Genomic DNA, 48554 nt, shown 5'->3' with positions numbered 1-48554 from the left:
GCAGTGATTTCAAGAAAAACCCGCCCGGATCGGGCTGGACGCGGCGCTGAAGGTGCGCCGCCGACCGTCTGTGCCAATTGCTGAACGGCACAAGCGAACTATTCGCCGCCCCGCGTGTGAATTCGCACTGCAATCAGGCCTTCGGCGGCGCAATGATGAATTTGCGGTAAAAATGTGGAGAGTGAGCGGAACTTACGCCTGCTTTCCACGTTCTTCACACCAAGTCGGGCCTGTGCTCGGCGGCCGCATGCCCCGCTCAGGGGTGGGAGCCGGTCATGCCCATCTTCGAAGCGAAGACTTTGCCTGCACACGACGAGGACCTGGACGTCCTCGCGCTCATTCTCCACCCGACGCCTGCGGCCCGCGAAGAAGCGCGCGAGAGGGGAAGGGCTCGGATCGAGCGGACCACGATGCTCGCGGAGTTGGCTCCGGCCGTCCCGGGCACGACGCTCGCGACGTTCAACGCTCGCGATATCGCGCCCGCCGTCTAGTTCCGTCGTTCGATCACCAGGATTGGGGTGTAATCACGCCCTGTCGCGTGACCACGACCCAGCTGCGACCCCGGCGCTCGATGGTCTCGACCCGCCCGAGTCCCGGCACCGTATCTCCAGCGCCGACCTCGACCAAACGCCTGCGCCGGTCTTCGAGGATGGCGACGCCATCGTAGACGTCGCGCAACGCCCAACTGTCGACGGTCTCGGATTTCGGCCGATCCGGCAGGCTGCCCGTCTGCACCGGATCCGACCGCGTCTCCACCTTCTCGACCTTTGTCTCGGGCTTGGGAAGGACGGCGGCGGTTGCCTGAAGCTTCTTGTCCACGAGACCGGTCAGGCCGGCGAGACGTGCGCTCTGGTCGCGCTCGGATTGGGCGACGGTCTCAGACAGGTTCGCCAAGCGCTTATCGAGTCCCTGCTCCAAGCGGCCGATCCGATCGCCGAGCGTCCCGCTCAGCGTCTTGGTCTCGGTTCGAACAGCCTCGCTCGCTTCGCGCAAGGCCGATGTCGTGCGGGCGAGACGCTCCACATCCTGCGACAGCCGAAGCGTCTCGGCGCGTCCGGCTTCGATCCCGGCCCGCAGATGCGACAGCGCTTCACCGGATCGCTCCCGCGGCGGGGGCGCCACACCCAGTCCGATGCCGATCCCGACGATCAGCGCCGCGCCGGAGAATGCAGCGAGGCGACCGTTGACCCCGAGCCGGAAGGCTCGGCGCGTCGGCATCGGGGCCGCGGGCACGCTCTCCGCCAGGGGCGGCTTCGCGGCCGCCGCAGTCACGGCCTGCTTCAGCATCTCTTCCGGTGAAACCTTGGCCGTGGAGGCCGCCTTGTCCGATCCGACCGTCTCCGCCATGACCCTGGCTTTCCTGATGCACGATCTGCACAGCGTGGGGTCCGGCCGGGCTCGCTGAGCCGCATCGCCGCCGCACGCGAGTCGTCAGAGCGGCCTCCGCGCATTCGCCACGCCTCACGAGCGATGCTGCGATCCGGTCCGATGTCCTAAGACGATGTTAGGCATGTCTGTTTACCGAAAGGTTACCATAACTTCGCATTCCGCCGGCGGAGCACGAATGCGACCGAAGCCTCGCGCGAGCGAAACACTCGCTCGCCGCGATGACGGGCTTTCGATGCTGTTCAGGCCCGACGCCTCGAATGCCCTGGCTCTCGCTTGGTGTTACGAGAAGCGGAGATTCTGCCGCGAGAGCTGATCGATCGAGGCACATCCCATCAGACGCATGTCGCGCTCGATCTCGGTACGCATCAGTTCAAGGGCTCGTTCCACGCCCTCCTGGCCGGCCGCCGCCAGGGGAAAGAGGTAATAGCGGCCGAGGCCGACGGCCTTCGCCCCGACGGAGAGAGCCTTCAGCACATGGGTGCCGCGCTGCACGCCGCCATCCATGATCACATCGATCCGGTCGCCGACCGCGTCGACGATCTCGGCGAGTTGGTCGAAGGCCGTGCGCGAGCCGTCGAGCTGCCGACCGCCGTGGTTCGACAGAATGATGCCCGTGCAGCCGATCTCGACGGCGCGCTTGGCATCCTCCACCGACATGACCCCCTTCAGGCAGAACTGGCCGCCCCATTCCCGGACCATTGCGGCGACGTCGTCCCACGACATGCTGGGATCGAGCATTTCGGTGAAGTAGCGGCTGATCGACAGCGCACCGCCGCCCATATCCACGTGGCCGTCGAGCTGCGGCAGCTTGAAGCTTTCATGGGTCGCGTAATTGATGGCCCAGGTCGGCTTGAGCGCGAATTGCATCATGCCGCCCAGCGTGAGCCGGAAGGGAATCGAGAAGCCGGTCCGCTTGTCGCGCTCGCGATTGCCGCCAGTGATGCTGTCCACCGTCAGCATCATCACCTGAATGCCCGCCTCCTTGGCGCGGGCCATCATCGCCCGGTTCAGGCCACGGTCCTTGTGGAAGTAGAACTGGTAGACCTGCGGACCGCCGCTGAGGCGGCGCGCCTCTTCAAGGCTGACGGTTCCGAGCGAAGAGACACCGAACATCGTCCCGAACTTGCCCGCCGCCGCCGCCACGGCACGCTCCCCACGGTGGTGGAACAGCCGCTGCAGGGCCGTGGGCGAACAATAGACCGGCATGGCGAGCTTCTGGCCCATGACCGTCACCGACATGTCGATGTTGCCGACGCCGCGCAGCACGTTCGGGATCAGATCGCAGGCATCGAACGCCGTCGTGTTGCGCCGGTAGGTGTCCTCGTCGTCCGCCCCCCCATCGATGTAATCGAATATCGGTCCCGGCAGACGGCTCTTCGCCATCCGCCGGAAGTCGTGGAAGTTGTGGCAGCTGCTCAGTCGCATCACGGGTCCCTGCGGGCGCAACGCGCCCTCGTCGGATCGAAAGGAGGCCGGTCGCAGAAGCTCGCATCCGGCCCGAAAACGTCACGGCACGACGGTTGCACCGATCATCGTGTAGAGCGGCATCCAAATCTCACGCATCGCCGGTCTACCGCGGAAGACGTCCGAGAGCGGCCAAATTTGAGAGACGCGGTGACTCGGAATGTCGGCGACGGGTAGGTTGCTGCCTCTCGGCGCCCTCCCCCCAGGCTCGTTGCCTCGACGACATCTTGGTCAACCGCCCCGCAGCCCTCCACGGTCTCGAATCCCCGCACTTCGGTCGCCAACGTTCACACGTCTCATCGCGCCGGCGACGGGTTCGGGCGAACCAACCGGCACGGACGCCTCCCGTCTTGGTAAAATGATTTGACCAGAGGCGTCAATTGGATCTCTGACTTACCCAGGCTATCCTGCGGCAGGCCTCCTCGCGAGGAAGCCGATCACAGTGGTGCGGGTCATGGAGCAGAACGGTCTCAGAGGGGCGAGCGTCGCGGAGAGCGCGGCACGCCATCTGAAAGAGCTGATCGTCGAAGGCGCGCTCAATCCCGGCGATCTTCTGCTGTCGGAGCGGGATCTCGCGCAGCAACTCAATGTCTCTCGTCCGACTTTGCGCCAAGGGATCCGGATGCTTGAGGAGGAAGGACTCATCGTCGCGACATCGTCGGGTCGCTCGATCGCGCCACTCGGGCGGGACATCGCCGATCCGTTGATCGCGCTCATCGCCTCGCATGCGGAGGTCGTGGACGATTACCTCGAGTTCAGGGCGACCACGGAGCGGATGGCGGCGCGGCTCTCTGCCGAGCGGGCCAACGCCGTCGATTGCGAACGGTTGACGACCTGCATGGCGCGTATCGACCAGGCACACGATGGCGGTGATGCGCGAGACGAGGCCGAAGCCGACATCGATTTCCACATCGCGCTCTACGAGGCCAGCCACAACCTCGTCGTCCTGCACACGATGCGGGCCCTCTCCGGATTGCTGCGCCGGGGCGTGATCGAGAACCGCGAGACTCTGTTCGCGCGGCCGGAGACGCGCGATCGCCTGCGGGCGCAGCATCGGGAGATCTACGAGGCCATCATGGCCGGTGATGGGGCGGCGGCGGCCGAAGCCGCGGAAGCGCATATCCACTACACCCACCGCGCCCTCAACGAGGTCAAGGCCGCAGAGGCTCGCCTTCAGGTCTCGCTCCGCCGCCTGAATGGCGGGCGTGTCTCGGCGGGCCGAAAAGGCGAGGGCTGAAGGCGCCGCAGAAGCGTGAAGCCTTTGGGCGCCGTGGGGCCCGCATCCGGCAGTGCCATGGTCGGCCATGGGGTTCAGGCGTCGGACGCGACCTGTCCGGCGGGGGTCCGCGAGCGCCGCTCACGCTCTGCCCTGTCGAAGAACGGCAGGCGCAGCCAAGCGACGGCGGGATAGACCGTCGGTAGGACGATCAGGGTCAGGATGGTCGCCGTGATCAGGCCGCCGATCACCACCGTGGCGAGCGGGCGCTGCACCTCGGCGCCGGCACCGGTCGAGAGGGCCATCGGCAGGAAGCCGAGCGTCGCCACGAGCGCCGTCGTCACGACCGGCCGCAGGCGCATCTCCGCCGCGCGCATCGCCGCCGCACGGGGACCGAGGCCGGCCCGTTCGAGGTCGCGGATATAGCTCACCAGCACCACGCCATTGAGAACCGCAATGCCGAAGGTGGCGATGAAGCCCACCGCCGCTGAGACGGAGAAGGGCATGTCGCGCACAGCGAGCGCAACGATGCCACCGGTGGCCGCCATCGGCACGTTGAGGAAGATCAGCCCGGCGAGACGGATATCGGAGAACATCACGACCAGAAGCACGACGATTGCCGCCATGGCCGCCGGCACGACCACGGACAGGCGGGCGGTCGCCGCCTGTAGATTCTGGAATTGACCACTCCATTCCAGGGCGTAGCGCGGCGGCAGGGAAACCTGCGCCGAGACGGCGGCCTGAGCCTGGGCGACGAAGCTCTGCACGTCCCGCCCACGCACATTGGCCTGGACCGAGATGCGTCGTTGCAACCGGTCGCGGCTGATCTGAGCGGGGCCGGAAGTGACCTCGACGCTGGCGACGAGCGAGAGCGGCACGAGCGCCCTGCCGTTGCGCCCCACCGGAAGGGCCCGAATGCGCTCGAGATCGTCGCGGTCGCCCGCGGCGAGCCTCACGACGATGTCGGTGATGGTGTTGTCGTCCCGATAGACCATTCCGGCGGTACGGCCGCCGATCGCCTCGACGGTGTCGAGCACCTCGCTGACGTTGACGCCGTAGCGGGCAGCGGCGCTACGGTCGATTTGGATCGACAGCGCCGGCATGCCCGCTTGCGCTTCCGCCTTCACATCGGCGGCGCCGGGAATGGCCGACACGGTGCGCACGATGGCATCGGCCCGCTCCTTCAGGACGGCGAGGTCATCCCCGTAGAGGCTGATCGCCACGTCCCCGCGTACCCCCTCGGTCAAGTCGTCCATGCGCATCTGGATCGGCTGCGAGAAGGAATAGGCCACGCCCGGGACTTCCTCGGCCAAGCGCTTCGCGAAGGCGGCGACGAGGCCATCCTGCGTCGTCGCGGTCGTCCAGGTCCGCGGATCGGTAAGCGTGACGAAACTGTCGGTCGCTTCGACCCCCATGGGGTCGGTCGGGATCTCGGCACTGCCCGTCAGCGAGACCACCCGCTTCACCTCCGGGAAGGTTTTGAGCACGGCCTCGATCTGGCGCACCGTCTGGAGCGAGGCGGCGAGATTGATGCCGGGCAGTTTCTCGGACGTGACGACGATCGACCCCTCGGACAGCTTGGGCAGAAACTCGCCGCCGAGCCGGGTGGCGACGAGGCAGCTTGCCCCGAACACACCGAGCGTCACCAGAACCGTGACACCGGCGTGCCGCTCCGCCCACCGCAGGATCGGTGCGTAGAGCCACCGCAAGCCTAGGACGAGGCGCGTTTCCCGTTCGCCGATTCCCGGCCCGGCGAGGGCGAGCGCCGCGAGCACCGGGATCAGGGTCATGGTGAGGACGAGCGAGCCGGCGAGCGCCAGGATCACGGCCAGGGCCATCGGCCGGAACATCTTCCCCGCCACGCCGTCGAGCGCCAGGATCGGCAGATAGACCAGAATGATGATCGCCACTGCGAACAGGATCGGTTGAGCGACCTCGGCGGCGGCATTGCGGATCACGTCGAGGGCCGGGCGCTCCGGATGCTCCCCGCGGGCGCGCATCACGTTCTCGACCATGACGACGGCACCGTCGACGATCAGACCGAAATCGATCGCGCCGAGGCTCATCAGATTGCCCGACAGGCCGAGCGCCCGCATCCCGGCGAAGGCGATGAGCATGGAGAGTGGGATCGCGACGGCGACGACGAGCCCGGCGCGAAGGTTGCCGAGCAGGAGGAGCAGCACCACGATGACGAGGACGGCACCCTCGGTTCCGTTGAGCACGACCGTGTGAATCGTCCGGTCGACCAAGCTGGATCGATCGTAGAACGGCCGGATCTCGATGCCCGGCGGCAATTGCGGGCGCAATTCCTCGATCGTGGCCTTCACCCGGCTCACGACGGCGCTCGCATTCTCCCCCTGCTGCATCATGGCGATGCCGACCACGGTTTCGCCGGCCGCGTCGCGGGTGACCGCGCCCAGCCGCACCTTTGGGGCCTCGACCACGGCGCCGAGATCGGCCACGGTCACCGGCACCCCCCCGGCCTGGGTGGTGACCACGATAGTGGCGATATCGGCCGGATCCTTGGCGAGCCCGAGCCCGCGGATCACCTGCTGCTGGTCGTTATGCTCCAGATAGGCCCCGCCGCGGGCCATGTTGTTCTCGGCCAATGCCGCGTAGACCTGGGCGAGGGTCACGCCGTACTGATGGAGCGCCTGAGCCGAGACCTGCACTTCGTAGGTCGGCATCTCGCCGCCATAGATGTTCACGTCGGCGATACCGGGGGTCAGCTTCAGCCGCGGCGCGATCGTCCATTGCAGGATGCGCTTGAGCTCCATCGGCGGGTAGGCCGGCCCGCGCAGCTCGAATTGGTAGATTTCGCCGAGGCCCGTCGCCATCGGTCCCATCTGCGGCTCGCCGACGCCCGCGGGCATCATCGCCTTCGCCTGAGGCAGGCGCTGGAACACCTGATCGCGCGCTTGCGTGATCGGCACGCTCTCCTCGAACGTCACGTAGACGGCCGAAACGCCGAAGCGCGAGGTGGAGCGAAGATTGAGGAGCCCCGGCGCTCCCGCCATGGCGCTCTCGACCGGAAAGCTCACCAGCCGTTCGACTTCCAGCGGTCCGAGCCCGGGCGAGAGGGTGAGGATCATCACCTGCTTGGGCGAGATGTCGGGGACCGCGTCGATCGACAGGCCCTCGATATTGGCAATGCCCCCCGCCGTTCCCAACACCGCGAGGACCAGAACGAGCCAGCGGCGGCGGATCAGAAGCGCGAACCAAGCCGTCATCGCGCCCTCACTCCGCCCCACCGAGCAGCGCCCGCAGGAGGATCGCCTTGAGCCCGAAGCTTCCTTGCGTCGCCACGCTTTCGCCCACAGTGATACCCGAGCAAATCTCCACCCAATCGGCACGCTGGACGCCGAGGATCAGCGACCGCTTCTCGAAGCGGTCGGGCGCCGTGCGGACGAACGCGATGGGGCCCGCTTCCGTCTGCTGCAAAGCGGCCGCCGGGACCGTCACGCCCGAACGTCCCAAATCGGCGGCGATCTCGACCGAGACGAACATATTCGCGCGGAGCAAGCCGTCCGGATTGGCGATCTCGATCCGAGCCGGAGCGGTATTGGTCGCCGGGTCGACCGCAGCGTTCACCGACCGCACCCGCCCCTCGAAGCGCAGATGGTCGGGGATCGGTGCCTGCACGGTGACCGCGTCACCGGCTTTCACCCTGGCGATGTCAGCGCCGTAGAGATTGGCCAGAACCACCACCCGCGAGAGGTCCGCGACGGTGAAGGCATCGCGCTCGCTCTCGACGACCTCGCCGAGGGTGAGATTCGCATTCGTCACCACCCCATCGATCGGCACGACGATGGCGCTCACGCTTGACCCGGCCCCCGGCTCCGGTGCGAGCCGATCGTATTGTGCCCGGTAGAGATCGACCTTGGCCTGAGCCGAGAGCGCCGCGGCATGCGCCTTGGCGAGATCGACCTGACGCCGATCGACCTCCGCCTGCGCGACCCCGCCGATCTTCAGCAAATCCTGGCCGCGCCGTAGGTTGGTCTCGGCGACCCTTTCCGTCGCCTGCGTCTCGACGAGCGCGGCGCGGGCCTCGTCCAGACCGCTGCGCGCTTCCAGCACGCCCGCAGCGTCGAGGGTGGCGAGCGTCTGTCCGGCGCGCACGGCATCGCCCGGTTGGACCGCGAGACCGACGACGCGCCCCTGGGTGCGCGGCCTGAGGCGTGTGACGCGGCGCTCGTCGAAGGCGACGGTGCCGGGCGCGCGCACCGGGAGAATGATCGGCCGGATCCTCGCCTCGCCGAAGGCGAGCCCGATCCGCGCCTGCCCGGCACGGTCGAGGGTCACGACATTCGGGTCGGAAGCGGCCTCGGCGGGATCCTCCGCGACGGGCCGGCTCGCTTCCCATGCGGTCGGTCCGAGCCGAGCCATGATCGGCGCGCGATACATCCAGCCGAGACCACAGACGACGAGCCCAGCAAGAAGCGCGACCACGGCGCGTTCCGGACGCGCGCCGCCCGGTCTGCGGCCGGGTGGGCGGGGATGCGGATCAGTCTCCGCTCGGTTCGAGTCGTCAGGGCGCGGGTCGCTCGCCAAAGTAGCCCGCGCGACATTCTCCACGGTCAAAAGCACGACCGCACCTGCCCCACTTCGTTGACATGGCCGAGGACCTAAGCGCTCCACCCGGCGGCGCCATTAAATTCGGGTTCATGATCGGCTGTAGCCGCAGACAGTCGCGTCGATTTGCGACAAGCAGTTTTGATCCGGCGAAGGCGGTGGAGACCGTGGCCAAACTCTTATTGATCGAAGACGATGCCGAGACGGCCGATGCGATCCTCGGTGACCTGACCCAACGCGGCCACGGCCTTGTCTGGGCGAATACGGGGCTGGAAGGCGCCGCCCGCGCACGGGCCGAGCCGTTCGACGCGCTCATCCTCGACCGAATGCTGCCCGAACGCGACGGTCTCAGTCTCTTGCAGGATCTGCGCAGCGAGGGACATCGCGTGCCGGCCCTGGTGCTGAGCGCCCTCGGCACGGTCGACGAGCGCATCCGCGGATTGCGGGCCGGCGGGGACGATTACCTTGCGAAGCCCTTCGTGCTGGCGGAACTCGCTGCCCGCCTCGAAGCCATTCTGCGTCGTCCCGCCGACACCCGAGCGACGCTGCTGCGGGTGGGTGATCTCGAAATCGATCTAATTGCCGGTACGGGCCGTCGCGGAACCCGCGCGCTCGATCTGCTGCCGCGTGAACTCAAGCTCCTCGAATACTTGATGCGCCGCCCGGGCCAGGTGGTGACCCGCGCGCTTCTGTTCGAAGAGGTCTGGAACTACCGGTTCACGCCGAAGTCCAACCTCATCGACGTTCACGTCGGCCGTCTGCGGCGGAAGCTGGAATCCGAGGGCGAGACCACGGTGCTCCACAGCGTGCGCGGCATCGGCTTCGCGCTCATGCCCGATGACTAGTCTCCTCCGCTCCACACGTGCCCGCTGGGCCGGCGGTATCGCGCTCTGGTCCGTCCTGCTGGCGCTCGCCACCTTCGGCTTCGTCTACTGGCAGACCGCGAGCTTCCTGCGCGAGGAACTGGCCGAGACGCTCCGGCTCGAAGTCCGCGCTACCGCGGCCGATCCCGATGCCGCCGCGGGGCGGGTCGATGCCTGGATCGCGATGGACCTCCACGCCCGGCATGCCGGAGGATTGTTCACGGCGAAGGGGCAGCGGATCTCGGGCAATCTTCCGGTCCTGCCGATGAATCTGACGCCGGATGGGGACGCCTACCGTGTTCGGGCACGGGTCGATCTCGGAGAACGCGTGATCGACGACGAAGTCTGGGCGACCGCCCTCGCCTTGTCGGATGGACGCATCGTCGTGATCGCCCATGACACCGACGAGATCGACCGGGTGCGGGCGACGAGCCTGCGCGCCCTCGGCCTCGGCCTGCTGCCGACGCTGATCGTGTCCAGTCTAGGCGGGCTGATCCTCGCGGACCGCGCCCGACGCCGACTCGGAGCGACGCAGATTGCCTTGGACCGGGTGATGCAGGGCGATCTCCGGCAGCGGTTGCCGATCGGCGAACGGGGCGACGAATTCGATCGGCTGGCCGGCAACGTCAACCGCATGCTCGACGAGATCGAGCGCCTTCTCGGCGAGGTGAGCAGCGTCGGCGACGCCATCGCCCACGACCTTCGAACGCCGCTGACGCGGCTGCGCGCGCGCTTGGAACGGACCCGGGATGGAGCGGTCAGCGTCGCCGAATTTCGCGACGCGATCGATCAGGGCCTGGCCTGGATCGACCAGACGCTGACGATGGTCACCGCGGTGCTCCGCATCGGCGAAATCGAGCACAAACGTCGTTTCGCCGGCTTCGCCCCGGTCGAGCTTCCGCAATTGGTCCAGGAAGTCTTCGAGTTTTTCGAACCATTCGCCGAGGACAAGAGGGTCGTCCTCAAGCTCGCCATCGCTCCAGCGGTGAAACCTATTCACGGAGATCGCGATCTGCTGTTCGAGGCGCTCTCGAACCTCGTCGAGAATGCGGTGAAGTTCACGCCGGAGGGAGGTCGCGTCCGCATCGAACTGGTCGTCTCAGGTACGGGGCCGGTCGTTTCGGTGGCGGATTCCGGTCCCGGCATTTCCGCTGGCGAGCGGGAGCGCGTGTTTCGGCGTTTCTATCGCGCCGAGAGGGCCCGTCTGACGCCCGGCCACGGCCTGGGTCTCGGGCTCGTCGCCGCCATCACCCAGTTGCACGGCTTCGGAATCGAAGTCGGCACATCCACCGAAGGCGGCGCCCGCTTCACCATCGTCTGCCACGATGCCGGGACGCCCCGCACACAGGAAGCGCCTCCGCGTTTGCCGGCGGCGTCGGAGAGCCTGTGACGGTCGACAATCGAGCGCTGGAAGCTGGCTGAGCAATGCTTACTTATTATAGATAAGAATTAAGACTTGTTCGATTGTCTCCAGCCCTCAAATTTGGTCCGCGACATCGACATCGATTGGACTTATCGAGGGTTTGAGGGTGCAGGCGATCTACCGTCATTCTCATTTCCGGGAAGCGGTGTCCGCATCGGACCCACCGTCAGGGTTTTGCGATCATGCGTGCCATTCATGCGGAACAGCATCTGATCGACCGGGTCGGCTGGCTGCGCGCCGCCGTGCTGGGAGCCAATGACGGCCTCGTCTCGACGGCGAGCTTGATCGTCGGCGTCGCGGCATCCGCTGCCGGCTCCGGCGAGGTCTTGATTGCCGGATGTGCCGGTCTCGTCGCCGGAGCGATGTCGATGGCGGCGGGCGAATACGTGTCCGTCAGCTCCCAGGCCGATACCGAACAGGCCGATCTCGAACGGGAGCGGCGCGAATTGGCGACCGACCCGGCGGCCGAGCAGGAAGAACTGGCCCGCATCTACGTCGAACGGGGATTGAACGCCGACCTTGCGCGCCGGGTGGCCGAACAGCTCATGGCCAAGGACGCGCTCGGCGCCCATGCACGCGACGAACTCGGCCTGTCCGAAATCACCGCGGCACGTCCGGTCCAGGCCGCCCTCACATCCGCCGCAACCTTCTCGGCCGGTGCCGCTCTTCCGCTGCTCGTCGCCGTTGTCTCGCCGCCTGCCATCACGCTCTACACCGTCTCCGCGGCATCGCTGATCTTCCTGGCTGTCCTCGGCGCCCTGGGCGCCAGAGCCGGCGGAGCGCCGGTTTTGAGAGCCACGGCGCGCGTGGCTTTCTGGGGTGCGCTCGCCATGGCCGTGACCGCCGGCATCGGCGGCCTCGTCGGAAAGGCGGGGTGAAGTGCCCGAGACGGATCTTCGAGGCCAATCAAACACCGTCCGCTTTCAACCCCCTGCCGATCACGTTCCCTCGCCCACGAGACGCCCATGATCGATCGTTTCGCGCTCAATGCCGCCTTGGAACGCTTGCTGGGTGAGGCCGACACGTTCGATGAAGCCGATGCCGCCATGCTCATCGCGGGCGTACCGCTGACAAAGCCCGGTATCCCGTTCCGCTGGAGCTACACGGGAACGGACAGATCGCGCGGCGTCGAGGGTTACGCATCCGGCCACGGCAACGTGACGGATGGTTCCGAGCGAACGGTCAGGAAGGAGGGAGGCTGGGGGACGGACGCTCTGCGGGTCGGCGGCTACACGATTGTTCACCGACCCGGCACGCTCATAATCGAGTTGATGTGGGCCAAGCATCGACGCATCATCGATCAGGGCCATGGTCCGTCGCAGGCCGCGATGCTCCACTATCACCGCGTGACGAAGCAGCCGAGGGAGTTGCGGATCGAGCGCGTCGTTCCCTTCACGCTGTGGTGGCCGTTCCCGCGCATTGAGCTGACGCTCGGCATCACGCGGTACGTGCCGTGGAAGAAACCAGCCACGCGGACGGGTGGTGGCGCGTCAGCGCCTCCGCGATCACCCTGAAGCGCCGGTACGCGACATCTGATAGGGCTTCCGCTCGGTTGGAGCGGCGAGGCGAGCCAGCGCGGCAACCGAGCGAAACTCAAATCCGCCATTCCGAAGGGATCGACCGGATTGGGTATGAGGAAGCCGTCCATGGCACCCTCTCGCCGCTGCTGTGCGGCGGTCGGAGCGGAGCCATCATCGCGCGCCGGGATGGATGGACCATACCGCTTCAGCGTCAGCGAGGACGCGCAGTCTCTCGGCAAGAGCGCGTCCGGGGGCGGCCGCAATGATTGGGCGGCATTAGACCACAGATTCGATGAAGAATGAAAAGCGCGGTGCCAGCAGCCGGAAACCGAAACGGATGCTGGTATTTCCCCTATCCACCGCCGTACTGTACTGTCAAAATCATTGTATTGGATATCGGATCTGACAGGCTGCACCAAGTTATCGAGCTAAAGCAAAATTTCTCGAAATCCGCCTCTTCACCGATATTCAATACCACCCAATCGCCACCTTATTGATTCCGCTTAACCACTGGCGATTGTATGATCGAAATCTCAGCTAGATATGTAGCTCTTGCTGCAATCGTGGGTGCACGGTTGATTAGGCTGAGATTGCTCAAGCGCTTCTTGTTGAAGCCCATCTCGAGAAATATGGTGGGCCCGGCAGGACTCGAACCTGCAACCAGACCGTTATGAGCGGTCGGCTCTAACCATTGAGCTACAGGCCCATTGTCATATCTGTCGGCACCTTTCGCGTGCGCCAATCATCGGCCAAGGATTGGGCTAGAGAAGCGGCGACAGATACCTTTGTCACGAGTAGCGGCGGGACGGGTCTGAGGCAAGGGGCGACGCGCCCTCCCCTCGCCTGTTCGACGTTGGATGCCTGAACTCCGGGCCTGTCCCTATCGTCTGCCATCGTCTTCGAGGCGAAAGCCGTGACCGACGACCATGTGGAGGGCCTTGGTGGAGTCGGCGTACGTTCGCCTGGCCATCGGATATCACTCCCTGGCCGGTCTGGCTGCGGTCGCGGCCTTGGCTGCCTGCGCATATATCGAATTTGCGCTGGGCAATAAGGACAGTGCGCGAGCTATTCAGCACAGAACACCGCCACCGACAGGCCCCAAGTCGTTATATACCACCCTCTAGCCCCAAAAAGCGGCATAGTTTTGATTTCATATTTGTTACCTCATTTCTATAGAGCAACAAAATGCACATCGGCTCTTTGTTTTTAAGCATTGCCTTCGTCGAGCACGTACTTCAATTAGCTGTCCTGCAATCCCGCGATTTGCCCAGATTTTTGCAGCGTCACTGCGTGTCGTGCACATAAAAACGAAAATGTGACCACACCCCTATCGCGCTTGACATTTATGAAACGTTATATTGTTACATGTCCCTATGAGCAATCACCAGATTTCAAGCGAGCCCTCGATCTCTGGAGGGAGCCTCAACTGCAGGCTTAGCAGCGTTGTTTCTTGACCATATTTATAGGGCTGCGCGGATCCTGACCGCGATCCGCCAAACGTCGATCGATCAAATGCGAGATATTCCAACATAATCCGACGAAACACCATAATAAATTCAATATAAGTTCGGCGCTTACTAAAGTCAGAAGCTTTAGTAATTTTTCAGAAGCAGGTCCTCAACAGTTGACAAGCCTCGCACCGTCTGGCTCCTGAGCACGGTAAAGGTTCTCGCCGGCATGTCTGGAGAGCTAAGAGGGAATTCGGTGAGGCGCCTGCACCGAAGCTGCCCCCGCAACTGTGAGCGGCGAGCCATCCGTCGATCTGCGTCACTGGTGGACGATCACCGGGAAGGCCAGACGGTTGGCTGTGACCCGTGGGCCAGGAGACCTGCCCTGACCATACGAAGTCTCGTGGGCGGGGTGTCCCAACGGGCCGCATGAACGCGCGTCGCGGCAGAGCGATGCCGTCCTGCGCCCATTGGTCCCCCGACAAGGTTTGGGGAAGGACCGATGAAACTGATGGGCGATGATGCCGGATTGTCCGGCGTTGCACCGCCGGAGACGAGGGCGGTCGATCCCCTCGAACTCTACGCGGCGGGCATCGACACCTCCGATTACGTCGGTCGCGTCGCTCCGCTTGTGCGCGCGGCAGTGCCGCAGATCGGCGACCTGCTCGATATCGGGGCCGGGGGTGGGCAACTCGGTCGGGCCGTGCGCGATCCGCATGGCACCTGGACCGCAATCGAGCCGGCGGCGGGGATGCAACGGCGCCTGCATGCCCTCATCCCGTCGCCGTACGTTTTGCCGCTCGGCTGGCAGCAGGCCGATCTGCCACCGGGATGCGCCGACACGGTGCTGGCCGCCAATATCGCGGCCCCCCTCACGGAGGCCCAAGCCTTTCTCCGTCAGTGCCGCGTCTGGTCACGCGGCAGCATCGTCTGGGTGGTTCCGGCCCAGCACGGTCCGCGCGGCCTGTGTCTCGCGGGCTGCCTTCCCCGCGCTTGGCACGGAGAGGACGAGACGCCGGGCGTCGATCTGGTTCGTCGCAGCCTGACGGCGCAGGATCAGCCGGCCATCGTCGCGCAAGCGCATTGGACCTTCAGCGCCGTCGTTCCCGACCTGGAGCGGACCGCCGCCTTCCTCGCCGATCGTCTCGGCTGGGCACCGGGCGATGTCCGCCGCGGCGATCTCCGCGCGCATCTCGCCGCCCAGGCCGAACCCGTGCCCGGCGGGCATCGCCTCTCCGTTCCCCGCACCTCTGCCCTGCTCGTCTGGAGGAAAGCTTCGTAATGTCGTGCCGTCTTCGTCTCCTCGCGCTCGCGCTGACCAGCGGCTGCGTGCTGCTGTCATCGGCCTATGCCCAGGAGAATCCCGCGATCAGCCTCGACGAACTCGTGGTCACCGCCACCGGGCGCCCGGAGCCGCGCTCCGAGATCGCCGGCACCGTTCAAATCATTGATCGCACGGTGATCGAGAATTCGACGGCGCGGTCGGTCACCGATCTTCTGGCCGAGAACGCCGTCGGCTTCTTCTCGGAATGGACGCCGGGCCAGACCTCGATCAACATTCGCGGCGGCGCCACCGATGGGCAGGGCAAGGATTTCCGCAGCCAAGTTCTGGTGCTGATGAACGGGCGCCGCGCCGGCACCGCGAATCTGTCCAAGCTCTCGGTCGCCGATGTCGAGCGCATCGAGATCGTGCGCGGGCCCTCCTCGGTGATCTATGGCAGCCAGAACATCGGCGGCGTCATCAACATCATTCTCAAGACGGGGCGGAGCGCGCCGGGCACTCTGGTCGAGGGCATCGGCGGCGTCTGGGGCTTGGCGCAGGGGCGCGCCCAGACCGGCGGGGTCGTCGGACCGTTTGACTATTATCTCGGGATCTCGGGGGGACGACGCGACGATTACGTCGCGGGCTCGGGCGACCGCATGGCCAACACCCAATGGAACCGGATGGGCATCACCGGGGCGCTCGGTTTCCAGATTGATCCGAATCAGCGGCTCGACTTCTCGCTCAGGACGGATGGCATCTACGATGCCGGCTTCCGCGGTTCCGGCGGCAATCTCTACAGCCGGGACAACCGCATCAACGGCTCGTTCGATGCGAGCTATACCGGCCGGACCGATGACGGGCGCGCGAGCCTGTTCGCCCAGTTCTACAGCGTCACCGACGAAGATCGGTTCAAATGGGCTTCGCCGGTCCAGCGGGGCAGTTCGGGGCAGCCGGTGCGGGTAACCCGCGCGGATTTCAACACGCGCAACCTCGACATCCTCGGCACGCGTCTCCAGCCACGCGCCAGCCTGTTCGCCGGCAACGATCTGCTGCTCGGCTGGGATTGGGAAACGAGCCGCCTGCGTTCCGATCGCTTCCGCCAGGGCGTTCCGGGCAACACGCTCGCCCAGGTCTCGCCGCAGGACAACAATCAGACCGATCAGTTTCACGGCCTCTATGTCGAGGACACCCAGCGCCTGTTCGACGACCGGGTGACCTTGCGCGCGGGCGTGCGCCAGACCTACGGCACCACGAGCTTCGACACGACGCCGTATCTGACCGGCCAGATCACCGGCTCGCGTCCCTACGAGGCGACCACCTATTCGGCCGGCGCGACCTTCAAGGCGTCCGATTGGGCCGCCTTCCGCATCGGGGCGTCCTCGGGCTTCCGGGCTCCGACCGCGACGGAAATCGCCGCCGATTACAACACCCTCGGGGGCGGCCGCATTTTCGGCAACCCGAACATTCGCCCCGAAACGAGCGAGCAGATCGAGATCGGGACGACGCTGACGAACGCGGTCTCACGCGTCGACGTCGCCCTGTTCCAGAACATCATCTCGGACCGGATCATCACCCGTTCCCGGGGCGCCAACAGCAACACCTCCGACTACGTCAACAATTCCGGTGACGTCGTGATCCGCGGCATCGAGGTCCAGTATGACACGGACATGGTGCGGATGTTCGGCTGGGAGGCCGGCACTTGGCGTTGGCGCGCTTCGGTCAACGGCAATTACAATTTTGACATGAAGGACGAGGGCACACTGAAGGTAGCGACGGCCAACACGCATCGGGTCGAGCGCGTCTACCAGTATCAGCTCGCCCTCGGCACCCGCTTCGGCCAAGTCGACATTCCCTATCCATGGACGATCCAGGTGCAGGGCGTGCTCAACGGTCCGGTCTGGTACAACACCGAGGAGAACCTGCGCGTGCCGGCGGCCGAGCCGTACCGCGAATACATCTGGCGCAAGGATCCGTTTGTCCTCGTGAACCTCCGCGGCGAGGTCGATCTGATGCCAGGGGTGAAGCTGTTCGCGCAGGTCCGCAATCTCTTCGATGTGAATTACCACCCGCTCTTCATCGCCATTGCCGGGCAGCAGCCGACCCTGGCCGACCTGCGCTTCTACAATGGCAGCGGCGGCACCTCGGCGCCGGGCCGGGACGTGCAGATCGGCCTGCAGGCCCGCTTCTGAATGCGCGCCGCGATCCTCGGGCTCGCGACTCTGCTGGTCGCGGCGCATCCCGCTTGCGCGGACCCGATCCGTCTGACCGATGCCCTCGGTCGGACGGTGGTCCTACCAGGGCCGCCCCGGCGCATCGTGACGATCTTCTCCTCGAACACCGAACTCGTCGCGGCGCTCGGGCTTTCCGAGCGCATCGTCGGCATCGATGCCTACACGCGTGAGCCGCCGGAGGTGATCGGTAAGCCGATCGTGGGGGGACGCCTCGGCTTTTCCGTGGATGCGGTAGTGTCTCAGCAGCCCGACCTCGTGCTGGTCACGCCCGCCCGGCAGGCGGCGCATCAGCTCGTCGCCCCGATGGAACGGCTCGGGGTGCCGATTCTCGTTCTGACCAGCCAGAGCCTCGCCGAAGTGATCGGCAATGTTCGCTTGGTCGGCGCGGCTTCGGGCGAGCCGGAACGTGGGGCAAGGCTCGCCGAAGCGCTGACGGCGCGTCTCGCTCGGGTGACCGAGAGAGTCGCGCACCGACCGTGCCCGCGTGCGGTGCTCGTGACGGGAATGCTCGGCAACGGCCTCGTCCTCGTGGCACGGGCGAACAGCTACACCGCGGACGCCGTGCGCTTGGCCGGCGGCTGCCTCGCACTCACCGGCCGCGGCGGCCTGGCCCAGATCTCGCCGGAGGCCCTGCTGGCCTCCGATCCCGACATCCTCCTCCTCGCCGGTACCGCGACCGAACTCGACGCGCTCACGAATCGGCCCGGCTTCCGGGAGATGCGCGCGGTCCGCGACGGTCGCGCCCATCATCTCCCACGGGCTGAGTTTCTAATCCCCGGTCCACGTACGGTCGATGGCATCGAGCGCTTGGCCGATCTTCTGCACCCACACCGATCGGATAGGCCGTGACCCCCACCCTGCGCGCCGCGACGCGCCTCCTCCCGCTTCTGCTTCTCGCCCTCGTCTTCGGCGTCAGTGCGGGCCACGATTGGGCCGGCCCTGCCCGGCTGGCGCGGGCATGGGAGGGCGGAACCGATCTGAGCACCCGCCTGCTGCTCGAATGGCGGCTGCCCCGGGTGCTCGCCGCCGGGATCGTCGGCGCCCTGCTGGGGCTCGGCGGCGCCATCTATCAGGGCGTGTTCCGCAACCCGCTCGCCGAACCCTACCTTCTGGGCTCCGCCGGCGGCGCGGCGATCGGCGCGACGGTGGCCCTGCTCGTCCCCCTCGGTCTGCCGTCCTCCCTGATCCTGGGGGGATTGTCCTTCGCCGGGGCTTGGGGCGCGACGCTGCTCGTCCTCGCCGTCGCCAGTGGCGCGGGGGCCCGCGATGCGGCGGGCCTGCTCTTGGCCGGCGTGGCCGTCGCGGCCATGCTCGGCGCCGTCCGCTCGTTTCTGATGCTGGCCCTCTCGGACGAGAGCGTGAGCCTGCAGGTCGTCCTCAGCTGGACATTGGGCGGTATCCAGACCCCGACCTGGTCCGGGCTGGCGTGGCTCGCCGGCCTGTCCGGCCTCGCCGCCGCTCTGAGCATGACCCTCGCGCACGGCCTCGATCTCCTCGGCCTCGGCGATGGACAGGCCGAGGCATTCGGGCTCGACACCGATCGCTTCGTCGCGCGGGCGATCCTGATCGGGTCGGCGATCGTCGCCCTGGCCGTGGCCTATGGCGGCCTCGTCGCCTTCGTCGGGCTGACGGCGCCCCACATCGCACGATGGTGGATCGGACCCCGGCATCGCGGCCTGTTGCCGGTCTCGGCCGCGCTCGGCGCCATCCTCGTGATGGTCTGCGACGGCCTCGCCCGCGCCGCGCTCCCACCGGCCGAAATCCCGCTCGGCCTCGTCACGGCGGCGGCGGGCGGCCCCTTCTTTCTCCTGCTGCTCCGTCGGCGGATCCGGACATGAGCCGCCTGCGCGCCGAACACTTGGTCGTGACCGCCGGTTCGCGCCGGCTGCTCGAAGCCGTCTCGGTCGATCTCGAACCCGGTGCCCTCGTCGGACTGATCGGCCCGAACGGCGCCGGGAAATCCACCTTGCTGCGCTGCCTAGCCGGACTTCGGCCCCCGGATCAGGGCGTCGTGACGCTCGACGGCAACCCCTTGACCGACCTTCCGATCCGCGAACGCGGCCGCCGGATCGGCTACCTGCCGCAGAGCTTCCAGCCGACCTGGGACTACACGATCCGCGAGATCGTCGAACTGGGGGCGAGCCGCCGTGCGGGGGCGGCTATCCGCATTCCCGAGATGCTGCGGGATCACGAACTCTCTGACCTCGCAGAGCGCCGCTGGTCGCAAGTCTCCGGCGGCGAGCGGGCCCGGGCGCTTCTCGCGGCGACGCTGATCGCCGAGCCCGTGATCCTGCTCGCGGACGAGCCCGGAGCCAGCCTCGATATCGGGCACCGTTTCGACCTGATGCGCCGCCTGCGCGCCTATGCCCGGCACAACATCGTCGTCGTCATCCTGCACGATATCGAGCGGGCGGCGCTCGACTGCGACCGGCTTCTGCTGCTCGATCGCGGCGCCATCGTCCTCGACGACGCCGCCACCACGGTCGCCGCCGCGCCAGTCCTCGACCGCGTATTCGGCCTGCGTTTCGAACGAGGCTTGCTCTCCGAGACGGCTGACGCTTACCTCATTTTAAAGCATATATTGTGACGCAGGCGACGAACAACGCTGTGCGCATTAAGATTTTATTTGTGTCGTGCATTCAAATCAAAAATCTAATAACTAGTATTGCCGATCGAGACTGGCATTTATTGATTAAATACAAACTTACTACGCGATCGCGCTGTTGAGTTAACGGCGAAACATAGGGTGTCGCATGTTTACAACGTCGTTATCGCCTTGAGCAAATCACGCAGCATACATATTGGAGATGATTGAACGAAACTGTGATTCATTCTTGAACTCAAGGACTTAGTCGCACAGTCATATCTAATCTGGAGTAATTTAAATGTGCTGAAATGCTTGCATAATCGACCGGAGGCGCGTTTGCTCAATTTCGAAGAGATCGATCGGTGATGCGATGATCCAGGTCGGTTGGAGCGGGAGTCATGGGGGCAGTTTCGGTCGAGGCGTTGCATCGGCGCGAGGGTGCCGCTCTTCAACGCTTCTTGCAGCGACTGCTTCGCAATCCGGACTACGCCGCCGATGCTCGCCAGGAAACCTACCTGCGCATGGTGAGAGCGCTCAGCCAAACCGAGATTGAGCAACCACGCGTCTTTCTGTTCTTCGTCGCGCGCAATGTCGCCAATACGCTCGGCAAGCGCCGCCGCTTCGAGGCGCAGCTGTTTCGATCCGCCTCGGAGGTTTCCCTCGACGACATCACAGATGAGCGGGTCCGCATTCAGCAGCAAGTGATCGCCCGCCAGCAACTCCGCCTGGTTGCCGCCGCCATCGATGCGCTGCCGCCCCGCCGTCGGGAAGCGTTTCTCCTCAGCGCTTTCGACGGGTTGAGCAATGGCGAGATCGCGGGCCGCCTCGGCATCAGCAAAAACATGGTCGAGAAGCACCTGATGAAGGCGCTCCTGCATACGCGACGGACCTGCCGCGATTTTTTTTAGATCGACATATCCGGAGTTTGCCGGGTCGCCGGTCTTAGGACATGGCGGAGCGCGATGCCCTTTCGGAGCGTGTCCGGCTGCCCGCAGAGCGTCATGACCGAATCCCCGCCTCCCGAAGCATCGAACGACCCCGACGATGATCCGGTCTACGAGCAGGCCGCTTTCTGGGTCGTCCGCCTCTCCTCACCCGACACGACGGCTTCCGACCGAAAGACCTTCGAGGCGTGGCTCTCTGCCGATCCTGCGCATGCCGAAGCCTATGCCGAGATGGATGGGTGGCGCAGGACCATGGGGCAGGTTCCCGACCCCCGTCGACGCGGGAGCGCGCTGCCGAAGATCGTCGCCTTTGCCGTGGCTCTCGGCTTGGTCGGCCTGTCGGGCCGGCACATCGGTCTCTTCGATCGGCTCCGGGCCGATGCTTGGACCGAGGTGGGAGGGATCAGGACCGAGATTTTGGTGGATGGAAGCCGGGTCGATCTCAACACCGATACGGCCTTGGCACTGAACTTCACCAGCGGCGAACGCGGGATCACGCTTTTACGCGGCGAGGCCGCCTTCGATGTGGTCCCGGATCCGCAACGACCGTTCGTCGTGCGCGGGGGCGGAATCAGCGCCCGCGCGGTCGGCACCCGCTTCTTCGTCCGTGTCGATGGGGCCGCGAGCCCGGTCGGCGTTGCCGAAGGGAAGGTCGAAGTAACCACGGATACCGGCCAAGCGACTCTCCAGGCTGGCGAGATCGCAACCCAGGATGCTGCGGGCCGACCGGAGGCGGAGCGGAGCGATGTCGCGCAAACCATGGCTTGGCGGGACGGTACGCTGCTCTTCTCGGGACAGCCCCTCTCCAAGGTCCTCGTCGAGCTTGAGCGCTATCGACGGGGGCGCATTGTCATCCTCGGCCCATCCGTCGCGGCCAAGCGCTTCAGCGGCACGCTCGACCCGCGCAATACCGACGAGGCGCTCGACGTGCTGGCGGCCACGATGGGCGTGCAGATCACCCGCGTGACGCCCCTGCTGGTGCTCGTGCGGCCCGCAACCTGACACACCGCCCCCACTCGAGAAAATCTGCATTTCGGACGTCAGGAGATTTCTCGTTCGCCGATCTACCATCGCAGGGACGAGTGAGCGCGATGCGCCTTCGCCCCTTTACGTGACGAGGTCGGGGCGAACGATGGGCGTGCGGGAGCAGACAGGTTTGGGCAAGCGGCTGCGGTTTGCAGCTCTGGCAGGCGCGTCGTTGTCGGCGTTGAGCTGCGCGGCAGCGGCCGAAGATCGTGTCGAGGACCGCCTGACCGTTCCTATGACCGGCAAAATCAGCATCGTACCGATTTCGGCGACGTCGATCCCTCCGGCAGCCGGTGCCGGCACCTTGCGCCCTCCCATTTCGATACCGTCCGGGCCGCTCGAGCCGGCGCTGACTGCCCTTGCAAAGCAGTTGCGCCTCAAACTCGCCTATCAGACGACGCTGACGGAGAACCTCTGGACCAGCGGCGTGAGCGGGGAATTTTTGCCGCTCGAGGCCCTGGCCAAGCTCCTCGACGGTACGGGTCTGACCTACCGAACCGCCGGCCCAACGACGATCACCCTCGTCAATCCGCGATATGTGCAGCTCGGTGCCGAGCCCACGAATGCTGTCACGCTCGAAGAACTCTCGGTCGAGGGCGTACCGAAGGCCCAGACCGCCTCAGGCCAGGACGGATCAGCGACCAGCGGCGGCGGTGGCGGACCGAGCGGAATCGTCGGCTATACGACTAAGGTCAGCCCGGCCGCCACGAAGACCAACACCGCGCTGCTTGAAACACCTCAATCCGTGACGGTCATCGGGCGTGAGCAACTCAATGATCGCGCCGTTCAAACGCTGAACGAGGCGATCACCTACGCTCCAGGGGCATCGACAGACACGTTCGGTTTTAATCCGGGATTCGACTCTTTCTATATCCGGGGATTTCTTGGAACCTTCGACAGCGTCTACCGCGATGGCCTACGTCGGGTCGCCGTCGGTATCGCCGTGCCGCATATCGAATCCTACGGGGCTGATGCCGTCACCATACTGAGAGGTCCATCGGCTGGCCTCTACGGCCTCGGCTCGCCCGGAGGTATCGTCGATGCAACCTCGAAGCGTCCGCTGTTCACGCGCTTTGGTGAAGCGATTTTTCAAGCCGGAAACTATGATCGCTATCAGGGTAGCTTCGATTTCGGCGGCCCGGTGGAAGGCTCTGACAACGCTTTCGCATACCGGGTCACGGGCATCGTTCGCCGATCGGGTAATTTCTTCCCCGGCGGAACCGATGATCGCGTCAGTATCGCACCTTCACTGACGTGGAAGCCGTCAGCTGATACGACCTTTACTTTGTTGACGGAATTTCAAGACTCAAGACTGCCGGCCACGTCTTCCTTCTATAATTTTGCGAAATTCGTGGCGTCCCATCTCTACGAAGGAGACCCCGGATTTAATAAATATTTACAGCGCCAGTATCGCATCGGCTATTCTTTAGAGCATCGCTTTTCCCCTGACACGATCGTTAGGCAAAACTTCCGTTATGAAGATATTGACAGCGAGTATGGCTACACATCCATTATAAGCATCACGAGCTTTTTAGCAAATCGATATGCCGCGCTGGCTGTCGATAAACTGAAATACGTTGCCTTAGACAACCAAATCGAACATCGCGTGCAAACCGGCCCGATCAACCACACATTGCTCGGAGGAATTGACTATCTACATTATGATTATCAAAGCCAGTTTGGCCTCGGATATTACGTACCGCCGCTGGATTTGTCCGGCGTTCGCGACTTTGCTAATTTCCGCTATCGCACGTTTATTCCAAATCCTGCTCTCACAAATGGATCCCGTCAAAATCAAGATCAGATCGGTGTTTATCTGCAAGAGCAGGCTCGATGGGATCGTTTCATTTTCACGCTGACGGGCCGGCAGGATTTCGTTCAGCAGACCACTCAGGCCATCAATGGAGGCGTTCCCGACGTCGCACGCACCCGAAACGACCATGCCTTCACCGGTCGTGTCGGCCTGAATTATGTTCTGGCACCCGGGTTCGTTCCCTATGCCAGTTACGCGACGACCTTTACGCCACAAACCGGCGTCGACGCGCAATTGCGGTCATTGAAACCCGCAACGGGCGATCAAATCGAAGCGGGCGTCAAATATGCCGTACCCGGAACGAACATCACGGCGGCCTTCGCGGGCTTCGATATCGTACAATCTTCCCTAGTGCGCACGGACCCGACGAACATCGCATTTCAGATCGCAACCGGAGCCGTACAATCGAGAGGGTTCGAGGCAGAACTTGCGGCCAATTTCGGGCCAGGCACGAACCTGACACTCGCTTACACGCATCTTGATTTTCGCTTCCTCCAACAAACGTCATCGAGCACCAATGCTCCGATTGATGGCAATGCGCTCTCTGGTGTCCCTGGCAATAGCTTCAGGGCGTTTGCCACATATCAATTCCCTCCTTCGTCTGCCCTGGCAGGACTACAGGTTGGGGGCGGCTTCCGGTATATCGGGACGAGCTTTGCCGACGATGAAAATACGGTGAGAAACGAGACAGTGTCGCTGTTCGACGCAATGATTTCCTATGACCTATCCGCGCTCAATCCGCGTTTTCGCGGAGTCAAAGCACAAATCAATGCTTCGAACGTTTTTGACCGCAGATTTGTGAGTTGCCAAGCAGCGTTTTGTTTTCGTGGGGCACCCGCAACGGTCATTGGTAGTCTGATCTACCGGTGGTGAGGCAATTCTGCTGTCCGGAAACCAGGATCGGGGGAGTGACGCAGATGGGCGATCACATCTCCCGGCGCGCCATGATGGCACTCGTCTTGGCGGCCAGCGTCGTGAACGCCCACCGATCCATCGGAGCCCCGATCGAGCCAGATGTGCCCGCTCAGATCCCTGGCGCAATCCGCTTCGATCTGGGAGGGCGGGACGGGCAACTGCCGTGGCGGATCACGCTCTACGTCCCGCCCGGTGATGCGCCGGCAGCGGGTTGGCCCGTCCTGTACCTGCTCGATGGCAATGCGGTCACGGCAACAGCCATCGATATCGAACGTGTTCAGGCTTCATATCCGGAGGCGACGGGGATTACGTCTCGGTTTGTCGTCGTCGGAATCGGCTACCCCACGGCGGATGCCTACGATGTGGTCCGACGCTGTTGGGACTACACGCCGCCCCCAGGTCGCACCTATCCATCGCATCAGCCGGGTGCGCCCCCTGTACGGACAGGGGGTGCCGCCGAATTTCTGCGCTTCATCACCGACACGTTGAAGCCGACCATCGAACACCGCTGTCGGATCGATCATGCGCGTCAGGCCCTGTTCGGCCATTCCTTCGGCGGGCTCTTCACCCTCTATGCCCTTGCACAGGCGCCATCGGTCTTCTCGCACTGGATCGCTGCGAGCCCATCCATCTACTGGGAAGATCGCGTGCTTCTCGATAGCTTCGCAGGTTCGAAGGACCGACCTTATCGTGGACAGCGGGTTCTCCTCCTGGCGGGAGCTTATGAGGAGGAACCTGCGCCTTTCTACACGCAGCAGATAGAGCGAGAGAACATTCGGACTGAATTAGATTCGGCACAGATCCCTCAGCAGGCGCGTGATCTGACCTCCCGACTGAAACGGGATCATGGATTTTCAGCTGATTTTCGAATCATCCCGAGAAGAACACATATGGCTGCGCTGCCAGAAGCCTTGAACGAGGCTGTTGCGTTTTTCCTGCAATCGGTAGCCTGAGTTGTGTTGCGCCACTCGCACCGTGCGATCTTCGTCGAGAGGCAGCAGCGCTTTTCCTCGCGCCGCACGGTATCAATCGATTGGGCTCTACAGAACGCTGACGCGATTTTGGCTGCATCGCATCAAGTGTGCAGAAACATCAGCCGAATCAGGCCAACGGGAAAAAATATCTAATACGATATTGACCTATATTTTTATATTTCAATACCGTGCTGCATTTTGTGCGGCAAGATTTTTATCCGATCATCATGCGAAATGCTTTCGCCCTGTGTCTCTCATAAGCTGTAGCGAGAGTTCTTGAGGTTCGAACATTAGACGCTTATCGCGGCGCGTCACGAACGTCACCGAGCGGCAGTGAAGTTCATCAATTGAGACTGCAATCGGGCTACGCACAGAAAATGCTGTGCTGCCGCATCGGTAGGACCAATGCTCTCACTCGCTTTTCCGCAAGCTTACCCCAATGCCGACCATACGGTCGTTGACATCACTGGGGTGAGTGGTGGGCGCGACAGGGATCGAACCTGTGACCCCTACCATGTCAAGGTAGTGCTCTCCCGCTGAGCTACGCGCCCGGGCAGAAGCGCTTGGCTCCTGCGAGGCCGCGGCTATAGCCTGGAGCCGGCGGCTCTGCAAGCGACCTGTCGCGCTTTCTTTCGACCTTTTTCGTCGGCCACGCCGGGGCCTGTTCCGGCCTCGGGGAGAGCCGATCGGACCGTCGCCGGATGGCATGATTTCGGGGGCGAGTCGGGGCCGCTGCGTGCCGAACCGAAATCGGGTAAGCCGGGGCGCTTTGCGTCCGGAAGCCCCGCAGCTTCCGTAGCCGAGATGCGCCGAAGGGATCACGAACGAGGATGCGGTTTCTGCTGTCGGCCGATGAGGGGGCGATCATCCGCGGTTGGGTGGTGCCGGATGATCCGACCGCGATCAGCCGGGTCTACGTCACCGTCGAGGGCCGGCGCGTGGCCGAGGTCTCGGCGATCCATGCCGATCCGACCTTCATCCAGTATGGCTGGCACGCCACCGGCCTGTGCCATTACGAGGTCCGCGAGGATCACATCCCCGGCCTCGCCGGGATCGAGCGGCTCGAGATCTTCGACGTCGACACGAACGTTCTGGTGCATCGGCGCGTGCCCAAGGTCGGGCTCGCCACGCCGAAAGCGGTGCTGATCAACGCGCATATCCGGCCCGAGACGGTCATCCAGACCGCGCTCTTTCCCCATTTCCAGCAATGCTACTTCGGGATCGGACGTTTCCCGGAGGAGATCCTGCACGCCATCTTCGATACCGACACGCTCACATCGTGCCTGATGGTCGGGTCGATCATCCTCCCGCGCTACGAGGGGCATTTCGTCCAGGGCAATGCCGTGACGATGATGCTCTTGCACGATCCCTACGTGGAAATGGCGAGCCGCCTGACCTGGCTGCGCGAACGCGCCGGCATGGGCGCCGACCCGAACCAGAGCTGGCGACTCGGCCACCTCGCCGAGGCCGCCGCCTTCACGGCCGATTACGACTTCGCCGACGCGAAAAGCCTCAAACGGCTGTTCCGGATGCTGCCGGAGCCGGCCTACCACCTGCTCTACAATCCCCTGACCCGCCAGCTCAGCACGCACGTCCCCGACGATCGGATCGTTCCGGGCAGCTCGATCATCGCCGTGGAGGTCCTATCCCGCATCGGCATCGTCGGACACCGCGACTATTTCGAAGCCTTCATGGCAACCGTCTTCGACCGCCTAGAGATCAACGCCCCGATCCCGCTGCCCCTACCGATCCCTAACGGAACCCTGGAACTCGCCGAAAGGCTGCGCGGCTTGCGCTTCCTTCGGGATTGGATCGAATTCGACATGGTGCTCAGCGACGCGGTCCGCGCCTCGGTCTCCAAGAGCTGGCAGGACTGAGCCGTGGCTTGGGGCGCCGGCCGAAGGCTGCCGGTGACGGCATCCGACGGACTCGATCACCGGATCGATCTCGCTGATCGAGCGCTCGCCGGCGCCTGGATCACGCTGACATGGCGCGACATCGGAAGCGGCGGCATTCCCCGTGCCCTGATCAGCGCCCTGTCCGGTGACGGTGTCGTCACGACGCTTGCCGAGGAACCGACGACGGGTGACGGCTTTGCCTGGACCGGCCGCCTGCCGGAGGGGATCGTGGCTCTGCGTTTCACCGCGCTCTCGCGCAACGCGCCCTTTGCCCTGACCGATCTGACCCTGCATCGTCGCTCGCGCATCGCATTGGTGCTTCGGGCCGCCCGGCGCGAGCCGCATCTGACGACGCGCGCGGTCTACTGGCGCCTGCTCGGCCTCAAGCTGCGTGGGCGCGGCCTCCTCGCTCAAGCCTTGGCGCACCGTTCCGAGACCGGCTACGCCGCGTGGATCGCCCGTTTCGGTCGGCTTAGGCCCGCCGAACGCGCGCGGATCCGCGACGAGATCGCCGTCTGGCCGGCGCCCGCCCGTCTCTCCGTGCTGATGCCGGTGCACGACCCCGATCCGAAGGTGCTCGATGCGGCGATCCGCTCGGTGCGTGATCAGCTCTATCCGGCCTGGGAATTGTGCATCGCCGACGATGCGTCGACCAATCCTGCGATCACTCGCCTGATCGCGCGCCATGCCGGTCAGGAGCCGCGCATCCGCGCGATGCGGCGCGGGACGAACGGTCATATCGCCCGCGCGACGAACGATGCACTCGCCCTCGCCACCGGAACCTACTGTCTATTCCTCGACCATGACGATCTGCTAGCCGAAACGGCGCTCTATGAGGTCGCCAAGGCGGTACGCACCGATCCGGGACTCGTCCTGATCTACAGCGACGAGGACAAGGTGGACGGCCGCGGCCGCCGCTTCGAGCCGCATTTCAAATCCGACTTCGATCGCGAACTCCTGAGCGGCCAGAACTACGTCAACCACCTCTGCGCGGTGCGCACGGACCGCCTTCGCGCGCTGGGCGGTTTGCGTCCGGGCTTCGAGGGGAGCCAGGACCACGACCTTCTCCTGCGCCTCGTCGCGAATCTGCGGCGTGACGCGATCCATCATATCCCGAAAATTTTGTATCACTGGCGTGCCGCCGCCGGCTCCGGCACCTTCTCCGACCGAGCGTTGACGCGGGCCGAGGATGCGCGCCTGCGCGCGCTCAATGAGGTTGCGGCTCGGCGTGGGGCGAAGGCCGAGCGCGGTCCGCAGGGCTTCAATCGGCTTGTGCGGCCCCTGCCCGCACCCGCGCCCCTGGTCTCCGTGATCATCCCGACCCGGGACCGGGCGGAGCTGCTCGCGGTCGCCCTCGACGGCGTGCTGTCGGCCACGGATTATCCGGCCATCGAAATCCTCGTGATCGACAACGACAGCCGTGAGGACGCGACCTGCGCCCTCTTGAGAGGCTACGCGTCGGAGCCGCGGCTGCGGGTGCTGCCCGTGTCGGGTCCGTTCAATTTCTCGGACCTGTCGAACAAGGGCGCGGCGCAGGCTCGGGGCGATGTGCTCGTGTTCCTCAACAACGATATCGAAGTGCTGGAGCCGGGCTGGCTCACCGAACTCGTCTCGATCGCGTGGGAGGACGATGTCGGCGCGGTAGGGGCGAAACTCCTCTATCCCGACGGCACCCTGCAGCACGGCGGCATCGTCCTCGGCATCGGCGGGATCGCCGGCCACAGCCATCTCGGCATCGCCGGCGATGCGCCGGGCTATTTCGCGCGGATGCAACTGACCCAGGAGGTCTCGGCCGTCACCGGGGCTTGCCTGGCTATCCGCTCCACGGTGTTCGCCGCCATCGGCGGTTTCGATGCCCAATGTCTCGCCGTTGCCTTCAACGACGTCGACCTGTGCCTGCGCCTGCGGGCGGCTGGCTACCGCAACATCTGGACGCCGTTCGCCCGTTTGACGCACCATGAATCGAAGAGCCGCGGGCTCGAAGACACGCCGGAGAAGCGGGCCCGGTTCGAGGCGGAAGCGCGGGTCATGCGCGAGCGTTGGGGCGCGGAGCTTCGATCCGATCCCTACTACAATCCGAACCTGTCCCGGGCCTCGGCGCATTTCCGCCTGTGAGGCGCCGCGAGCGGGCTCAGCCGGAGGGCGGCTTGCGCGCGATGGCTACGGCGAAATGCGGAATGAAATCGGTCAGGTCGTCGAGCCGTAAGAGAAGCGCGAGCAGCCGGCTGCCATCCGGAATGTTGGTCAGGATGTCGTTGAGCGCGAGGTGGTAGACCGTGCCACCGACGGACCGGATCCAGGCATCGGGGAAGATGTCGCGCAAGCCGGGTAGAATGGCCTCGCTGTCGGCCGCCTCGCTGGGGTCGTATTCCATTTCGGCCAAGGTCGGGCGCGGAACGAAAGGGCGGTAGGGATTGGCGGGATCATTCGGGTTGCGGCGGTAGCGGGCGGGAAGAAGGGTGCGCACCGCGCGCACCAGCATGAGCGCGCTCCAAGGGAACTGGAAGCGATCGGCCCCGACGAAATCGTTCATGACGAGCCAGCCGCCGGGCCGCAGAGCATCGTAGCTCCATCGCAGAGCCGCACGGGCGTCGAACATGTGATGCAGCGCATTGTCCCAGAACACGAGATCGTAGCGCCCATCGCCGGGCCGCGCGAAGGCGTCGCCGTGAAGGAAGGTCGTGCGCTCCGTCAGCCTCCACGCCGCGGCGAGCCCGGCCCCGGCATCGAGCGAGGTCTTCGAGACGTCGTAGAGATCGAAATGACCGACGAGACCCTGCTGCAGCAGCGTCATTTCCTTGCCGCCATTGCCGCAGCCGACTGAGACGCCGCGTACGAGGGGCAAGTCTGGCCCCGCCATCTCCTTCAAACGCTCGATCAGCCCCTGATTGAAGCCCTCGACGGGGCGGCCGCAGATGCGCCTGTTGATATGGCGGAGGATCTCGGCGGATTCGTTCCATCGGATCCGGTTCGGCTGAGCCCGCCGCCATGCCTCCCAGCCGTCCCAGAACGCCCCTGCCCGCTCGGACATGGCCGCCTCATCCTGCATCGTCGCTCGCTCTTCCACGTGAGGTCGACGGTCGATACGTGTCCTCGCTTGACCGGAGCTTGCACAACTTATCCGGGAATGCCCGTGCCGATCAGCGACGGACACAACGGGACCGGTATCAGCTCGGGCATTGCCACATGCCCGCAGCCGCGTCCGATCGCTGCGACAGCTGGCATTGATGTTGCTTAGAACGATTCCGGAATGGGCAAGCGATCGCCGTGCACACAACTTGGCGGCGCATGATCGCCAGTTTTGCAATGCAGTATGAATTCGGTAGGCAAGCAATGACTTGAGCGGCGTCTTCGAGCTCCAGCTACATCGGCAGAGCGACGGAAGCGTGCTTGTCGTTCGGCGCGCACAATTGTTCGAAGTCTTGTGGTCAGTCTATCGGTGAACGTCGCCAAACTTGATCACACTGCGACGGCCAAGGTGATCCTTTGCCAGTCCTGACGAATCCCTGTGCGACATACACCCAGCCATCGATTGATGAATACGCGCCACACATTCTCCCCATCTCGTGGATTAAGGGGGTGGTGGCGACCGCGCGGGTTGGAGCAGCCTGGGGACCGTACTAGAGCTTCGGCTCTGCGGTCGACCCGAGGTTGGGGCCCGCACCGGAATCACGAGCGTAACGGATCGACGTGACTCACCGCAAAAACATCGCGATCGTCGGCCGCGCTTGCCGCCTCCCCGGAGCGTCGAGCATCGAGGGTCTGTGGCAGCTTCTGACCGAGGGCCGCTGTGCCGTCTCCCGGATTCCCGAAGATCGCTGGTCGCTCCCGGCCTACGCGCATCCGCGGGCGCAGGAGCGCGGCAAGAGCTACACCTGGGCGGCGGGCATTCTCGACGACATCTGGTCGTTCGACCCCGGCGTGTTCGGCATCTCGCCCCGCGAGGCCGAGCAGATGGATCCGCAGCAGCGCCTGCTGCTGGAGCTGACCTGGGAAGCCCTTGAGGATGCGGGCCTGCGCCCGTCCGCGGTCGCGGGCTCGGATATCGGCGTGTTCGTCGGCGCCTCCTCCCTCGATTACGGCAACCTGCGCGTCCTCGATCCGGCCTCCAGCGACGCTTACGCGGCGACCGGCAACACGCTCTCGATCATCTCGAACCGCATCTCCTACATCTTCGACCTGAAAGGCCCGAGCTTCACGCTCGATACCGCCTGTTCGTCCTCGCTCGTGGCGCTCAACGCCGCGATCACGGCGATCGAGGCCGGTCAGGTCGATACCGCGGTGGTGGCGGGCGCGAGCCTGCTGGTCAGCCCGTTCAACTTCATCTCCTTCTCCAATGCGCAGATGCTCTCGCGCACCGGCCTGTGCCAAGCCTTCTCGGCCAATGCCGATGGCTATGTGCGGGCCGAGGGCGGCGTCGTCCTGATCCTTCAATCGGCCGAAGCCGCCGCCCGCGGCGGACGGATCGTGCACGGGGTCATCGCGGCGAGCGGCGTCAACTCGGACGGACGCACCACCGGAATCACCCTGCCGTCCGGCAGCGCCCAGGGCGCCTTGCTGCAGCAGGTCTATCGCGATGCCGCCATCGATCCGGATCGCGTCGCCTTCGTCGAGGCGCACGGCACGGGCACGCCGGTCGGCGATCCGATCGAGGCGAGCGCCATCGGCGGCATGCTCGGCAAGAAGCGGCAGGCGCCGCTGCCGATCGGTTCGATCAAGACCAATATCGGCCATACCGAGCCGGTCTCGGGTCTCGCCGGCCTGCTCAAGGCGAGCCTCGCCCTGGAGCACGACCTGTTCCCCGCCTCGCTCCACGCGTCCGAGCTGAATCCCGACATCCCGTTCGAAACCCTGAACCTCGCGGTCAATCGCACGCCGCTGACGCTGTCGCGCGGCACCGAGCGCTTCGCCGGCGTCAACTCGTTCGGCTTCGGCGGTACCAATGCCCACGTGGTCCTGACCGACCCGGCCCGCGCGGCGACGGCTTCGGCGGTTCCGGCCGCGACAGGCCATGCGCCGGAAATCCTGCTGATTTCCGCCCAGAGCCGGGCGGCGCTGAACGATCTCGCCGCGGATTATGCCGCGCGTCTCGACTCCACCTCCCCCGAGGAGATCGCCCGCGTCGCCGCGGCCGCCGCTCACCGCCGGGAGCGCCTTCCCTTCCGTCTGGCCGCGCCGCTCGGGACCGGTCTCGACCTCGCCGCGGCCTTGCGCACCCATGCCGAGGGTGAGGAGGACGACGCGGCGGTCGTCGGGCAGGCGGTCGAGCGCGCCGCCGATGTCGCCTTCGTCTATTCGGGCAATGGCAGCCAATGGGTCGGCATGGGCCGCGAGGCCTATGACGGCAACGCGACGTTCCGCGAACGCTTCGATCGCACCGATGCGCTCTTCGAGCCCCTGTCCGGCTGGTCGCTCAAGGAAGCGATGTTCGCCGCCGACCTCGACCAGCGCCTGTCGCTGACGCGGGTCTCGCAGCCGCTGATCTTCGCCATTCAGAGCGCCTCGACCGCGGCTCTGCGCGCGAAAGGCCTGACGCCGAATTTCGTCCTCGGCCACAGCGTCGGCGAGATCGCCGCGGCGGAAGCCGCCGGCATCCTCAGCCTCGAGCAGGCCGTCCGGGTCATCTTCTTCCGCAGCAAGCACCAGGAGACGACGCGGGGCTTCGGCACCATGGCGGTGCTGCTCGGCCCGGTCGAGGAGATGGAGACGTTCCTCGCCGAGTACCCCACCCTCGACATCGCCGCCTATAACAGCCCGAAAGCGATCACCGTCGCCGGCCCCGAGGCCGCAATCGAGGCGGCCATGAAGGCGCTGACGCGCAAGCGTCGCCGCGGGCGCAAGCTCGACCTCGAATACCCGTTCCATGGTCGGTTGATGGACCCGACCGAGCGTCCGCTCCTGCGCGACCTCGACGGGCTGACGGCATCGGCCGGGCACACCGCCATGGTCTCGACGGTGACCGGCACGGTGCTGCCCGGGGCTCGCTTCGGCGCCGGCTACTGGTGGCGCAATATCCGTGAGCCAGTGCGCTTCTGCGACGCCCTGCAGGAGGCGACGCGCCAGGGCGCGCGTGTCTTCGTCGAAGTCGGCCCGCGCGCGACGTTGTTGCCGCATATCGGCGACGCCGTGGAGCCGCTGGGCATCGAGGTCGCGTCCGTCGGCGTGCTGCACCGCAAGCCCGTGGGCGGCGACCCGATCGCCAAGGCGGTCGCCGGCGCCCTCGTGGCGGGTGCACGCGTCGATGAAACCGTCCTGTTCGGCGACGATCCGGCGGGAAGCGTCAGCCTGCCGCTCTACCCGTGGCAGCGCCGCAGCTTCCGGCTGTCCGAGACGGCCGAGGTGGTGGGTGCGGTGGTGCCGCGCCCCTGGCATCCGCTGGTCGGCGCCCGCAGCTCGTCCGATGGGCTCGAATGGCATGGCCATCTCGATCCGGCGCTCGTGCCCGAGCTCGACGACCACGTGATCGACGGGCAGGTGATCCTGCCAGGTGCGGCCTTCGTCGAGATGGCGCTTCACGTCGCCCGCGAAGCGCTGCGCTCGGACATCGCAACGCTCGCCGATGTCGAGATCGTGGCCCCCATGGTGTTCGCCGAGGAGGCCCTGCGCGAGGTGCTGGTGCGCCTCGCCGGTCACCAGATCCAGATCCTCAGTCGGCCGCGCCTGACCCAGGCCGCCTGGCAACTTCACGCCTCCGCGAAGATCATCGAGGGCGATTTTCCGGCGCCCACGGCACGGGAGGTGAGCCTCCCCACCGATCACGCGATTCCGGGCGAAGACCTCTACCGCCGGGCCCTCGCCTCAGGACTCGGCTTCGGCGAAAGCTTCCGGCAGGTCGCGGCTTCCGCGCGGATCGACGAGACCACCATCGTCTCGGAACTGCTCCCGGCAGAATTGGATGCGCGCTACGGCCTCGTGCCGTCCCGCCTCGATTCGTGCTTCCACGGACTGATCCTGCTCTTCGCCGAGTTGATGGGTGAGAGCGCCACCAAGGCGTATGTACCCGTGCGCTTCGGCGAGATCCGCCTGCTGCGGCCGGGCGCCGTGATCGCGCGGGCGGAGATCCGGACCCGTCGCTGCAACGAACGCTCGATCCTGGCCGACTTCACGCTCCTCGACGCCGAGGGCGAAGTGATCGCCACCATCCGCGAGGGCCGGTTCCAGGCGCTGCGGGCCAAGGGCGGAAGCGATCTCGATGCGTTCGCCATCACCCAAACGCGCGAACTGGCCACCGAGCCGACGGCCCTGCCGCTGGAACGGCGACCAGCCTTCGGCGATCGTCTGCGCCCCGCCCTCGCGGCGGCGACCGCCCCGAACGATGCCGAGCTCGGTCCGGGCCATCTGCTGCTGGAGGGCTGGGCGACGGCGCTCGCCTACCGTCTCGCGGGAGGACTGAGTCGCAACGGCACGATCGATCTCGCCGACCCGCGGCTGCCTCCGGTCTTGCGGCCGTGGGCGGTGAACGCCCTCTACGCGTTGGAGAGCAGCGGACTTGCGACCCACGAGGCGCGCGGTCGCGAGGGCGGAACCTGGCACCTGCGCCGGGACGTGACCTTGCCCGCCCCGGAAGAGACGATGCGTTGGATCGCGTCGGACCACCCGGAGCTCTCCGCTGAGCTGGTGCTGCTGGCCGACACCACCGCCCTCGTCTCGCGCCTGCTTGCGGGTGAGACGATCGCCACGGCGAGCCTGCCGCCCGCCGCCCTCGATGCCTTCCACCTGCGCAGCGCGACCGCCCGTGCCAGCGCGGCCGCCGTCGCCGAGATCGTCGAGCGCAGTCGCGAGCGCCTGCCCCAGGATCGTGCCCTGCGCATCCTGCAAGTCGGCTTCGGCCCGCTCTCGGCCCGTGCGGCTGCGTTCGCGCGCGAGACCGGTGCGTCGCTCACTGTGCTCGAAACCGATCGCCGCTTGGCCGAACGGGCGCGGCTCGGCCTCCCCGCTCGGGTCAGCGTGACCGAGGCGGCCGACGATCTGCCGGCCAACGCCTTCGATCTGGTGCTCGCGAGCGATGTCCTTCACCGGGCCGAGCCGAACCTGCCCACCCGGATCGGTGCTTCGCTGGCCACCGGCGGTCTTCTGATCGCCGTCGAGCCCGGCGCCTCGCTGTTCCGCGACCTCGTCTTCGGATTGCGCCCGGACTGGTTCAGCGAAGTCGTGCCCGACCAGCCGCTCTCGCGGCTTCCGGATGTCGCGGGATGGCAGCGGACGCTCAGCGCGACCGGCCTCGTGCGCGTCTCGGCCGACCGGGCCATCTCGGCCAATGGCGGCGACCTGCTGCTCGTCGCCGAGGCCCCGGCCCGCCCGATCTCCGGCCATGGTCAGAGCTTCGCCTTCGTCGTCGGCTCGGACGATGCCTTCGGCGCCGAAACCGCCTCCTCGCTGGCGACTTTGCTGATCGCGAGCGGCGTCCATGTCTCGATCATCCTCGATTCCGAGCAATCGCTGCTGGAACTGGAGCGTGAAACCCCCGACACCGTGGTGTTCCTGGCCGGTGCCTTCACCGGAGAGGAACACGCGCCTGACGGGGAGACCGCCGCGCGCCTGCGCAATCGGTGCCTCAGCCTCAAGCGCTGCGCCGAGCATCTCGGCAACCGCCAGACCCGTCTCTGGGTGATCGCCCCCGGCGCGACCCGCGACGCGGGTGGCGAGGCCGCCGCCGTCGAGGCCGGCGTTTGGGCCTTCAGCCGCACCCTCGCCAACGAAGCGGCGAATCTCGACATTCGCCGGGTCGATCTGGCCCCGGCCCTATCGTCGAAGCTCGCGGCGGAGCGGCTGCGCGCATTGATCCTCTCGGGCACGCCCGAGACCGAGATCGTCCTCGATGCCGACGCCACCCGCGTGGTCCGCTTCCATTCCGGCCGCTCGGCGCGGTTGGGCGGCGATCCGGCCCCGGCAGCCCGGCTGGAGCGATCGAACACCGGCGGCCTCAACGAGATGGTCTGGGGTCCGGCCGAGCGCGTTGCGCCCGGCCCCGGCGCGGTCGAGATCGCGGTGGCGGCCACCGGCCTCAACTTCCGCGACGTGCTTTGGGCGCTCTCCATGCTCCCGGAGGAGATCCTGGAGGATGGTTTCGCCGGTCCGCGGCTCGGTCTCGAAGTGTCCGGCCGGGTCACCGCGATCGGTGCCGGCGTGGTCGACTTCAAGGTGGGCGATGCGGTCGTCGCCTTCGCGCAATCGGGCTTCGCCACCCATGTGGTCGTGCCCGAGATGGTCGTCGCGCCGATGCCCGAGGGTCTCGACCCTTCGGCCGCCGCCACCGTGCCGGTCGCCTTCCTCACCGCCTATTACGCGCTCTGCACCTGCGCCCGCCTGCGCAAGGGCGAGTGGCTGCTCGTCCATGGCGGCGCCGGAGGCGTGGGTCTCGCCGCGCTCCAGATCGCCAAGTGGAGGGGCGCCCGCGTCATCGCCACCGCCGGCTCGCGGGAAAAGCGCGCGCTGGTCGAAGCTTTGGGCGCCGAGCACGTGCTCGATTCCCGCTCGCTCGCCTTCGTGGACGACGTGCGCCGCATCACCGGCGACGGTGTCGACGTGGTGCTCAACTCGCTGTTCGGCGAGATGATGGAGCGCTCGCTCAACTGCCTACGGCCGTTCGGACGCTTCGTGGAATTGGGCAAGCGCGACTACGTCGCCAACACCCATATCGGCCTCCGGCCGTTCCGCCGGAACCTGTCCTATTTCGGCGTCGATCTCGATCAGGTCATCCAGCACCAGGGCGAGGACGGCGCGCGGATGTTCCGCGAGGTCATGGCGCTGTTCGCCGATGGTGGCTTGCGCCCCCTGCCCTATCAGCCCTTCGCCGCCGAAGAGACGTCGGACGCGTTCCGGCTCATGCAGCAATCGGGGCATGTCGGAAAGATCGTCGTCACGCCGCCCGCCCCCGGCAGCGTCGCTCGCCTCCAGCACCAAGCCTTCACGGTGAATCCGGACGGTGTCCATCTCGTCACCGGCGGTCTCGGCGGTTTCGGCATTGAGGCGGCCCGCTGGCTCGCGGATCGCGGCGCCCAGCGCATCCTGCTGGTCGGCCGTTCCGGCGTGCCGAGCGCGGAGGGACGGGAGGTCATCGCCGAGCTCACCGCCCGCGGCGTGCGCGTCGAGACGAAGGCCTGCGACATCGCCAGCCGCAGGTCGGTCGATGCCCTGATCCAGGGCATCGAGGCCGAGGGCGACAAGCTGTCAGGCGTGATCCACGGCGCGATGGTCCTGCAGGACGGCCTGATCGCGGCCATCGAGCCCGACACCCTCGATGCGGTGATCGCCCCCAAGGTGATCGGCGCGACCCATCTCGACGCCGCGACCCGGGACCGCGCGCTCGACTACTTCGTGCTGTTCTCCTCGGCGACGACCTTCATCGGCAATCCCGGTCAGGGCAGCTACGTCGCGGCCAACGGCTTCATGGAAGGCTTGGCCCGTCAGCGGCGCCGGGCGGGTCTCCCCGCGCTCGCGGTCGCCTGGGGCGCCATCGGCGATGTCGGCGTGCTCGCTCGCAACAAGGGCGTGATGGACACGCTGGCGTCCCGCGTCGGCGTCACGCCCATGGAGGCGCGCCGCTGCCTCGACCTCATGGCCGAGGCGCTGGAGGCTCAGGGGACCGATGCGGACGAGGGCGTGATCGCCATCGCGGCCATGCATTGGGGCAAGGCGCGCGAACGTCTCGCCACCCTGCGCTCGCCGAGCTACGGCAGCCTCGGCACCGATCAGCAGGCAGAATCCGGTGCGGTCACGACGATCAATATCGGCGCCCTGTTGCGCGCGCAGGACATCGACGCGGTCCGCAAGGTGGTGGCCGATGCCATCGTCGAGGATATTGCCCGCATCCTGCGCCTGCCCAAGGACGATATCAGCCGCGTCCGCCAACTCTCCGAGATCGGTCTCGATTCACTGATGGGCGTCGAACTGGGCGCCAGCTTGCAGGAGCGCTTCGCCCTCGACGCGCCACCCGCAGGCATCTCGTCCGGCTTGACCGTCAACGAGTTGACCGAGACACTGATCCAGGCGGTCGCCGCGCCGGTCGACGAGGCGGCGGGTGTGACGCTGAGCCTCTCCTCGAAGCATGTCAGCAACCTCGACGCGGCGACGCTGGTGCCGTTCAACGAACTCGTCGAGCAGAACGTCGCGGAAATCAAAGAGATCCTGCCATGACCCAGCCGTCACGTCCGCAGGACAGCCGTGCCGCTCTCGCGAGCTTCGTCACCAACCGACTCGGGCGTGCCAACGCGGCCCGGCCCGAACCGGCGACGGAAACCCGCAAGCCCGTCCAGTCCGAGAATCAGAGCTTCGAAAAGCTGACGGGCTACCGCGAACTCCGGCTCCAGCGCTCGGCCGCCGACCTGATCGGCCTCAACAATCCGTTCTTCCGGGTCCACGAATCCCGTGCGGCGGCGACCACGCGCATCGAGGGCAAGACCTTCGCCAATTACTCGTCCTACGACTACCTGGGCCTCAACGGTCACCCGGCGGTGAGCGGAGCGGCGCGGAAGGCGATCGAGACCTACGGCACCTCCGCCTCCGCCAGTCGTCTGGTGGCCGGCGAGCGGCCGGTGCACCTGAAGCTCGAACAGGCGCTGGCCTCGCATTACGAGACGGAAGCCTGCGTCGTCATGGTGAGCGGTCACGCCACCAACGTCACCACCATCGGCGCCATCCTGGAGCCGGCGGACGTGATCTTCCACGATGCCTTGATCCACAACAGCGTGGTGACGGGCGCCCAGCTCTCGGGCGCGCAGCGCCGCTCCTTCGCCCATAACGATCCGGCCGCGCTCGAAAAGCTCTTGGAGGCGACGCGCCACGAGCATCGTCGGGCGCTGATCGTGATCGAGGGCCTCTACAGCATGGACGGCGACGCGCCGGATCTGGCCGCCTTCGTCGAGTTGAAGCGCCGCTACGATTGCTGGCTGATGGTGGACGACGCCCACGGCCTCGGCGTGCTCGGCTGCACGGGTGCGGGCCTGCATGAGCATTGCGGGGTGGACGCGGCCGATATCGACATCTGGATGGGCACGCTCTCGAAGACGCTCTCGTCCTGCGGCGGCTATGTCTGCGGGCCGGCGGTGCTCGTCGAGTACCTGAAATGCACGGCGGGCGGTTTTCTCTACAGCGTCGGCATGTCCCCGCCGCTGGCCGCCGCCGCCGAGGCTGCGCTCTCCGCGCTGCATGCCGAGCCGGAGCGGGTCGAGCGTCTTCGCCGCAACGGCAACCTCTTCCTGGCGGGGGCCAAGAAGCGCGGACTCAACACCGGTACGAGCCTGGGGCTCGCCGTGATTCCGGTGATCGTCGGGGATTCGCTGAAAGCCGTGACGTTGTCCGACCGCCTGTTCAAGCGCGGCATCAACGTGCAGCCGATCATCCACCCGGCGGTGCCGGAGCGATCCTCGCGCCTGCGCTTCTTCATGACCTCGGAGCATACACCCGAGCAGATCGCCGAGACCGTCGCCGCGGTCGCCGATGAGCTGGCGGCGCTGGAGACAGGCGCCACCCTGATCGAGCAGCTGATGGCGCGACGGGGGGCTTGAGCTCTCCGTCGTCTCATTCCTCCGGCAGCGGGCACGCCTGGATCGGATCCGACGCTGGAGCGATCGCGCAGGACGCGGACAGCTTCGGCGCCATGCGCCGCAACTCTTCGACCTGGGCGGCGAGGCCGGCGATCTCCGTTTCGCGCGCCGCTCGCAGCGCCTGCTCCGAGGGATGGCCAAGCACCTCGCCGATCAATTCGAGGCCGACACCTAAAGCGACGAGCGCCGCACCGGCGACGCGCAGAACGCCGATCCACCGGAGGCTTTCGACCGCGCTCCCGATGCCGGCCGCGCTCGACACCGCAACGTCCACCTGCACGGACATACCCGTCCCTCGACGCGTTTTCTGCCGATGCGGGTCCCGCTCCCTCAGCGACCTTCGCTCAGCCTTTCTACAGAGATGGCGCAGTCGCTGAGAAAGAGCGAGGCACCGTTTTATGACAGAAGCTGTCGGAGGTCCGTCACTGAAACTTGAAGAGAAGGTCCATCTCTGGGCGAAGTTCGGAGAGGAAGGGCGACCTCTTCATCGACCTTTGTACAGAGCAATCGCGCAGTATTCGTCATTCAGCATGAACTCCTCGCCGCTCTCGCCTGCGATTGCTTCATGCCGTTCGCCCTGATCTGGCTGTCAGCGCCGTCCGGCCAGCCAGATGACGTGCCGCGCCCCGCGCTTACCCCGTGCCCGGATCGCCACTTCCTCGACGGCAAACCCTGCCTGTCCGAGGCGCCGGGAGAAAGCCGTGTCGGGATGGGCCGACCAGACCGCCAGTAAGCCGCCGGGGCGGAGGGCCGCGCGCGCGGCGGCCAGGCCGCCGGCATCGTAGAGGCGGTCGTTGGCGACGCGGGTGAGGCCGTCGGGTCCGTTATCGACGTCGAGAAGGATCGCGTCGTAGGCGTTTCCCCGCTCGGCGATCACCGCCGCCACGTCGGCCTCGCGGATGGCGACCCGAGGGTCGTCCAGGCATGGTCCGGTCAATTCCGCCATCGGCCCGCGTGCCCAGGCCAGGACGGCCGGAACGATCTCGGCGACCGTCACCGCCGCTTTGAGCGGCAGATGGCCGAGGGCGGCGCGGAGCGTGAAGCCCATGCCGTAGCCGCCGATCAGCACCCGCGGTGCGGCAATCGTCGCGATCCGCTCGGCGGCAAGGCGCGCCAGCGCCTCCTCCGAGCCGAACAGCCGACTGTTCATGAGTTCGTTGCGGTCGAGCTGAATCGAGAATTCCGCGCCACGCCGCATCAGGCGCAGGCTGCCGGTCTCGCCGGGGATCGGGGCGGTGTCGAGATGTTCCCAGGGGATCATGAAACGCACTGCCTGATCTCTCCCTGATCGGGGAGAGGAGCCCCTGAGGGGACGAGAGGGGAAGCGCGGCTTCGAGATGGCAGTACAATCGAGGTCGGGAGCAAGGCCACCGCCGCGTTGCTCCCCGATCGCGCCTCGCAACCGCGAGGCGCCCTCCCCCGATGAGGGGGAGGGATTTCCGGAGTTACATCCCGAACTGCACTTCCCGGCTGTTGCCGCGCTTCAGATTGCGGAAGCGGGCCATGGCCCAGAGGGGGAAGAATTTCGGGTAGCCGTGATAGCGGAGGTAGAACACCCGCGGGAAACCCGTCGCGGTGTAGCGTTCCTCGCTCCACAGACCGTCCTGGCCCTGCGTGCGCAGCAGGTAGTTCACGCCCCTTGCCACGGCCGGATCGTCGACCTCACCCGCCGCCATGAGGGCGAGCAGCGCCCAGGCGGTCTGAGACGCGGTCGAATAGCCCGGCTCGAATTCGGGGTTGAGCTTGTAGGACGAGGCATCCTCGCCCCAGCCGCCATCCGGGTTCTGGATGCGGATCAGCCACGCTACGGCCTTGCGGATCTCGGGGCTCTGCGGATCGACCCCGGCCGCATTCAGCGCGCACAGCACCGACCACGTGCCGTAGATGAAGTTCATGCCCCAGCGGCCGTACCAGCTCCCGTCCTTTTCCTGGTCGTTGAGCAGATAGGTGACGCCGCGATCGAGGGCGCGGCTGGTCGCGCGGGTCTCGCCGAGCTGCGACAGCATCGAGACGACGCGGGCCGTGACATCCGCAGTCGGCGGGTCGAGCAGCGCACCGTGGTCCGAGAACGGGATGTGGTTGAGATAGTGATGGTTGTTGTCGGCGTCGAACGCCGCCCAGCCGCCATCGGCGCTCTGGAGCCCCTCGACCCATTCGCGGGCGCGGGCGATGGCGTTCGAATAGTCCGGCATCCCGCTCACCAGTCCATGCTGGCGCATGGCGCGGTCCATCGCCATCACCACGACGGCGGTGTCGTCGAGATCCGGATAATGCGGGTTGGCGTACTGGAAGGCCCAGCCACCGGGCCGGACATTCGGCTTCGTCGCGGCCCAATCGCCCTTGATGTCGAGCACCTGCAGCGGCTTGAGCCAGTCGAGACCGGCGCGGGCATTGGCCTCCGCCTGGGCGCCGCCTGCCTCCAGCATGGCATGGCTGTTCAGCGCCGTATCCCAGACCGGGGACAGGCAGGGCTGGACGTAGGCCTCATGGTCCTTCTCGACCACGAGCTTCTCGATCGCCTCGAGGGCGATCTTCACCTGCGGATGGTCCGGCGAATAGCCCAACACCTCGTACATGAGCACCGAGTTGACCATGGCCGGGAAGATCGCGCCGAGGCCATCCTCGCCGTTCAGGCGCTCGCTGGTCCAGGCCACGGCCTTGTCGATGGCGCGCTGACGGATGCCTTTGGGGAAGCGGTCCTGGGTCTGCTGGAGCACGCGGTCGATCGCGCCGAAGATCGGCGTCCATGGCCACGTGGCGTGGGGCGAGCCGGGCCAGGTCCGCACCGAGTCGGGCGGCGTCACGAACAGCTCGGCGACGCCGATCCCGCGGGGGTTCCTGGCCCGCGGCTTCTTCGCCTGGAGCACGAACAGCGGCACCATGGTGCAGCGGGCCCAGTACGAGACCTTGTCGAGGTGGAACGGGAACCACTTCGGCAGGTGCATCACCTCCACCGGCATCACCGGTACGGCACGCCACGGCACTTCGCCGTAGAGGGCCAGCAGGATGCGGGTGAAGACGTTGGCATTGGCGGCGCCCCCCCGCTGGAGGATGGCCTTGCGGGCCGCGCGCATATGCGACGCCTCGATGTCGTCGCCGATCATCTTCAGGGCGAAGTAGGCCTTGACCGTCGCGCTGATGTCGAACGGTCCGTCATGCACCAAGGCCCAACCGCCATGCGCCTTCGACTGCGTGCGGCGCAGGTAATTGCCGATCTTGGCCTCCAGGCCGGGACGCGGCTCGGTGGCGCGGAACTGGTGGAACAGGATGTACTCGGAGGGGATGGTCGCATCCGCCTCCAACTCGAAGCAGATATGTCCATCGGCGTGGGTCATCGCCGTCAGCGCGCGCGCGGCATCCTGCACGCCGCGCTCCACGTCGGCGAGGGAGACGTCGCGCGTCTTCGGACGGTGCAACTGCTCAACTTTGCCGGCTGCCTCGCGCATCGCCGTCGCCTCGTCGGACTGTCGTGATGCCGTCGTCATTGCTTCAAGCAACTCCCTGTGCCTGTGCCCGCCCGCACATCCCGCTACGGGACAGCGCCTGCGCCGCCATCGTTCCGGATCGGATCGCCCCCTCGATCGTCGAGGGAAGACCCGTTTCCGTCCAATCACCCGCCAGAACGAGATTCGGGAAGCGCGTGGCGGCACTGGGCCGCCGCGCGGCTTCCGCAGGCGTGGCCGCGAAGGTCGCCCGCTTCTCCTTAACGATCTGCCAGCTGGGCAATTCCCGTGCTACCCCATTGAGTTCCGCGATCTCAAGCCAGATCTGGCGAGCCAGTTCCTCGCGGGGTGCATCGAGCAGCCGATCGGCGCCACTTATGGTGACCGAGAACCGGTCCGGATAGGCGAACAGCCACTCGGTCAGACCGCCGACGACGCCGAGCAGCAGCGGCGCCGTCTCAGGCGGGCGAATCGCGAAATGCGCGTTGACGATGGAGCGGAACGTCTTCGGTGTCGGTGTGCCGGGGAGGAGATCCTCCGTCACCCAGGGCGGCAGGGCCAGAACGACCGAATCGTTCGGGCCGATCACCGTCGGCTCGTCGGTGAAGTCGAGGCGCTCGATCCGACTAGGGGCCAGCGTGAGTCCGCGCAGGCGGCGCCCGTAGCGAATCTCCGCACCGCGCTCGGCGAGGAAGCGGAGAGCCGGCTCGACGAAGGCGACCGACAGGCCCTCCACCGCCACCATGGGCCGGCAGGCACGTCCGCCCGCCCCGAGGGTCTCGCGCAGGATCGTGGCGGCGAGTCCGACATCGCTCTCGCGCGGTTCGGTGTTGAGCGCGGCCAGCAGCACTGGATGCCAGAGCCGCTCGTAGAGCGGCCCCTCGCAGGACATCTTCTCGCCGATCGTGCCGCTCTTGCCCGGCGCACTGCCCGACGCCGCCATCATCAGCGAGAGCGGGGCGAGATAGTCGCGGGCCCGCGTTCCCGGCACCCGGCGCCCGGCGCGCAACACCCACCAGGGCAGACGGCCGGGATTCGGGCGGAGCGTCCAGCGCTCGCCGGTGCGGAGATCCGCGAAGGGGAAGGCGGCCTCGTCCGGACCGGTCAGCGCATCGGCCGGCGCGCCGACGCGCGCCATGAAGTCCAGCGTCGAGCGGTTGCCCGACAGCAGCAGGTGATTGCCGTTGTCGATCGTCAGGCCCAAAGCCGGATCGTAATAGGACCGGCAGCGCCCGCCGGCCTGCTTGGCGGCTTCGTGCAGCACCACATGGGCACCGGTCTCGGCGAGCGAGACGGCGGCGGACAGACCGGCGAGCCCGGCCCCGACGACGTGAACCGTAGCCGTCATCACACGATCCCGTGGCGCAGCGCGACGAGGAGAAGGGAGAGCTTGCCCGGCTTCACCCGTTCGCGCGGGGGCGCCCAGCCACGGCGCATCACGGCGTCGAGGTAGAGCCGGTAGGCCGCGGCCATCAGGCGGGCCGCTTTCGTCGCGCGCCGGGGGCTCCGCGCGATCACCGCCCAGGTCTGACGGTAATGCTCCTGCGCCTCCGCGGCGACGGCCTCGCACACCTCGCCGAGGCGGGGATGGGCAAGCGCGCTTTCCGGCGTCGGGTTCATCAAGCCGATCTTGTGGAACTTCTCCATCGGCAGGTAGAGGCGGCCGCGCTCGGCATCCTCGTCGATGTCGCGCAGGATGTTAGTGAGCTGAAGCGCCCGTCCCTGGTGCCACGCGAGCTTCACGCCCGCCTCCTCCGGCATGCCGAAAATGCGCACCGAGAGGCGTCCGACCGCGCTCGCCACCCGATCGCAATAGAGATCCAGATTCGCTTCCGTGGGGGCGACGATGTCCTCGGCGGCGTCCATCGCCATGCCGTCGATGACGGCGATGAAGTCGTCGCGCTTCAGGCCGAACCGGCGCACCGGCTCGACCAGCGGACGGACACGGTCTGGCGGGTGGCCGGCATAGAGCGCGTCGATATCGGCGCGCCAGCTGTCCAATTCCGCGGCGCGGAGATCGCGGGGGCCGCCGTCATCGGCAACATCGTCGACGGCGCGGCAGAAGGCGTAGACGGCATACATTGCTTCCCGCCGCTCCTTCGGCAGCAGGCGCATGGCCGTGTAGAACGAGGAGCCGGCCGCCGGCAGAGCGGGCCCGGCTTCGGCCGGCATGGAGGTCGCGACGGCGCTCATCGGCCGGCTCCGGAGGTGGCGGCGCGGGGCCGGAAGGGGCGGCGTACCAGCGTCGCCGCGATACCGCCGAGCGCGGTGAGGGCGAAGCCGGCCTTGCCGTGATGGACCTTTTCCGACAGCGGATCGCGGGTGAGCAAGCCTCGGGTCAGAACGACGGCGAGCCGGTGGATCGCCGCGATTTCGAGGCTCAGGCGCAGGTCGTCGATCAGGCCGGGCAGCGGCTTGCCCTCCTCCAGCAGATCGAGGGTGCGCTGAGCGAGTTCCCGGATCACGGCCAGCAATTCGGGCGTCGCCTTGTCCCGCCCCAGCATCGACGGGTCGGCGCCGTGCTTCGCCATGACGTCGAGGGGAATGTAGACCCGGTCGAGATTGCGAAAATCCTTGCCGCAATCCTGGAGGTGATTGAGAATCTGGAGAGCCGCGCAGATCGCGTCCGAGGTCTTCCAGACCCGCGCCGGATCCTCGCGATGCACGTCGAGCACGAAGCGCCCGACCGGCATCGCGGAGTAGCGGCAGTAGTGGATCAGCTCATCCCAGTCGGCGTAGCGGTTCTTGCGCGCATCCATCCGGAACGCGTCGAGGAGTTCCAGGGCGTGGGTCGGCGGCAAGCCATGCGCGGCGAGTTCGCGCTTGAGCGGCTCGACCGACGGATCGGACCCGCCTTTGCCCGTCAGCGCATCGGCGAGCGCGTCGAGAAGCTCGATCTTGCGCTCCGGCGACAATCCGGTGTGGTCGGCAACATCGTCGCCGGCGCGGACATAATTGTAGAACGCGAGGATCGCGCCGCGATTGCGCGGATGGATCAGGTGCGAGGCGACGGGAAAGTTCTCGTCGTGCTGGCCCTTGCCCGTACGGGCATCGGTGGCGGTCTGAAGACCGGCGCTCATTTCATGTATCCCGCCTGCCGGAACCAGGAAATCGCGTCCGACAGCCCGTCGCGGTAGGGCCGCGACATGTAGCCGAGTTCGGAGCGTGCCTTCGCGTCGGAGAAGAACATCCGGTATTTCGACATGCGCACGCCGTCGATGGTCGCGAGCGGAGCTTTGCCGGTCAGCCGGGCGACCTGCTCGGAAATGAACGCGATCGGATAGATCACGGCGTAGGGCAGCCGCGTCATCGGGGCCTTGCGGCCGACCAAGCCGGCAATGTCGGCCAGCATCGTCGCCAGCATCACGTCCTCGCCGCCGAGAATGTAGCGTTCGCCGACACGGCCTTTCCGAAGCGCCAGAAGATGGCCGGCGGCCACGTCGTCCACATGGGCGAGGTTGAGGCCGGTATCGACGAAGGCGGGGATCTTGCCCTGGGCGGCATCGAGGATGATGCGCCCGGTGGGCGTCGGCTTCACGTCGCGGGGGCCGATCGGCGTCGAGGGGTTCACGATCACCGCAGGCAGGCCGTCGCGCAGAACCATCTCCTCGACCACGCGCTCGGCCACGACCTTGCTGCGCTTGTAGGCGCCGATGGCGGTCTCGGGCGTCAGCGGGCGGGTCTCGTCGGCAGGCGTGCCGTCGTCATGCGGTTTGATGGTCGCGACGCTCGACGTGTAGACGATCCGCTCGACGCCCGCCTTCAGCGCCTCTTCCATCAGAATGCGGGTGCCGTCGCGGTTGGTGCGGACGATCTCTTCCATATCCGGCGCCCAGAGCCGGTAATCCGCCGCCGCATGGACGAGGTAGCGCTGGCCGCGCATGGCGGATGCCACCGCCGCCCGGTCGCGCATGTCGGCCTCGACGATCTCGACATCGGGCCACGTCAGGTTGGTGCGCGGCGAGGAGGCCCGCACCGAGATGCGCACGCGGAAGCCGGCGGCGCGGAACACGTCCACCAGGGCGGCTCCGAGAAAGCCGCTGGCGCCGGTGATGAGCACCGGCCCCGCCTCGAATGGGCCGCTTCGTGTCGGCTCTGTCATGGTTCTCGCGTGATCGACCGGGAAGCCCAGGCCCGCCGGTCGGCGGGGATTCGGGCGAACGGAAACGCCGCTGCCGCCCCGATCGCCGATTCGGCGGTTCAGGACGGTGCGGCGCTTCTCTCATCGATGGCGCGGTGCGGCAAGCGCCGCGCCCGCGCCGGTAATCAACGGCTCAAGCCAGACGCAGGCGACCGGTGCGGCTGCCCTTCTTCTGGTCGGGCAACGCGGCGCGCACCGCCTTGAGGATGCCCTCGGCGTCGAGGCCGGCCTCGGCGTACATCTTCTCCGGCTTGTCGTGGTCCTGGTAGCTGTCCGTCGTGGGCATGCGCCGTCGCCACCATGTGCACCAGCTCGGCCTCGTCGGAGGCCGCCATCACCGTCATGTTCGGCAGGCAGCACAGATAGGCCAGGTCGAACGCCCCCGCATGCGTGGCCCCGTCCGCCCCCACCAGACCGGCCCGGTCCAGGCAGAAGCGCACCGGCAGGTTCTGCAGCGCCACGTCGTGCACCACCTGATCGTAGGCCCGCTGCAGGAAGGTCGAGTAGATCGCCACGAACGGCTTGTAGCCCTCCGTCGCCAGGCCGCCCGCGAAGGTCACCGCGTGCTGCTCGGCGATGCCCACGTCGAAGGTCTTGTCCGGATGCGCCTGGCCGAACAGGTCGATGCCGGTGCCCCCGGGCATCGCCGCGGTGATCGCCACCACCTTCGGATCGGCATCGGCCGCCTTGATCAGGCTCTCGCCGAACACCCGGGTATAGGCCGGGGCGTTGGCCTTGGCCTTGGCCTGCACGCCCGACAGCACGTCGAACTTGACCACGCCGTGGTAGCGGTCGGCCGAGGCCTCGGCCGGGCCGTAGCCCTTGCCCTTCTGCGTCACCACGTGCAGCAGGATCGGGCCCTGGTCGCTGTCACGGAC

Annotated in this window: 31 protein-coding genes, 2 tRNA genes, 1 pseudogene and 1 riboswitch; of the genes and pseudogenes, 19 read left to right on the top strand and 15 right to left on the bottom strand. The window is 66.3% G+C overall.

All coding sequences use genetic code 11. The features are described from left to right. Window positions 1-275 precede the first annotated feature (275 nt). Window positions 276-491, top strand: a complete 216-nt coding sequence (locus OWC43_RS04425; RefSeq protein ID WP_393955846.1) for a hypothetical protein — start codon at window positions 276-278, stop codon at window positions 489-491. Window positions 492-504: 13 nt separating this feature from the next. Here OWC43_RS04425 and OWC43_RS04420 read toward each other — a convergent pair whose 3' ends face one another. After that, the gene (locus tag OWC43_RS04420; RefSeq protein WP_393955845.1) at window positions 505-1347 is read right to left on the bottom strand and encodes a hypothetical protein; all 843 of its coding nucleotides are present in this window, start codon (window positions 1345-1347) and stop codon (window positions 505-507) included. 321 nt (window positions 1348-1668) lie between these two features. Beyond that, window positions 1669-2814 (bottom strand): alpha-hydroxy acid oxidase, encoded by a 1146-nt coding sequence (locus OWC43_RS04415; protein WP_393955844.1) that lies wholly within the window; start codon window positions 2812-2814, stop codon window positions 1669-1671. Window positions 2815-3295: 481 nt separating this feature from the next. Here OWC43_RS04415 and OWC43_RS04410 point away from each other — a divergent pair, with 481 nt between their 5' ends. Next, window positions 3296-4090 (top strand): FCD domain-containing protein, encoded by a 795-nt coding sequence (locus OWC43_RS04410; protein WP_393955843.1) that lies wholly within the window; start codon window positions 3296-3298, stop codon window positions 4088-4090. Window positions 4091-4164: 74 nt separating this feature from the next. Here the strand turns inward: OWC43_RS04410 and OWC43_RS04405 are convergent, their stop codons facing one another. After that, window positions 4165-7299 (bottom strand): efflux RND transporter permease subunit, encoded by a 3135-nt coding sequence (locus OWC43_RS04405; RefSeq protein WP_393955842.1) that lies wholly within the window; start codon window positions 7297-7299, stop codon window positions 4165-4167. A 7-nt stretch (window positions 7300-7306) separates the two neighbouring features. Continuing rightward, on the bottom strand, window positions 7307-8518 hold the full coding sequence (locus OWC43_RS04400) for an efflux RND transporter periplasmic adaptor subunit (protein ID WP_393955841.1): 1212 nt from the start codon (window positions 8516-8518) through the stop codon (window positions 7307-7309). A 290-nt stretch (window positions 8519-8808) separates the two neighbouring features. On the opposite strand from OWC43_RS04400, the gene OWC43_RS04395 reads away from it, so the two are divergent. The 4 genes from OWC43_RS04395 (at window position 8809) to OWC43_RS04380 (ending at window position 12441) form a co-directional block, all read left to right on the top strand. After that, a complete protein-coding gene (locus OWC43_RS04395; protein ID WP_137827815.1) occupies window positions 8809-9486 on the top strand; it encodes a response regulator transcription factor in 678 nt (225 codons plus the stop codon). Then, a complete protein-coding gene (locus OWC43_RS04390; protein WP_393955840.1) occupies window positions 9479-10894 on the top strand; it encodes a sensor histidine kinase in 1416 nt (471 codons plus the stop codon). Before OWC43_RS04395 ends, OWC43_RS04390 begins: the two co-directional genes overlap by 8 nt. 215 nt (window positions 10895-11109) lie before the next feature. Next, window positions 11110-11805, top strand: a complete 696-nt coding sequence (locus OWC43_RS04385) for a VIT family protein (protein ID WP_393955839.1) — start codon at window positions 11110-11112, stop codon at window positions 11803-11805. A gap of 87 nt (window positions 11806-11892) precedes the next feature. After that, window positions 11893-12441, top strand: a complete 549-nt coding sequence (locus OWC43_RS04380) for a hypothetical protein (RefSeq protein ID WP_393955838.1) — start codon at window positions 11893-11895, stop codon at window positions 12439-12441. 636 nt (window positions 12442-13077) lie between these two features. On the opposite strand, the gene OWC43_RS04375 is transcribed toward OWC43_RS04380, so the two are convergent. Further along, a tRNA-Ile gene (locus OWC43_RS04375) sits at window positions 13078-13153 on the bottom strand. 940 nt (window positions 13154-14093) lie between these two features. Next, window positions 14094-14298, top strand: a riboswitch (cobalamin riboswitch). Window positions 14299-14406: 108 nt separating this feature from the next. Between OWC43_RS04375 and OWC43_RS04370 the strand changes: the two genes are divergently transcribed. The 9 genes from OWC43_RS04370 to OWC43_RS04330 all read left to right on the top strand — a co-directional run bounded on the left by OWC43_RS04370 (window position 14407) and on the right by OWC43_RS04330 (window position 25628). Continuing rightward, window positions 14407-15177, top strand: a complete 771-nt coding sequence (locus OWC43_RS04370) for a hypothetical protein (protein ID WP_393955837.1) — start codon at window positions 14407-14409, stop codon at window positions 15175-15177. Beyond that, window positions 15177-17348: a TonB-dependent receptor gene (locus OWC43_RS04365; protein ID WP_393955836.1), complete on the top strand. Its 2172-nt coding sequence runs from the start codon at window positions 15177-15179 to the stop codon at window positions 17346-17348. Before OWC43_RS04370 ends, OWC43_RS04365 begins: the two co-directional genes overlap by 1 nt. Continuing rightward, window positions 17349-18239, top strand: a complete 891-nt coding sequence (locus OWC43_RS04360; RefSeq protein WP_393955835.1) for an ABC transporter substrate-binding protein — start codon at window positions 17349-17351, stop codon at window positions 18237-18239. After that, window positions 18236-19228, top strand: a complete 993-nt coding sequence (locus tag OWC43_RS04355; RefSeq protein ID WP_393955834.1) for a FecCD family ABC transporter permease — start codon at window positions 18236-18238, stop codon at window positions 19226-19228. Before OWC43_RS04360 ends, OWC43_RS04355 begins: the two co-directional genes overlap by 4 nt. Next, on the top strand, window positions 19225-19977 hold the full coding sequence (locus tag OWC43_RS04350) for an ABC transporter ATP-binding protein (protein ID WP_393955833.1): 753 nt from the start codon (window positions 19225-19227) through the stop codon (window positions 19975-19977). Before OWC43_RS04355 ends, OWC43_RS04350 begins: the two co-directional genes overlap by 4 nt. Before the next feature lie 398 nt (window positions 19978-20375). Continuing rightward, entirely contained in the window at window positions 20376-20885 is a 510-nt protein-coding gene (locus OWC43_RS04345; RefSeq protein WP_393955832.1) for an RNA polymerase sigma factor, read from the top strand. A gap of 54 nt (window positions 20886-20939) precedes the next feature. Beyond that, complete coding sequence (locus OWC43_RS04340; RefSeq protein WP_393955831.1) at window positions 20940-21923, top strand: FecR family protein; 984 nt, start codon at window positions 20940-20942, stop codon at window positions 21921-21923. 130 nt (window positions 21924-22053) lie between these two features. Beyond that, on the top strand, window positions 22054-24633 hold the full coding sequence (locus OWC43_RS04335) for a TonB-dependent siderophore receptor (protein WP_393955830.1): 2580 nt from the start codon (window positions 22054-22056) through the stop codon (window positions 24631-24633). A gap of 44 nt (window positions 24634-24677) precedes the next feature. Continuing rightward, window positions 24678-25628, top strand: coding sequence for an alpha/beta hydrolase (locus tag OWC43_RS04330; protein WP_393955829.1), 951 nt, complete (start codon window positions 24678-24680; stop codon window positions 25626-25628). A gap of 497 nt (window positions 25629-26125) precedes the next feature. Here the strand turns inward: OWC43_RS04330 and OWC43_RS04325 are convergent. Next, window positions 26126-26200: transfer RNA gene (locus OWC43_RS04325), tRNA-Val, on the bottom strand. Window positions 26201-26479: 279 nt separating this feature from the next. On the opposite strand from OWC43_RS04325, the gene OWC43_RS04320 reads away from it, so the two are divergent. Both OWC43_RS04320 and OWC43_RS04315 read left to right on the top strand, forming a co-directional pair. After that, window positions 26480-27526 (top strand): hypothetical protein, encoded by a 1047-nt coding sequence (locus tag OWC43_RS04320; protein ID WP_393955828.1) that lies wholly within the window; start codon window positions 26480-26482, stop codon window positions 27524-27526. A gap of 33 nt (window positions 27527-27559) precedes the next feature. Beyond that, window positions 27560-29662: a glycosyltransferase gene (locus tag OWC43_RS04315; protein WP_393955827.1), complete on the top strand. Its 2103-nt coding sequence runs from the start codon at window positions 27560-27562 to the stop codon at window positions 29660-29662. A 16-nt stretch (window positions 29663-29678) separates the two neighbouring features. On the opposite strand, the gene OWC43_RS04310 is transcribed toward OWC43_RS04315, so the two are convergent. Then, a complete protein-coding gene (locus OWC43_RS04310) occupies window positions 29679-30578 on the bottom strand; it encodes a class I SAM-dependent methyltransferase (RefSeq protein WP_393955826.1) in 900 nt (299 codons plus the stop codon). 659 nt (window positions 30579-31237) lie between these two features. On the opposite strand from OWC43_RS04310, the gene OWC43_RS04305 reads away from it, so the two are divergent. Both OWC43_RS04305 and OWC43_RS04300 read left to right on the top strand, forming a co-directional pair. After that, on the top strand, window positions 31238-38683 hold the full coding sequence (locus tag OWC43_RS04305; RefSeq protein WP_393955825.1) for an SDR family NAD(P)-dependent oxidoreductase: 7446 nt from the start codon (window positions 31238-31240) through the stop codon (window positions 38681-38683). Further along, a complete protein-coding gene (locus tag OWC43_RS04300; RefSeq protein WP_393955824.1) occupies window positions 38680-40053 on the top strand; it encodes an aminotransferase class I/II-fold pyridoxal phosphate-dependent enzyme in 1374 nt (457 codons plus the stop codon). The genes OWC43_RS04305 and OWC43_RS04300 overlap by 4 nt, the downstream gene beginning before the upstream one ends. A gap of 13 nt (window positions 40054-40066) precedes the next feature. Here the strand turns inward: OWC43_RS04300 and OWC43_RS04295 are convergent, their stop codons facing one another. From OWC43_RS04295 to OWC43_RS04260, 8 genes and pseudogenes are all read right to left on the bottom strand, one after another. Then, window positions 40067-40378: a hypothetical protein gene (locus OWC43_RS04295; protein WP_393955823.1), complete on the bottom strand. Its 312-nt coding sequence runs from the start codon at window positions 40376-40378 to the stop codon at window positions 40067-40069. A 303-nt stretch (window positions 40379-40681) separates the two neighbouring features. Next, on the bottom strand, window positions 40682-41353 hold the full coding sequence (locus OWC43_RS04290) for a spermidine synthase (RefSeq protein WP_393958488.1): 672 nt from the start codon (window positions 41351-41353) through the stop codon (window positions 40682-40684). A 184-nt stretch (window positions 41354-41537) separates the two neighbouring features. Then, a complete protein-coding gene (gene shc, locus OWC43_RS04285; protein WP_137827938.1) occupies window positions 41538-43538 on the bottom strand; it encodes a squalene--hopene cyclase in 2001 nt (666 codons plus the stop codon). 43 nt (window positions 43539-43581) lie between these two features. After that, window positions 43582-44883 (bottom strand): hydroxysqualene dehydroxylase HpnE, encoded by a 1302-nt coding sequence (hpnE, locus tag OWC43_RS04280; protein WP_393955822.1) that lies wholly within the window; start codon window positions 44881-44883, stop codon window positions 43582-43584. Next, window positions 44883-45728: a presqualene diphosphate synthase HpnD gene (hpnD, locus tag OWC43_RS04275; protein ID WP_393955821.1), complete on the bottom strand. Its 846-nt coding sequence runs from the start codon at window positions 45726-45728 to the stop codon at window positions 44883-44885. Before hpnD ends, hpnE begins: the two co-directional genes overlap by 1 nt. Continuing rightward, window positions 45725-46615, bottom strand: coding sequence for a squalene synthase HpnC (gene hpnC, locus OWC43_RS04270; protein WP_393955820.1), 891 nt, complete (start codon window positions 46613-46615; stop codon window positions 45725-45727). Before hpnC ends, hpnD begins: the two co-directional genes overlap by 4 nt. Next, complete coding sequence (gene hpnA, locus OWC43_RS04265; RefSeq protein ID WP_393955819.1) at window positions 46612-47637, bottom strand: hopanoid-associated sugar epimerase; 1026 nt, start codon at window positions 47635-47637, stop codon at window positions 46612-46614. Before hpnA ends, hpnC begins: the two co-directional genes overlap by 4 nt. Before the next feature lie 310 nt (window positions 47638-47947). Beyond that, window positions 47948-48554, bottom strand: a pseudogene (locus OWC43_RS04260) (1-deoxy-D-xylulose-5-phosphate synthase); the annotation flags it as partial.

Origin of the sequence: Methylorubrum sp. POS3 (assembly GCF_043352485.1) — a bacterium.
Lineage (GTDB): Bacteria > Pseudomonadota > Alphaproteobacteria > Rhizobiales > Beijerinckiaceae > Methylobacterium > Methylobacterium suomiense.
Note: the sequence above shows the minus strand (reverse complement) of the source record. Positions and strands in the feature narration are given on the sequence as shown.

Bases quoted from the DNA above. Each gene is read 5' to 3' on its own strand.
- OWC43_RS04330 (WP_393955829.1), top strand. From the start codon at position 24,678: ATGGGCGATCACATCTCCCGGCGCGCCATGATGGCACTCGTCTTGGCG.
- shc (WP_137827938.1), bottom strand. From the start codon at position 43,538: ATGCGCGAGGCAGCCGGCAAAGTTGAGCAGTTGCACCGTCCGAAGACG.
- hpnE (WP_393955822.1), bottom strand. From the start codon at position 44,883: ATGACGGCTACGGTTCACGTCGTCGGGGCCGGGCTCGCCGGTCTGTCC.
- OWC43_RS04405 (WP_393955842.1), bottom strand. From the start codon at position 7,299: ATGACGGCTTGGTTCGCGCTTCTGATCCGCCGCCGCTGGCTCGTTCTG.
- OWC43_RS04350 (WP_393955833.1), top strand. From the start codon at position 19,225: ATGAGCCGCCTGCGCGCCGAACACTTGGTCGTGACCGCCGGTTCGCGC.
- hpnD (WP_393955821.1), bottom strand. From the start codon at position 45,728: ATGAGCGCCGTCGCGACCTCCATGCCGGCCGAAGCCGGGCCCGCTCTG.
- OWC43_RS04310 (WP_393955826.1), bottom strand. From the start codon at position 30,578: ATGTCCGAGCGGGCAGGGGCGTTCTGGGACGGCTGGGAGGCATGGCGG.
- OWC43_RS04290 (WP_393958488.1), bottom strand. From the start codon at position 41,353: ATGATCCCCTGGGAACATCTCGACACCGCCCCGATCCCCGGCGAGACC.
- OWC43_RS04390 (WP_393955840.1), top strand. From the start codon at position 9,479: ATGACTAGTCTCCTCCGCTCCACACGTGCCCGCTGGGCCGGCGGTATC.
- OWC43_RS04365 (WP_393955836.1), top strand. From the start codon at position 15,177: ATGTCGTGCCGTCTTCGTCTCCTCGCGCTCGCGCTGACCAGCGGCTGC.
- OWC43_RS04380 (WP_393955838.1), top strand. From the start codon at position 11,893: ATGATCGATCGTTTCGCGCTCAATGCCGCCTTGGAACGCTTGCTGGGT.
- OWC43_RS04340 (WP_393955831.1), top strand. From the start codon at position 20,940: ATGCCCTTTCGGAGCGTGTCCGGCTGCCCGCAGAGCGTCATGACCGAA.
- OWC43_RS04415 (WP_393955844.1), bottom strand. From the start codon at position 2,814: ATGCGACTGAGCAGCTGCCACAACTTCCACGACTTCCGGCGGATGGCG.
- OWC43_RS04385 (WP_393955839.1), top strand. From the start codon at position 11,110: ATGCGTGCCATTCATGCGGAACAGCATCTGATCGACCGGGTCGGCTGG.
- OWC43_RS04425 (WP_393955846.1), top strand. From the start codon at position 276: ATGCCCATCTTCGAAGCGAAGACTTTGCCTGCACACGACGAGGACCTG.
- OWC43_RS04370 (WP_393955837.1), top strand. From the start codon at position 14,407: ATGGGCGATGATGCCGGATTGTCCGGCGTTGCACCGCCGGAGACGAGG.
- hpnA (WP_393955819.1), bottom strand. From the start codon at position 47,637: ATGACAGAGCCGACACGAAGCGGCCCATTCGAGGCGGGGCCGGTGCTC.
- OWC43_RS04320 (WP_393955828.1), top strand. From the start codon at position 26,480: ATGCGGTTTCTGCTGTCGGCCGATGAGGGGGCGATCATCCGCGGTTGG.
- OWC43_RS04420 (WP_393955845.1), bottom strand. From the start codon at position 1,347: ATGGCGGAGACGGTCGGATCGGACAAGGCGGCCTCCACGGCCAAGGTT.
- OWC43_RS04345 (WP_393955832.1), top strand. From the start codon at position 20,376: ATGGGGGCAGTTTCGGTCGAGGCGTTGCATCGGCGCGAGGGTGCCGCT.
- OWC43_RS04295 (WP_393955823.1), bottom strand. From the start codon at position 40,378: ATGTCCGTGCAGGTGGACGTTGCGGTGTCGAGCGCGGCCGGCATCGGG.
- OWC43_RS04335 (WP_393955830.1), top strand. From the start codon at position 22,054: ATGGGCGTGCGGGAGCAGACAGGTTTGGGCAAGCGGCTGCGGTTTGCA.
- OWC43_RS04360 (WP_393955835.1), top strand. From the start codon at position 17,349: ATGCGCGCCGCGATCCTCGGGCTCGCGACTCTGCTGGTCGCGGCGCAT.
- hpnC (WP_393955820.1), bottom strand. From the start codon at position 46,615: ATGAGCGCCGGTCTTCAGACCGCCACCGATGCCCGTACGGGCAAGGGC.
- OWC43_RS04300 (WP_393955824.1), top strand. From the start codon at position 38,680: ATGACCCAGCCGTCACGTCCGCAGGACAGCCGTGCCGCTCTCGCGAGC.